At 74.4% G+C, this 56,199-nt stretch carries 50 protein-coding genes and 1 pseudogene (1 of these 51 running past the window's edge); 24 read left to right on the top strand and 27 right to left on the bottom strand.

The window, feature by feature from the left end:
* On the top strand, window positions 1-546 hold the final stretch of the coding sequence (locus AB0E83_RS01045; RefSeq protein WP_362104090.1) for an acyl-CoA dehydrogenase. It extends 1,284 nt beyond the left edge of the window; 546 of the gene's 1,830 nt are visible here — the last part of the coding sequence; the start codon falls outside the window, past its left edge; it ends in the stop codon at window positions 544-546.
* Between the two features lie 172 nt (window positions 547-718).
* Window positions 719-2,026 (top strand): M18 family aminopeptidase, encoded by a 1,308-nt coding sequence (locus tag AB0E83_RS01040; protein WP_362104088.1) that lies wholly within the window; start codon window positions 719-721, stop codon window positions 2,024-2,026.
* 67 nt (window positions 2,027-2,093) lie between these two features.
* Here the strand turns inward: AB0E83_RS01040 and AB0E83_RS01035 are convergent, their stop codons facing one another.
* Entirely contained in the window at window positions 2,094-3,905 is a 1,812-nt protein-coding gene (locus AB0E83_RS01035) for an NHL domain-containing thioredoxin family protein (RefSeq protein ID WP_362104086.1), read from the bottom strand.
* 207 nt (window positions 3,906-4,112) lie between these two features.
* Between AB0E83_RS01035 and AB0E83_RS01030 the strand changes: the two genes are divergently transcribed.
* The 3 genes from AB0E83_RS01030 to AB0E83_RS01020 all read left to right on the top strand — a co-directional run bounded on the left by AB0E83_RS01030 (window position 4,113) and on the right by AB0E83_RS01020 (window position 6,999).
* Window positions 4,113-5,639: a hypothetical protein gene (locus AB0E83_RS01030; protein ID WP_362104084.1), complete on the top strand. Its 1,527-nt coding sequence runs from the start codon at window positions 4,113-4,115 to the stop codon at window positions 5,637-5,639.
* 3 nt (window positions 5,640-5,642) lie between these two features.
* Entirely contained in the window at window positions 5,643-6,392 is a 750-nt protein-coding gene (locus AB0E83_RS01025; protein ID WP_362104082.1) for a hypothetical protein, read from the top strand.
* 121 nt (window positions 6,393-6,513) lie between these two features.
* Window positions 6,514-6,999 carry an LURP-one-related family protein gene (locus tag AB0E83_RS01020; RefSeq protein WP_362104080.1) on the top strand — a complete coding sequence of 162 codons (486 nt, stop codon included), beginning with the start codon at window positions 6,514-6,516 and terminating at the stop codon, window positions 6,997-6,999.
* Here AB0E83_RS01020 and AB0E83_RS01015 read toward each other — a convergent pair.
* Window positions 6,996-8,210 carry an aminotransferase class I/II-fold pyridoxal phosphate-dependent enzyme gene (locus AB0E83_RS01015; protein ID WP_362104078.1) on the bottom strand — a complete coding sequence of 405 codons (1,215 nt, stop codon included), beginning with the start codon at window positions 8,208-8,210 and terminating at the stop codon, window positions 6,996-6,998. The two genes, AB0E83_RS01020 and AB0E83_RS01015, sit on opposite strands and share 4 nt — an antisense overlap.
* Before the next feature lie 362 nt (window positions 8,211-8,572).
* Between AB0E83_RS01015 and AB0E83_RS01010 the strand changes: the two genes are divergently transcribed.
* Window positions 8,573-9,184: a hypothetical protein gene (locus AB0E83_RS01010; RefSeq protein ID WP_362104076.1), complete on the top strand. Its 612-nt coding sequence runs from the start codon at window positions 8,573-8,575 to the stop codon at window positions 9,182-9,184.
* A gap of 82 nt (window positions 9,185-9,266) precedes the next feature.
* Here AB0E83_RS01010 and AB0E83_RS01005 read toward each other — a convergent pair whose 3' ends face one another.
* Window positions 9,267-10,391, bottom strand: a complete 1,125-nt coding sequence (locus AB0E83_RS01005; RefSeq protein ID WP_362104075.1) for an SMI1/KNR4 family protein — start codon at window positions 10,389-10,391, stop codon at window positions 9,267-9,269.
* Window positions 10,388-11,194, bottom strand: coding sequence for a carbon-nitrogen family hydrolase (locus AB0E83_RS01000; protein ID WP_362104073.1), 807 nt, complete (start codon window positions 11,192-11,194; stop codon window positions 10,388-10,390). Before AB0E83_RS01000 ends, AB0E83_RS01005 begins: the two co-directional genes overlap by 4 nt.
* A gap of 163 nt (window positions 11,195-11,357) precedes the next feature.
* On the opposite strand from AB0E83_RS01000, the gene AB0E83_RS00995 reads away from it, so the two are divergent.
* Window positions 11,358-12,185: a maleylpyruvate isomerase family mycothiol-dependent enzyme gene (locus AB0E83_RS00995; RefSeq protein WP_362104071.1), complete on the top strand. Its 828-nt coding sequence runs from the start codon at window positions 11,358-11,360 to the stop codon at window positions 12,183-12,185.
* A gap of 4 nt (window positions 12,186-12,189) precedes the next feature.
* Here AB0E83_RS00995 and AB0E83_RS00990 read toward each other — a convergent pair whose 3' ends face one another.
* The 6 genes from AB0E83_RS00990 to pdhA (AB0E83_RS00965) all read right to left on the bottom strand — a co-directional run bounded on the left by AB0E83_RS00990 (window position 12,190) and on the right by pdhA (AB0E83_RS00965) (window position 18,404).
* Window positions 12,190-13,506 carry an MFS transporter gene (locus tag AB0E83_RS00990; RefSeq protein ID WP_362104069.1) on the bottom strand — a complete coding sequence of 439 codons (1,317 nt, stop codon included), beginning with the start codon at window positions 13,504-13,506 and terminating at the stop codon, window positions 12,190-12,192.
* On the bottom strand, window positions 13,503-14,189 hold the full coding sequence (locus AB0E83_RS00985) for a GntR family transcriptional regulator (RefSeq protein ID WP_362104067.1): 687 nt from the start codon (window positions 14,187-14,189) through the stop codon (window positions 13,503-13,505). Before AB0E83_RS00985 ends, AB0E83_RS00990 begins: the two co-directional genes overlap by 4 nt.
* Window positions 14,190-14,273: 84 nt before the next feature.
* A complete protein-coding gene (locus tag AB0E83_RS00980; RefSeq protein ID WP_362104065.1) occupies window positions 14,274-14,759 on the bottom strand; it encodes a hypothetical protein in 486 nt (161 codons plus the stop codon).
* Window positions 14,760-14,834: 75 nt separating this feature from the next.
* Window positions 14,835-16,205, bottom strand: a complete 1,371-nt coding sequence (locus tag AB0E83_RS00975; RefSeq protein ID WP_362104274.1) for a dihydrolipoamide acetyltransferase family protein — start codon at window positions 16,203-16,205, stop codon at window positions 14,835-14,837.
* Between the two features lie 31 nt (window positions 16,206-16,236).
* Window positions 16,237-17,217: an alpha-ketoacid dehydrogenase subunit beta gene (locus AB0E83_RS00970; protein ID WP_362104063.1), complete on the bottom strand. Its 981-nt coding sequence runs from the start codon at window positions 17,215-17,217 to the stop codon at window positions 16,237-16,239.
* 2 nt (window positions 17,218-17,219) lie between these two features.
* Window positions 17,220-18,404, bottom strand: a complete 1,185-nt coding sequence (pdhA, locus tag AB0E83_RS00965) for a pyruvate dehydrogenase (acetyl-transferring) E1 component subunit alpha (RefSeq protein WP_362104061.1) — start codon at window positions 18,402-18,404, stop codon at window positions 17,220-17,222.
* Window positions 18,405-18,745: 341 nt separating this feature from the next.
* Here pdhA (AB0E83_RS00965) and AB0E83_RS00960 point away from each other — a divergent pair, with 341 nt between their 5' ends.
* The 3 genes and pseudogenes from AB0E83_RS00960 to AB0E83_RS00950 all read left to right on the top strand — a co-directional run bounded on the left by AB0E83_RS00960 (window position 18,746) and on the right by AB0E83_RS00950 (window position 21,077).
* Window positions 18,746-19,405, top strand: a complete 660-nt coding sequence (locus AB0E83_RS00960) for a response regulator transcription factor (RefSeq protein ID WP_362104059.1) — start codon at window positions 18,746-18,748, stop codon at window positions 19,403-19,405.
* Window positions 19,406-19,613: 208 nt separating this feature from the next.
* Window positions 19,614-19,892 (top strand): annotated as a pseudogene (locus AB0E83_RS00955) (pyridoxamine 5'-phosphate oxidase family protein); the annotation flags it as partial.
* Between the two features lie 168 nt (window positions 19,893-20,060).
* Window positions 20,061-21,077 (top strand): phosphotransferase, encoded by a 1,017-nt coding sequence (locus AB0E83_RS00950; RefSeq protein ID WP_362104272.1) that lies wholly within the window; start codon window positions 20,061-20,063, stop codon window positions 21,075-21,077.
* A 21-nt stretch (window positions 21,078-21,098) separates the two neighbouring features.
* Here AB0E83_RS00950 and AB0E83_RS00945 read toward each other — a convergent pair whose 3' ends face one another.
* Window positions 21,099-22,808: a protein kinase gene (locus AB0E83_RS00945; protein ID WP_362104057.1), complete on the bottom strand. Its 1,710-nt coding sequence runs from the start codon at window positions 22,806-22,808 to the stop codon at window positions 21,099-21,101.
* Between the two features lie 291 nt (window positions 22,809-23,099).
* Between AB0E83_RS00945 and AB0E83_RS00940 the strand changes: the two genes are divergently transcribed.
* The 6 genes from AB0E83_RS00940 (at window position 23,100) to AB0E83_RS00915 (ending at window position 30,943) form a co-directional block, all read left to right on the top strand.
* On the top strand, window positions 23,100-24,737 hold the full coding sequence (locus AB0E83_RS00940; RefSeq protein ID WP_362104055.1) for a protein kinase: 1,638 nt from the start codon (window positions 23,100-23,102) through the stop codon (window positions 24,735-24,737).
* Between the two features lie 78 nt (window positions 24,738-24,815).
* Complete coding sequence (locus tag AB0E83_RS00935) at window positions 24,816-25,796, top strand: hypothetical protein (protein WP_362104053.1); 981 nt, start codon at window positions 24,816-24,818, stop codon at window positions 25,794-25,796.
* Between the two features lie 97 nt (window positions 25,797-25,893).
* Window positions 25,894-26,586, top strand: coding sequence for a PadR family transcriptional regulator (locus AB0E83_RS00930; protein ID WP_362104051.1), 693 nt, complete (start codon window positions 25,894-25,896; stop codon window positions 26,584-26,586).
* Window positions 26,587-26,683: 97 nt separating this feature from the next.
* A complete protein-coding gene (locus tag AB0E83_RS00925; RefSeq protein ID WP_362104049.1) occupies window positions 26,684-27,427 on the top strand; it encodes an ABC transporter ATP-binding protein in 744 nt (247 codons plus the stop codon).
* On the top strand, window positions 27,424-30,291 hold the full coding sequence (locus AB0E83_RS00920; RefSeq protein WP_362104047.1) for an ABC transporter permease: 2,868 nt from the start codon (window positions 27,424-27,426) through the stop codon (window positions 30,289-30,291). Before AB0E83_RS00925 ends, AB0E83_RS00920 begins: the two co-directional genes overlap by 4 nt.
* 97 nt (window positions 30,292-30,388) lie before the next feature.
* Window positions 30,389-30,943: a bacterial proteasome activator family protein gene (locus AB0E83_RS00915; protein WP_362104046.1), complete on the top strand. Its 555-nt coding sequence runs from the start codon at window positions 30,389-30,391 to the stop codon at window positions 30,941-30,943.
* A 65-nt stretch (window positions 30,944-31,008) separates the two neighbouring features.
* On the opposite strand, the gene AB0E83_RS00910 is transcribed toward AB0E83_RS00915, so the two are convergent.
* The 7 genes from AB0E83_RS00910 to pdhA (AB0E83_RS00880) all read right to left on the bottom strand — a co-directional run bounded on the left by AB0E83_RS00910 (window position 31,009) and on the right by pdhA (AB0E83_RS00880) (window position 39,303).
* Window positions 31,009-31,989, bottom strand: a complete 981-nt coding sequence (locus AB0E83_RS00910; protein WP_362104044.1) for an NAD(P)H-quinone oxidoreductase — start codon at window positions 31,987-31,989, stop codon at window positions 31,009-31,011.
* 37 nt (window positions 31,990-32,026) lie between these two features.
* The gene (locus tag AB0E83_RS00905) at window positions 32,027-33,118 is read right to left on the bottom strand and encodes a potassium channel family protein (RefSeq protein ID WP_362104042.1); all 1,092 of its coding nucleotides are present in this window, start codon (window positions 33,116-33,118) and stop codon (window positions 32,027-32,029) included.
* The gene (locus AB0E83_RS00900; RefSeq protein WP_362104040.1) at window positions 33,106-34,491 is read right to left on the bottom strand and encodes a molybdopterin molybdotransferase MoeA; all 1,386 of its coding nucleotides are present in this window, start codon (window positions 34,489-34,491) and stop codon (window positions 33,106-33,108) included. The genes AB0E83_RS00905 and AB0E83_RS00900 overlap by 13 nt, the downstream gene beginning before the upstream one ends.
* Window positions 34,488-35,498, bottom strand: a complete 1,011-nt coding sequence (locus AB0E83_RS00895) for a DUF6457 domain-containing protein (RefSeq protein ID WP_362104038.1) — start codon at window positions 35,496-35,498, stop codon at window positions 34,488-34,490. Before AB0E83_RS00895 ends, AB0E83_RS00900 begins: the two co-directional genes overlap by 4 nt.
* Before the next feature lie 240 nt (window positions 35,499-35,738).
* Window positions 35,739-37,109, bottom strand: coding sequence for a dihydrolipoamide acetyltransferase family protein (locus AB0E83_RS00890; RefSeq protein WP_362104036.1), 1,371 nt, complete (start codon window positions 37,107-37,109; stop codon window positions 35,739-35,741).
* Entirely contained in the window at window positions 37,109-38,146 is a 1,038-nt protein-coding gene (locus tag AB0E83_RS00885; RefSeq protein ID WP_362104034.1) for an alpha-ketoacid dehydrogenase subunit beta, read from the bottom strand. Before AB0E83_RS00885 ends, AB0E83_RS00890 begins: the two co-directional genes overlap by 1 nt.
* Complete coding sequence (gene pdhA, locus AB0E83_RS00880) at window positions 38,143-39,303, bottom strand: pyruvate dehydrogenase (acetyl-transferring) E1 component subunit alpha (RefSeq protein ID WP_362104032.1); 1,161 nt, start codon at window positions 39,301-39,303, stop codon at window positions 38,143-38,145. The genes AB0E83_RS00885 and pdhA (AB0E83_RS00880) overlap by 4 nt, the downstream gene beginning before the upstream one ends.
* A gap of 177 nt (window positions 39,304-39,480) precedes the next feature.
* Between pdhA (AB0E83_RS00880) and AB0E83_RS00875 the strand changes: the two genes are divergently transcribed.
* Window positions 39,481-40,047, top strand: coding sequence for an Lrp/AsnC family transcriptional regulator (locus tag AB0E83_RS00875; RefSeq protein ID WP_362104030.1), 567 nt, complete (start codon window positions 39,481-39,483; stop codon window positions 40,045-40,047).
* Between the two features lie 96 nt (window positions 40,048-40,143).
* Here the strand turns inward: AB0E83_RS00875 and AB0E83_RS00870 are convergent, their stop codons facing one another.
* Both AB0E83_RS00870 and AB0E83_RS00865 read right to left on the bottom strand, forming a co-directional pair.
* On the bottom strand, window positions 40,144-40,734 hold the full coding sequence (locus AB0E83_RS00870; protein WP_362104028.1) for a TetR/AcrR family transcriptional regulator: 591 nt from the start codon (window positions 40,732-40,734) through the stop codon (window positions 40,144-40,146).
* A gap of 1 nt (window position 40,735) precedes the next feature.
* A complete protein-coding gene (locus tag AB0E83_RS00865; RefSeq protein WP_362104270.1) occupies window positions 40,736-42,244 on the bottom strand; it encodes a 3-hydroxyacyl-CoA dehydrogenase in 1,509 nt (502 codons plus the stop codon).
* 184 nt (window positions 42,245-42,428) lie between these two features.
* Between AB0E83_RS00865 and paaN the strand changes: the two genes are divergently transcribed.
* Entirely contained in the window at window positions 42,429-44,126 is a 1,698-nt protein-coding gene (gene paaN / locus AB0E83_RS00860; RefSeq protein ID WP_362104026.1) for a phenylacetic acid degradation protein PaaN, read from the top strand.
* A gap of 21 nt (window positions 44,127-44,147) precedes the next feature.
* On the opposite strand, the gene AB0E83_RS00855 is transcribed toward paaN, so the two are convergent.
* From AB0E83_RS00855 to AB0E83_RS00845, 3 genes are read right to left on the bottom strand one after another with little or no spacing between them, the layout of a single operon-like run.
* Window positions 44,148-44,846: a TrmH family RNA methyltransferase gene (locus tag AB0E83_RS00855; protein WP_362104025.1), complete on the bottom strand. Its 699-nt coding sequence runs from the start codon at window positions 44,844-44,846 to the stop codon at window positions 44,148-44,150.
* Window positions 44,843-46,126: an HTTM domain-containing protein gene (locus AB0E83_RS00850; RefSeq protein WP_362104024.1), complete on the bottom strand. Its 1,284-nt coding sequence runs from the start codon at window positions 46,124-46,126 to the stop codon at window positions 44,843-44,845. The genes AB0E83_RS00855 and AB0E83_RS00850 overlap by 4 nt, the downstream gene beginning before the upstream one ends.
* On the bottom strand, window positions 46,123-46,818 hold the full coding sequence (locus AB0E83_RS00845) for a DUF5819 family protein (RefSeq protein ID WP_362104022.1): 696 nt from the start codon (window positions 46,816-46,818) through the stop codon (window positions 46,123-46,125). The genes AB0E83_RS00850 and AB0E83_RS00845 overlap by 4 nt, the downstream gene beginning before the upstream one ends.
* A 163-nt stretch (window positions 46,819-46,981) precedes the next feature.
* Between AB0E83_RS00845 and paaA the strand changes: the two genes are divergently transcribed.
* The 6 genes from paaA to AB0E83_RS00815 all read left to right on the top strand — a co-directional run bounded on the left by paaA (window position 46,982) and on the right by AB0E83_RS00815 (window position 51,863).
* Window positions 46,982-47,995: a 1,2-phenylacetyl-CoA epoxidase subunit PaaA gene (paaA, locus tag AB0E83_RS00840; RefSeq protein WP_362104020.1), complete on the top strand. Its 1,014-nt coding sequence runs from the start codon at window positions 46,982-46,984 to the stop codon at window positions 47,993-47,995.
* A complete protein-coding gene (paaB, locus tag AB0E83_RS00835; RefSeq protein ID WP_362104018.1) occupies window positions 47,992-48,279 on the top strand; it encodes a 1,2-phenylacetyl-CoA epoxidase subunit PaaB in 288 nt (95 codons plus the stop codon). The genes paaA and paaB overlap by 4 nt, the downstream gene beginning before the upstream one ends.
* Entirely contained in the window at window positions 48,276-49,046 is a 771-nt protein-coding gene (gene paaC, locus AB0E83_RS00830) for a 1,2-phenylacetyl-CoA epoxidase subunit PaaC (RefSeq protein WP_362104016.1), read from the top strand. The genes paaB and paaC overlap by 4 nt, the downstream gene beginning before the upstream one ends.
* Window positions 49,040-49,561 carry a 1,2-phenylacetyl-CoA epoxidase subunit PaaD gene (gene paaD / locus AB0E83_RS00825; protein WP_362104015.1) on the top strand — a complete coding sequence of 174 codons (522 nt, stop codon included), beginning with the start codon at window positions 49,040-49,042 and terminating at the stop codon, window positions 49,559-49,561. The genes paaC and paaD overlap by 7 nt, the downstream gene beginning before the upstream one ends.
* A complete protein-coding gene (locus AB0E83_RS00820; RefSeq protein ID WP_362104013.1) occupies window positions 49,562-50,623 on the top strand; it encodes a 2Fe-2S iron-sulfur cluster-binding protein in 1,062 nt (353 codons plus the stop codon).
* Window positions 50,624-50,729: 106 nt separating this feature from the next.
* Window positions 50,730-51,863 carry an acyl-CoA dehydrogenase family protein gene (locus tag AB0E83_RS00815; protein ID WP_362104011.1) on the top strand — a complete coding sequence of 378 codons (1,134 nt, stop codon included), beginning with the start codon at window positions 50,730-50,732 and terminating at the stop codon, window positions 51,861-51,863.
* 20 nt (window positions 51,864-51,883) lie between these two features.
* Here the strand turns inward: AB0E83_RS00815 and AB0E83_RS00810 are convergent, their stop codons facing one another.
* The 4 genes from AB0E83_RS00810 to AB0E83_RS00795 all read right to left on the bottom strand — a co-directional run bounded on the left by AB0E83_RS00810 (window position 51,884) and on the right by AB0E83_RS00795 (window position 56,188).
* Complete coding sequence (locus tag AB0E83_RS00810) at window positions 51,884-52,225, bottom strand: rhodanese-like domain-containing protein (protein WP_362104009.1); 342 nt, start codon at window positions 52,223-52,225, stop codon at window positions 51,884-51,886.
* A 65-nt stretch (window positions 52,226-52,290) separates the two neighbouring features.
* Complete coding sequence (locus AB0E83_RS00805) at window positions 52,291-53,106, bottom strand: hypothetical protein (RefSeq protein WP_362104007.1); 816 nt, start codon at window positions 53,104-53,106, stop codon at window positions 52,291-52,293.
* A gap of 418 nt (window positions 53,107-53,524) precedes the next feature.
* Window positions 53,525-54,970, bottom strand: coding sequence for a DUF2252 domain-containing protein (locus tag AB0E83_RS00800; protein ID WP_362104006.1), 1,446 nt, complete (start codon window positions 54,968-54,970; stop codon window positions 53,525-53,527).
* Between the two features lie 162 nt (window positions 54,971-55,132).
* Complete coding sequence (locus AB0E83_RS00795) at window positions 55,133-56,188, bottom strand: hypothetical protein (protein ID WP_362104005.1); 1,056 nt, start codon at window positions 56,186-56,188, stop codon at window positions 55,133-55,135.
* Window positions 56,189-56,199: the final 11 nt, after the last annotated feature.

The raw sequence follows: 56,199 nt of genomic DNA, 5'->3' as shown, positions 1-56,199 counted from the left end.
TACCCGATCGAGCAGTACATCCGGGACTCCAAGATCGACACCCTCTACGAGGGCACCACCGCCATCCAGGGCCAGGACTTCTTCTTCCGGAAGATCGTCCGCGACCAGGGCGCCTCCCTGAACACCCTCTCCGAGGAGATCAAGAAGTTCCTCGCCACCGGCACCGGCGGCGAGGAGCTGGCCGGCGCCCGCGACGCGCTCGCCAAGGCGGCCGTCGACCTGGAGGCGATCGTCGGCAAGATGATCACCGACCTCACCGCCACCGGCGAGGACGTCAAGAACATCTACAAGGTCGGCCTCAACACCACCCGCCTGCTCATGGCCTCCGGTGACGTCGTCGTCGGCTACCTGCTGCTGCGCGGTGCCGCCGTCGCCGCCGAGAAGCTCGCCGCCGGCGCCTCCGGCAAGGACGTCGCCTTCTACCAGGGCAAGATCGCGGCCGCGAAGTTCTTCGCCGCCAACGTCCTGCCCGGCGTCTCCACCGAGCGCCTCCTCGCCGAGGGCGTGGACGGCGGCCTGATGGACCTGGACGAGGCCGCGTTCTAGCAGCGCGCCTGGTCCATACGGGAACGGCCCGTCCCCGGGGAGGGGGGCGGGCCGTTCCGCTTTCCCGTGGCGGGGCGGCCCCGGGGCGCCCTCCCGGGGACACGGGGCCGCGGGCGCCCGGCGGGCCACCGGCCCCACCGCGCCCGAGGGGCTCCCCCGTAAGGTGGGGCGCATGAGCAGCGCAGCTTCCCGGCCGGCGACCACGCCCTTCGGTCCCGGGCACACCGATGACCTGATGACCTTCCTCTCGGCGTCCCCCTCGCCGTACCACGCGGTGGCGAACGCCGCCGAGCGGCTGGAGAAGGCGGGCTTCCGCCGGGTCGAGGAGACCGCGGCGTGGGACGGGACCAGCGGCGGGAAGTTCGTCACCCGCGGCGGCGCGATCATCGCCTGGTACGTGCCCGCGGGCGCCACCCCGCACACCCCGTACCGGATCGTCGGCGCCCACACCGACTCCCCCAACCTGCGCGTCAAGCCCCGCCCCGACATGGGCGCGCAGGGCTGGCGGCAGGTCGCCGTGGAGATCTACGGCGGCACCCTCCTCAACACCTGGCTCGACCGCGACCTCGGCCTCGCCGGCCGGCTCACCCTCCGCGACGGCGGCCACCGCCTCGTCAACGTCGACCGGCCGCTGCTGCGCGTCCCGCAGCTCGCCATCCACCTCGACCGCTCCGCCAACGACGGGCTCAAGCTCGACCGCCAGCGCCACATGCAGCCCGTGTGGGGCACCGGCGAGGTCCACGAGGGCGACCTGATCGAGTTCGTCGCCGGCGAGGCCGGCGTCGACGCCGAGGACGTGGCCGGCTGGGACCTCATGGTCCACGCCGTCGACGCCCCCGCCTACCTCGGCCGCGACCGCGAGCTCGTCGCCGGGCCGCGCATGGACAACCTGCTCTCCGTCCACGCCGGCGTCGCCGCCCTCGCCTCCCTCGCGGGCCGCGACGACCTCCCGTACATCCCGGTCCTCGCCGCCTTCGACCACGAGGAGAACGGCTCCGAGGCCGACACCGGCGCCCAGGGCCCGCTCCTCGGCACCGTCCTGGAGCGCTCCGTGTACGCGCGCGGCGGCGGCTACGAGGACCGCGCCCGCGCCTTCGCCGGCACCGTCTGCCTCTCCTCCGACACCGGCCACGCCGTCCACCCCAACTACGCGGAGCGGCACGACCCGACCCACCACCCGCGCGTCAACGGCGGCCCGATCCTCAAGGTCAACGTCAACCAGCGGTACGCCACCGACGGCACCGGCCGCGCGGTCTTCGCCGCCGCCTGCGAGAAGGCGGGCGTGCCGTGGCAGACGTTCGTCTCCAACAACGACATGCCCTGCGGGACCACGATCGGCCCCATCACCGCCGCCCGCCACGGCATCACGACCGTCGACATCGGCGTCGCGATCCTCTCCATGCACAGCGCCCGCGAGCTGTGCGGCGCCGAGGACCCCTACCTCCTCGCCAACGCCCTGGTCGCCTTCCTGGAGGGCTGACCCCCCGGCACGGACGAAGGGCCCCGCTCGCCGTGGCGAGCGGGGCCCTCTCCGGTCCGCGGACGCGTCAGCCGTCCATGCCCGCGAGGATCAGCGGGAGGCGGGAGGCGCCGTCGGCGGTGAGCTTCACCGGGACGCCCCAGTCCTGCTGGTGGACGTGGCAGGCCGGGTACTCGTTGGCGGGGTCGTCGTCGCAGGAGGCGGCCATCGCGGAGACGTGCAGGACGCCCTCGGTGACGTCCGGGTTCAGCTCCAGGTCGCGGAAGAGGTCCGTGCCCGTGCCCTCGCCGGAGAGCAGCAGCTCCGGCGGGGTCGAGGAGACCAGGAGACGGGTCGAGGGGCCGTACCGCTCGTCCAGCTTCTGGCCCGTCGGCGCCTGGAAGACGACGTCCAGCCGGAAGGCGCCGGGGGCGACGTCGGTGGCCTCGCGCCGCGTGCGGTGCGCGACCGCCTCCACCCGCACGGCCTCCTCGGGGAGCCGCAGCCGGGTGAGGCGGTGGCGGGCCGACTCGACGACCACGATCTCGTCGCCGTCCAGGACGGCGTCGCTGGGCTCGCGCAGGTCGGTGGCGAGGGTGGTGACCTCGCCGGTGGCCGGGTCGTAGCGGCGCAGGGCGTGGTTGTACGTGTCGGAGACCGCGACCGAGCCGTCGGGCAGGGCCGTCACGCCCAGCGGGTGCTGGAAGAGCGCCTGACCGGCGGCGCCGTCCCGGTGCCCGAAGTCGAAGAGGCCGGTGCCGACGGCGGTGTGCACGTGCCCGTCGGTGTCGATGAACCGCAGGGCGCTGGTCTCCGAGTCGGCGATCCACAGGCGGTCCCCGGCGGCCGCGAGGCCCGACGGCTGCGCGAACCACGCCTCGGCGCCGGGCCCGTCGACGAGCCCCTCGTTCGTCGTCCCGGCCGCGACCTCGACGGTCCCGCTCTCCGGGTCGTACGTCCAGATCTGGTGCACGCCGGCCATGGCGATCCACACCTTGCCCCGCCACCAGGCCACGTCCCACGGCGAGGACAGGTCCACGTCGAGCGCCGGGCCCGAGGTCGGGGACCCCTGCCACCACTGCTTCCCGGTGCCCGCGATCCGCTCCACCGCGCCCGTCGCCGGGTCGAACCGCTGGAGCGCGTGGTGCACGGTGTCCGCGACGACGACCGTCCCGTCCGGCAGCGCCGCCAGCCCCTGCGGCTCCCGGAAGACCCCTTCGCCGCCGATCCGCCGCACCACGGTCTCCCCGTCGGCGGCGAGCTCGACCAGCTGGTGGCGGGTGGTGTCCGAGACGAGGAGGTTGCCGTCGGCGAGCCTGATCGCCTTCCCCGGGAACCGCAGGTCGGTCGCGACCGGCTCCGGCGGCACGTACGGCCCGTCCCCGCGCCGCAGCGTCCCCTTCGCCTCGTGCTCCGCCTCCAGCTCCTCCACGAGGGTCCGGATCGCGTTGGCGTGGCCCTCCCCCGCGTGCTGCGCGACGACGTACCCCTCCGGGTCGATCACCACCAGCGTCGGCCAGGCCCGCACCGCGTACTGCTTCCACGTCGCCAGCTCGGGGTCGTCCAGGACCGGGTGGTGCACCTCGTACCGCTCCACGGCGTCCACGACGGCCTGGTGCTCCGCCTCGTGCACGAACTTCGGCGAGTGCACGCCGACGATCACGAGCGTGTCCCGGTGCTTCTCCTCCAGCTCCCGCAGCTCGTCGAGGACGTGCAGGCAGTTGATGCAGCAGAAGGTCCAGAAATCCAGGAGGACGATCTTTCCTCGCAGGTCGGCGAGGGTGAGGTCGTCTCCGCCCGTGTTGAGCCAGCCGCCCTTGCCGATCAGCTCGGGGGCACGGACGCGGGCACGGGAACGGGGGGCGGGCGCGGGGGTGGGCGCCGGGGCGGCATCGTTCATGGTTCAAGCTTGCCATCCGTCCAGGGGCGGACGGGCGTGCGGGCGTACGGGTGGATCGGTGCGGCCGGGCGGGGGGTGTCCGCGTGTCCCGGGCGGGGGGTGCGGCGGGGCGGGCGGTGGCATGGGCCCATGACGCGTGCGGGCAGATCATCGGATTACTCCCGCTTCCGGGGGAGGCGAGGCGTTCGGATCGGGGCCGGGCTCCTCGTGGGGGTCCTCGTGCTGCCCTGCCTCGTGCTCGCCGGCCCCCGGGAGGCGCGGGCCGGCGGGGCGGGGGACAGGGCGCTGCGGCTGGACGTCACCGTCAACGGGCGGGCGGCCGGCGGGGAGCGGCCGGTCGCCGTACGGGCCGGGGCCCGGGTGGTGAAGCGGTACCGGCTGGTCAACCGGGGCGGGGCCGATCTGCACGGGGTACGGGTGCGCGATCCCGGGCTCCCGTCGGGCGTCGCCGTGCGCTGTCCGCGCCCCACCCTCGTCGGGCTCACCTCCATGGAGTGCGCCGCCCGCTTCCGCGCCCTGCCCGGGGCCCGCACCGCCACCGTCCGCGCCGAGGGCCGGATCCCCTCCCTCGCGCTGACCGCCGTCGCGACCGACCGCACCGGGTACGCCGGGATCCTCGGGTCCCTGGTCCTCCACGAGCGGGTGCGCGTGGCCCCGCCCCGGGCCGCCTCTGGCTCCGGCCCCGGCCCGGCGGGCGAGGCCGCCCTCACGTACACCGTCACCAACCGGGGGAACCGGGCCCTGTACGACGTGCGCGTCACCGATCCCGCGCTCCGGCTCTCCGCCGGGGGCGTGGACTGCGGCGGACGGCCCGGCCTCGTGCCGCTGCTCGCGCCCGGCGCCTCGGCGCGCTGCACCGCGACGGTGCGGCGGCCGGCCGGTGCGCACCGCAGCACCGGCCTGGCCACCGGGACCGACCGGGTCGGCACCTACGCCCCCGACGGACGCCGGGTCCCCGCGCCGGTCCTCACCGCGCGCGCCGGAGCCTCCTTCACCGTGCCGGAGGCCACGCGGCCGGCGAGACCGGCACGGCCCGCACGGCCGACGGGGGCGGCGGGGGCGACGGGGCCGGCGGGGGTGTCGGGACAAGCCGTGGCGGGGGTCGGTGGAGCGCCGGGGGTTGGTGCGGTGCCGGGGGCCGGTGCGGTGCCGGGGGCCGGTGGAGCACCCGGGGTCGGTGTGGTGCCGGGGGCCGGCGGGGTGCCGGGGGCCGGTGGGGTGCTCGGGAGCTTCGGCGCTGCTGCGGGGCCGCCCGCGGCCGTTCCGCCCCTCAGCGGTGTGATGCCCGCCGGGCCACCCGGTCCTGACGCTCCGCCGGCCGCCGGGGACGGCGTCGGCGGGGACGGGGCGGAGGCGGGCGGAGCCGAGGCGGCCGGGGGCGCGGGGGCCGTGCCCGGGGCCGCCGGGGTGTCCGGGGACGGGGCGGGCGCGGGGCGGGTGGCGCCGCCGCCGGGCGCGCCGGAGGCGGCCGCGCGGGAAAGGGGCGCCGCCCCCGCCGTCCCGCCCGCGGACTCGTCCTCCACCGCCGACTCGCCGTCCACCGACTCGCCCTCCGCCGACTCGCCGTCCACGGAGGCCGCGCGGCGGGCCGACGGGGGCGTCACCGAGGGGTTCCTCGGGCGGCTGCGGCGGCGCGGGCGGGAGGCGGACGAGATGGGGGTCGTCGTGATGCTGCTGCTCATCCTCGTGCCGGCGGCCCTCGCCGCCGCGCTCCTCGGCAACCGGAGGTCCTGACCCGTGGCCCTGCTCGAAACGCTCGTCGTCGTCATCGGCGTCGCGCTGCTCGGCGCGCTCGCCGTCGTCCTCAAGACCCGGCTCTTCCCCTCCCCCGCGGACGAGGAGCCGCGCGAGGACGTCGCCGAGTACATCGCCATGATGGTCTCGGTCCTCTACGCGATCGTCCTCGGCCTCTGCCTGGTCTCCGTCTGGGACACCCGGGCCGCCGCCTCCGACCACGCCCAGGCGGAGGCGAGCGCCCTGCACCAGACGTATCTGCTGGCGGACGCCTTCCCCGAGGACCGGCGCGAGCCGCTGCGGGTGGCGGCCCGGACGTACGCCGGGCACGTCGTGGACGTCGAGTGGCCGATGATGGCCGCCCGGCAGCCGCTCGACCCGTCCGGCTGGCTGCTGCTCGAACAGCTCCGGCGGGCCGGCGAGGTCGACGACACCGCCACCGTCTCGCAGCAGATCGCCGCGCAGGAGGTGCTCGCCCAGCTCGGGTACGTGGACGACGCCCGGCGCGGGCGGGAGGCGGCCGCGCAGGAGAGGCTCTCGCCGGTGCTGTGGGCGGGCCTGATCATCGGCGGGGTCCTGACCCTCGCCTTCATGTTCATCTTCGGGATCCACCGCACCCGGACCCATGTGGTGATGGTGATGGGCCTCTCCGGGTTCATCGCCTTCACCGCGCTGTTGGTCCATCAGCTCGACGCGCCCTTCGGGGAGGTGCTCGGCACCGGCCCGGACGCCTTCACCCGCTATTTCGAGTGAGACCGCCCCCTCGCACGGCTCCTCCCCTCGCGCGGCTCCCTCCTCACGCGGGCTCGCTGTTTCACGTGAAACGGCGGGCCCGTTGTTTCACGTGAAACAGCGGAAGGGGAGACATATCCCCATGAAATACCTCGTGCGGGACAAGATCTTCGCGATCGGTGACGACTACTGGATCGAGGACGAGGACGGCCGGCACGCCTTCCTCGTCGACGGCAAGGCGCTGCGGCTGCGGGACACGCTGGAGCTGAAGGACCCCGACGGGCGGGTGCTCGTCACCCTGCGGGAGAAGTTCTTCAGCCTGCGGGACGCGATGACGATCGAGCGGGACGAGCGGCCGCTCGCGACCGTGCGCCGCAAGCGCCTCTCGCTGCTGCGCAACCACTACCGGGTCACGCTCGCCGACGGCACCGAACTGGACGTCAGCGGGCGGATCCTGGACCGGGAGTTCGCCGTCGAGTACGACGGCGAACTCCTCGCCCACATCTCCCGCCGGTGGCTCCGCGTCCGGGACACGTACGCGGTGGACGTGGTCCGCGAGGACGCCGACGCGGCCCTGCTGATCGCGGTGGCGGTGTGCGTGATCCGGATGGCCGAGCGGGAGGACTAGACGGCGGACGCCTTGCCGAGGGCCTGGTCCAGGTCCGCCCACAGGTCCTCGACGTGCTCGATGCCGACCGAGAGGCGGACCGTGCCGGGGCCGATGCCGGCCGCCTCCAGGGCGGTGGCGTCGAGCTGGCGGTGCGAGGTGGACGCCGGGTGCATGACCAGGGTCTTGACGTCGCCGAGGGAGACCGAGAGGGAGGCCAGCCGGACCGCCTCGACGAAGGCCCGGCCGGCGTCCCGGCCGCCCTCGATGTCCAGCGAGATCACGCCGCCGGCGCCGTCCGGCAGCAGCCGCTCGGCGATCTCCCGGTCGGGGTGGCCCGCCAGGCCGGGGTAACGGACGGCGGCGACCGCCGGGTGGCCGGCGAGCCGGGCGGCGAGGTCGGCGGCGGAGGCGCAGTGGCGCTCCATCCGCAGCGACAGGGTCTGCATGCCGCGCAGGGTCAGCCAGGCGGCGAAGGGGTCGGTGGAGGCGCCCAGCTCGACGGCGAAGTGGCGCAGCCGGGAGAGGAGTTCGGGGTCGTCACAGGCGACGACCCCGCCGAGGACATCGGCGTGGCCGCCGAGGTACTTGGTGGCCGAGTGGATGACGAGGTCGGCGCCGAGGGAGAGCGGGCGGCAGAGCAGCGGGGAGGCGAAGGTGTTGTCGACCGCGACCGGGACGCCCGCCTCGCGGGCGACGGCGGCGAGGGCCGGGATGTCGGAGAGGCGGGTGGTGGGGTTGGCGATGGTCTCCAGGTAGAGGAGGCGGGTGGTGGGCCGCAGCGCGGCGGCGACCTCCGCCGGGTCCGTGCCGGAGACGTGGGTGACCTCGACGCCCCAGCGGTCCGCGAGGTCGGTGAGCATCGCGTACGTGCCGCCGTACAGGCAGCGCTGGGCGATGACGTGCCCGCCGCCGGAGAGCAGCCCGAGCAGGACGGCGTTGATGGCGCCCATCCCGGAGGCGAAGGAGAGCGCGCCGGCCGCGCCCTCCAGGCGGGCGACGGCCTCCTCCAGGGTGCGGACGGTGGGGTTGCCCATGCGGCTGTAGAGGAAGGAGTCGCCGGAGCGCATCGACGCGGCGAGGTCGTCGGCGGACTCGAAGGCGAAGACGTGCCCCTGGTGGAGGGGGACGCCGAGCGGCACGCTGCCGGTGATCTCGACCTGGGGCGGGTGGACGGCGAGGGTCTCGCGGCGGACTCCGGGGTCCGGGGAGACGGGGTTCTCGGTGATCATGGCCACAGTCTGGGGAGCCGGGAGCGGTGGTTCCCAGGTCCAATCCGGGAGAAGTGGCGTCCCCGCCCGGCCCCGTGCCGCGTGGGGGCCGTGTGGGGCCGGGACCGTCGCGCCTTGTGCCCGGACCCGCGACAGGGGACCATACGGCGCACCTGCACAGTGTGGTGCGTCGTCCTGCCACGGGGGCTCCGCGCGAGGGGTCCTGACGGGGCGTGGGCCGGCCTCCGGTCCACCGCACCGGTACGGGAACCGACGGCCGTGCGCCTGCACCGGCCGGACGACGGCACCGGCGGCCGTGGCGGCGCCCCGGGCCCGTTCGACCGAGCCGCTGCCGGGATTCGACCGAGAGGTACACAGGGATCATGCACACCGACGTCTCCCCCTTCGAGCTGCACCGGTGGAAGGAGGGGAACCGGCACGACTACCGGGCCGGCTTCAAGGGGGTCTCGCGGGAGTTCGGCGAGATCGTCCTCACCGCGCCGCTGCCCCGGAGCAACGCGGAGGCGGCCGTCGTCTCCGAGCTGCGGGGCGGCATGCTCCCCACGGCCTCCTTCGAGGCGCGCGGGATCCACACCGACGTCGTGAAGCTGCCCACCCTCAACCGGTCCACCCTGCGCGTCGGCGACCGGGTCGTCCCCATGTCGCGCAACCGCGCGGGCATCACCCTCGACCAGCGCGCCCTGCACCTGCGGTTCGCGGGCGACGACTACCGCCTCTCCGCCCTCGACAAGAACGGCTACGCCCTCAGCCGGCTGCCCGACGACGAGGATCCGGGCGTCACCGTCACCGTGCGGGAGACCGGCCGCGGCAGGAAGCACCGCCTCACGGTCCGGGTCGCCGGCCGCGCGGAGGGCGGCGACCTGTCCCTGGCGCTGATCTTCGCGGGCGTGGACCGGTCGGCGCTGACCCGGCTGGGTGCCGTGAAGGCGGGGGTCACCCGGGTGAAGCACCTGATCGCGGAGACCCAGTACTGATCCCCCGCCTCGTCCCGCCCCGGAGAAGGCGGCGCCGGCACCGGGCGCGGGCGAGCGGGCGTCCTGAGCGGAGGCCGTCGGCCTAGCGGGCGCGGGGGTCCGTCCGGGGCTCGTACGTGATCAGGTCGAGCGGGTCCTCGTGCGGGTACGCGAGGCCGGGCAGGCCCGCGACGTCGAGTTCGCCGCGCAGCCAGGCGAGCAGGACCCCGGTGAGGGTGCCGGTGAGCGGCGAGCCCTGGCGGTCGTGGCGGGGGAAGACGATCAGCGGCCAGGCGTCCGGGTCGTCGCCCTCGGTGAGCCAGCACAGCTGGTCGCCGTCGATGGAGCTCGCGAAGGGCAGCAGCCCGCCGGGCTCGGGCCAGGCGGCCAGCGGATGCCGGTCGGGGAAGCCCGCGCGCAGGCGGCGGTAGTTGTCGGTGCACCAGTGGGCCCAGGGCACGAGGTCGTGCTCCCCGGTGCCCAGCGGCAGCTTGACGCGCAGCCAGTCGCACCAGACGCCGCCGCCGTACGTCTCCGTCAGCCGGACGTACTCCGCGGGCAGACGGGTGCCGAGGCGTTCGTGCGCCCAGGCCCAGTCCCGCTCCCCGAGATACGGCTCCGGGGGCGGCGGGACGAGGGCGGTGAGGGTGTCGAGGCCGGTGCCGCCGCCGGTGAACGCGGCCCGCTGCGCGGCGGTCGGCGCGGGGCGGCGCGGTGGCGGCGTCCAGGGGCCGGCGGAGTCGCCGGCGAGGCCGCTGCGGGCGAGGGTCCGGGGCAGGCCCTCGTCCACGAGCAGGGCGAGCGCGGGCAGCAGCGTCACGCCGAGGCGGCGCCAGGGGTCGCGGCCGGCGCGCTCGGCGTGCGGGTCGTGGAGGAGGACGGGCCAGGCGTCGGGGTCGTCGGAGGCGGCGGTGTCCCAGAAGAGGGTGCCGGAGGTGCGGGTGCAGCCGAAGGGCAGGACGCCGGGGGCCGTGCGGCGGGACTCCTCGACGAAGTGGCCGTAGTCGAAGCCCTCGCGGTCGCGGGCGTACGGCGTCTGGAGCCAGAGCCGTTCGCCGAGGTCGAGGGGGCCGTAGACCTCGGCGATCGCCTTGTAGTCGGCGGGCAGCGGTAGGCCCAGCCACTCCTCGACGGCCGCCCAGTCGACGGGGATCGCGGGCCCCTCGGGCGGCGGCCCGAAGAGCCCGGCGAAGGCGGCGACGGCGCCGTCCGGGGACGTCGCGCTCAACGGACCCGCGTCCGGTGCGGCGCGGCGACGCCGAGGACGCGGTCCTTGAGGGCCGGGAAGTCCTCGCGGATCGCGGCGGGCTTCGCCGGGTCCAGGACGACCCGCAGCACCTCCTCGTCGGGGCCCGCCTCGGCGAGGATCTCGCCCCACGGGTCGACGACCAGCGAGTGGCCGGCCTGTTCGACGCCCGCGTGGGTGCCCGCCGTACCGCAGGCCAGGACGTACGCCTGGTTCTCGACGGCGCGGGCCCGGGCGAGGAGCCGCCAGTGGCCGCGGCGGCGGGCGGGCCAGCCGGCGGGGACGACGAAGGCTTCGGCGCCGGCGTCGACGAGGCCGCGGAAGAGTTCGGGGAAGCGCAGGTCGTAGCAGGTGCCGACGCCGACGGTGAGGTGCGGCAGGTCGAAGGTGACCAGGTCCTCGCCGGCGGCCATGAGGAGGGCCTCGCCCTGGTCGAAGCCGAAGCGGTGGATCTTGCGGTAGGAGGCGACGAGCTCGCCGTCGGGCGAGAAGACCAGCGAGGTGTTGTAGAGGGCGCCGCCCGCGGCCTCGACGAAGGAGCCGGCGTGCAGCCAGACCTCGGCGTCCCGCGCGGCAGCGGCCATCGCCTTGTAGGTGGGGCCGTGGAGGGGTTCGGACTCCGGCTCGAAGAGGTCGGCGGCGAAGGCGCCCACGGGCCACAGTTCGGGGAGGACGACGAGGTCAGCGGCCCCGTGTTCCTCCCGTACGAGACGGGCCGCGCGGGCCCGCCGGTCGGCGACCGGTTCGTCCGGGTCTACCGCGATCTGGATCAGCGAGGCGCGCACACTACCACCGTCCTGGCGTTGAAGCCGTCAACACCGGCCTACGATCGTCACACGAAAGCACTGCCGGGGTGCTCCCGGGGAGCGTAACTTAGCGTCCGAGCCTCCCATTCCACCGTCGCCCAGTCGTGTTTTCAGCCCGCACCGAAGAACGTCGAGGGGTCCCGTGACCGTCCATCCCAGCCTCCAGAACCACGCCGACGCCTGGACCCATTCCATCGAAGCGATAGCCGAGCTGGTGCAGCCGCTCGTGGAGGGCGAGTGGAACCGGGCGACCCCGTGCCCCGGCTGGTCGGTGCGCGACATCGTGTCCCATGTGATCGGCATGGAGACGGAGATGCTCGGCGACCCGCGGCCGATCCACTCGCTCCCCCGCGACCTGTACCACGTGCGCACGGACTTCGCCCGCTACATGGAGGTGCAGGTCGACGTCCGGCGGCACCACACGGCGCCGGAGATGACGGCGGAGCTGGAGTACGTCCTGATCCGCCGGGCCCGGCAGCTGCGCAACGAGAACCGCTCGCCCGACCACGTCATCCGGGCGCCGCTGGGCGCGGAGCAGACGCTGGAGCAGGGCTACCGGCTGCGGGCCTTCGACACGTGGGTGCACGAGCAGGACCTGCGGACCGCGCTCGGGGTGCCGGGGAACCTGGACTCGCCGGGCGCGTACGTGGCGCGGGACCTGCTCCTGGAGGCGCTGCCGAAGGTGGTCGCGAAGGACGCGGGCGCGCCGGCGGGGTCGGCGGTCGTGGTGGACGTGACCGGGCCGGTGGAGTTCCTGCGGACGGTGCGGGTGGACGCGGAGGGGCGGGGCACCATCGACGGGGCGCCGTCGCTGGGCCCGGCGGTGACGCTGGCGACGGACTGGGAGACGTACGTGCGGCTGGCCTGCGGCCGGGTCCGGCCGGCCGAGGTGGCCGACCGGATCAAGGTCGAGGGCGACCCGGAGCTGGCCGCCGCGATCCTCGACCGCTTCGCGGTGACGCCGAGCTGAGGCCTCACACCGGCACGTGGACGGCCTCCACGCGGCTGGCGACGAGCCGTTCGCGCTCGCGGCGGTGGGTGCGGGACTTCAGCCGGAGGATCTGGGCGACGCCGAGGGCTTCGAGGACGAAGACCGAGCAGAACGCGATCCGGTAGTCGTCGCCGGTCGCGTCGAGGAGCACGCCGATGGCGAGCAGCGTCGTCATGGAGGCGACGAAACCACCCATGTTGACGATGCCGGAGGCGGTGCCCTGACGCTCCGGCGGGTTGGCCGGGCGGGCGAAGTCGAAGCCGATCATGGAGGCCGGTCCGCAGGCGCCGAGGACCAGGCAGAGGGTGACGAGCAGCCACATCGGGGCGTGGTCACCGGGGTACGCGATCGTGGCCGCCCACAGCAGGGCGGTGGCCGCGACCGTGCCGAGGGCGAGCGGGGCGCGGGCGCCGCCGTGCCGGGCGATGATCTGCCCGTAGGCGAGGCCGACGGCCATGTTGGAGAGCACCACGAGGGTCAGCAGCTCGCCCGCCGTGCCCCGGGACAGCCCCTGCGCCTCGACGAGGAACGGCAGCCCCCACAGGAGCAGGAACACCATCGCGGGGAACTGGGTGGTGAAGTGCACCCACAGGCCGAGCCGGGTGCCGGGCTCGCGCCAGGCCGCGGCGATCTGCCGGCGGACGTAGGCGGCGCCCGCGTGCGGGACGGGGGCGGGCTCGTGCCCCTCCGGGTGGTCCTTGAGGAGGACGAGGAGCAGGACCAGGACCAGGATGCCGGCGAGCGAGCTGCCGACGAAGGTGGTGGTCCAGCCGAGGCCGTGCAGGGCGCGGGAGAGGACGACGGTCGAGACCAGGTTGCCCGCCATGCCGATGAGACCGGCGAGCTGGGCGATCAGCGGGCCCCGGCGGGCGGGGAACCAGCGGCCGCCGAGCCTGAGGACGCTGATGAAGGTCATGGCGTCGCCGCAGCCGAGGAGGGCGCGGGAGGCGAGGGCCATGGGGTACGACGGGGAGAGCGCGAAGCCCAGCTGGCCGAGGGTGAAGAGGACGACGCCGAGGGCGAGGACCTTCTTGGTGCCGAGCCGGTCGACCATGAGGCCGACGGGTATCTGCATGCCCGCGTAGACCAGCAGCTGGAGTATGGAGAAGGTGGAGAGCGCGGAGGCGCCCACGTGGAAGCGGTCGGCGGCGTCGAGTCCGGCGACGCCGAGCGAGGTGCGGAAGATGACGGCGACGAAGTAGACGGCGACGCCGACGCCCCAGACGAGGGCGGCGCGGCGGCCGCCGGGCGGGTCGCCGGGGAGGGTGACGGCGGAGCCGTGGCCGGTGCGGCCGCTCATCGGTCCTCCCCCCGGACCAGGGAGCCGACGCGGCCGAGGTGGCGGCGGACGGCGGCGGCGGCGCCCTCCGCGTCCCCGGCCCTGAGGTGGTCGAGGATCTCGGCGTGCTCGGTGATGTTCTGGGCGACCCGGTCGGGGTGGGCCTGCATCACGGCGACGCCCATGCGGAGCTGCCGGTCGCGGAGCTGGTCGTAGAGGCGGGCCAGGATCTGGTTGCCGGCGTGCTGGACGATCTCGGCGTGGAAGCAGCGGTCGGTGACGGCGACGTCGGCGAGGTCGCCGTCGTCCGCCTCGCGCCGCTGCTGCGCCAGGAGTTCTTCGAGGCGGGCGAGGAGCGCGGGCGGGGCGGGGACGGCCTTGCGGACGGCGAACTCCTCGACGAGGAGCCGGGTCTCGACGACGTCGGCGATCTCCTGGGCGGAGACGGCGAGGACGAGGGCGCCCTTCTTGGGGTAGAGCTTCAGCAGCCCTTCCATCTCCAGCTTGAGCAGCGCCTCGCGGACGGGGGTGCGGGACACCCCCACGGCCTGGGCCAGCTCCCCCTCGGTGAGCAGCGTCCCGCCCTCGTAACGGCGGTCGAGGACCGCGCGCTTGACGTGGCTGTAGACGCGCTCGGCGGCGGGCGGCTGCTTGACGGGACGGTCGGCGGGCTGCTCGGTGGAGGGGGGCGCGGCTGATGGCATGCGCACAGCATAGATACAAGTGGGATGCGTCCGACAGCCGCGTCCAGATCTCGGACTCCTCACCTCCGTCCGGCGGGACCCGGGTCAGCGCAGCCGGAAGTCGTAGTAGTCCGCGCCGCCGACGAGGACGGAGGTGAAGTGGACGGGCAGCCCGTCGGGCCGCCGCGGCACCTCCTGCGAGGTCCGCCGCGTGAACCCGAGCGAGAGCCCGGGCACGAACGGGTCCTCGCCGTCGCCGTCGTGGACGTCGAACCCGGCGAGCAGCTCGTCGGCGGGGGTGGTGAAGACGTCCCGCCCGCCGAGCAGGACGCGGGCGGCGCTCGTCCGCCCCTCCCCCGGCCGCCAGAACTCGACGGCGGTGACCCGGTCGTCCTCCTCCAGGTGCACCTGGACGCCGATGCCGGCGCAGGCGGTGGAGACGCCGCCCCGGCGCGTCCCCGGCCGGACGCGGGTCCGGGGCTCGCCCCAGGGGACGACGGCCGCCACGGCCTCGTCGAAGCTCATGCCGAGGCGTACGGGCCCGGCGCCGTGCGGCGGTTCGAGGTGCAGGTCCAGTGGTGTGCGCTCCATGCCGGACAGCAGAACATCCGGTGGTGGACGGGCGCCACCACCGGATGTTTCACGTGAAACAGACCAACCGGACGACTACGACCAGGTCATGAGCCGCTTCGGCTGCTCCAGGACCGCGGCCACGTCGGCGAGGAACTTGGAGCCCAGCTCGCCGTCGACCAGGCGGTGGTCGAAGGAGAGCGCGAGCGTGGTGACCTGACGCGGCTTCACCTTGCCCTTGTGGACCCAGGGCTGGAGCTTGATCGCGCCGACCGCGAGGATCGCGGACTCGCCCGGGTTGAGGATCGGCGTACCGGTGTCGACGCCGAAGACGCCGACGTTGGTGATGGTGAAGGTGCCGCCCTGCATCGCCGCCGGGGTGGTCTTGCCCTCGCGGGCGGTGGCGACCAGCTCGCTCAGGGAGCGGGACAGCTCCGGCAGGGTCTGGGCGTGCGCGTCCTTGATGTTCGGCACGATCAGACCGCGCGGGGTGGCCGCGGCGATGCCCAGGTTCACGTAGTGCTTGAGGACGATCTCCTGCGCCGCCTCGTCCCAGGCCGCGTTGATCTCCGGGTTGCGCCGGATCGCGACCAGGACGGCCTTGGCGACGAGCAGCAGCGGGTTGATCCGCAGCCCCGCCATGTCCTTGTCGGCCCTGAGCTCCTCGACCAGCTTCATCGTGCGCGTGATGTCGAAGGTCACGAACTCGGTGACGTGCGGGGCGGTGAAGGCCGAGCCGACCATCGCCGCCGCCGTGGCCTTGCGCACGCCCTTGATCGGGACCCGGGTCTCCCGCGCGTCGCCGGCGGCGACGGCGACGGGCGCCTGGACCGGGGCGGCGGGGGCCGGGGCCGGGGCCTGCGGGGCGGCCGGCGCCTGGACCGGCGCCGCGGGGGCGGCCGGGGCGGCGGCGCGGTGCACGTCCTCGCGGGTGATGACGCCGTCCTGGCCGGTCGGGACGACCGCCGCCAGGTCCACGCCGAGGTCCTTGGCGAGCTTGCGCACCGGCGGCTTGGCCAGCGGCCGGGGCGCGGCGGTCACGGTGCCGTGCCCGTTGAGCTGCTCCGGCACGGAGACGGGCGCGGCGCCCGCGCTCCTGCGGGCCCGGCGCTTGGTGGAGGCGGCGGCCACACCGTAGCCGACGAGGACCGGCTGGCGGCCCTGCGGCTCCTCGGCCTCGGCCGCCGGCTCCGCCTCGGGGGCGGGGGCGGGGGCCGCCGGGGCCGGGGCCTCGACGGGGGCGGCGCCGCCCACGTTCACCGAGATGATGACCTGGCCGACGTCGACCGTGGTGCCCTCGGGGAAGACCAGTTCGTGGACGGTGCCGTCGAAGGGGATCGGCAGCTCCACGGCGGCCTTGGCCGTCTCCACCTCGCAGACGACCTGCCCGTCGGTGACGGTGTCACCGGGCTGGACGTACCACTTGAGGATCTCGGCCTCGGTCAGGCCCTCGCCCACGTCGGGCATCTTGAATTCGCGGATCGTCACGGTGCTCTCCTCAGTACGCCAGCGAGCGGTCGACGGCGTCGAGCACGCGGTCCAGGCCCGGCAGGTACTCCTCCTCCAGGCGCGCCGGCGGGTACGGCGCGTGGTAGCCGCCGACCCGCAGGACGGGGGCCTCCAGGTGGTAGAAGCAGCGCTCGGTGATCCGGGCGGCGATCTCCGCGCCGGAGCCGAAGAACACCGGCGCCTCGTGGACGACGACCAGACGGCCGGTCTTCTCGACCGAGGTCTGGATGGTGTCGAAGTCGAGCGGGGAGATCGAGCGCAGGTCGACGACCTCGATCGACTTGCCCTCCTCGGCGGCGGCCGCGGCCGCCTCCAGACAGGTCTTCACCATCGGGCCGTAGGCGACGAGGGTGAGGTCGGTGCCCTCGCGGGCGACCCGGGCCTTGTGGAGCTCGCCGGGGATGGCCTCGGTGTCGAGCTCGCCCTTGTCCCAGTAGCGGCGCTTGGGCTCGAAGAAGATGACCGGGTCGTCGCTCTGGATCGCCTGCTGGAGCATCCAGTAGGCGTCGGAGGAGTTCGCCGGGGTGACCACCTTGAGGCCCGCGACGTGCGCGAAGAGCGACTCGGGGGACTCGGAGTGGTGCTCGACGGCGCCGATGCCGCCGCCGTACGGGATGCGGATGACGACCGGCATCTTCACGGTGCCGAGCGAGCGGGCCCGCATCTTCGCGAGCTGGGTGACGATCTGGTCGTACGCCGGGAAGACGAAGCCGTCGAACTGGATCTCCACGACCGGGCGGTAGCCGCGCAGGGCGAGGCCGATCGCGGTGCCGACGATGCCGGACTCGGCGAGCGGGGTGTCGACGACCCGGTCCTCGCCGAAGTCCTTCTGGAGGCCGTCGGTGATGCGGAAGACACCGCCGAGCTTGCCGACGTCGAGGCCCATGACGACGACCTTCGGGTCGGTCTCCAGGGCCTTGCGCAGCGACTCGTTGAGCGCCTTGGCGAGGGGAAGCTTCTGAACAGCCATGATTACTCGGTCTCTCCGTCCGCGAAGGACGCCTGGTAGGCGGCGAACTGGGCGCGCTCCTCGTCGACGAGCGCGTGCCCGTCCGCGTAGGTGTGGTCGAACATCGCCATGTGGTCCGGGACCGGCATGGCGCGGACGACCTCGCGGACGTGCTTGCCGAGCGTCTCGCTCTCGGCCTCCAGCTCCTCGAAGAAGGCCGCGTCGGCGTGGCCGGCCTTCTCCAGGTACGCGCGCAGGCGCAGGATCGGGTCCTTGGCCTCCCACGCCTCGCGCTCCGCGTCCCGGCGGTAGCGGGTCGGGTCGTCGGAGGTGGTGTGGGCGGCCATGCGGTAGGTGAAGGCCTCGATGAGCGTCGGGCCCTCGCCGCGGCGGGCGCGCTCCAGGGCCGACCGGGTCACGGCCAGGCAGGCGAGGACGTCGTTGCCGTCGACGCGGACGCCGGGGAAGCCGAAGCCGCGGGCGCGCTGGTAGAGCGGGACGCGGGTCTGCTTCTCGATGGGCTCGGAGATCGCCCACTGGTTGTTCTGGCAGAAGAACACGACCGGGGCGTTGTAGACCGCGGAGAAGACGAACGACTCGTTGACGTCGCCCTGGCTGGAGGCGCCGTCGCCGAAGTAGGCGAGCACGGCGGAGTCCGCGCCGTCCTTGGTGATGCCCATGGCGTAGCCGGTGGCGTGCAGGGTCTGCGAGCCGAGGACGATCGTGTACAGGTGGAAGTTGTTGCTGTTGGGGTCCCAGCCGCCGTTGTTCACGCCGCGGAACATGCCGAGCAGGTTGGTCGGGTCGACGCCGCGGCACCAGGCCACGCCGTGCTCGCGGTAGGTGGGGAAGACGTAGTCGTCGTCCCGCAGGGCCCGGCCGGAGCCGATCTGGGCGGCCTCCTGGCCGAGCAGCGAGGCCCACAGGCCCAGCTCGCCCTGGCGCTGGAGGGCGGTCGCCTCGGCGTCGAAGCGGCGGGTGAGGACCATGTCGCGGTAGAGGCCGCGCAGCTCCTCGGCGCTCAGGTCGATGTCGTAGTCGGGGTGCTGGACGCGCTCGCCCTCGGGCGTCAGCAGCTGAACGAGCTCGGGCTCCCCGGCCGGGGCGGCCTGGGCGGCCTTCTTGGCTCCGGCGCTGGCGCCGGTGGTGCGCTTGGCGCCGCTGCTGCGTCGCGTCGTCTTGCGCGCGGCAGTGCTCTCCACGGTCACGTGCGTGCTCCTCCGTCGGTCCGGCCCCCGGGTTCGCCGGTAAGGCCAGTGCGGCTCTCCGCCTTATCCGTACCCTGCGCACGGGGTGGGTGCGACGCGGCCGGGATCGGGCGTGACAGGTGTCCCGGCGAGCGCCGTCATAGGCACGTTACCCATGACGCGGCATTCCCGCGAAACCCCACTTGACCTGCAATTTTGCTTGGATTTCCAAGTAAATTGGGAAAAGCGGAAAGACACCCTGGTCAGGGCGTGGGCAACGGCCCGACACCGTCGTCGGAACATCCGGCACCGTAACCCGCGCACCCCGGGCACCGGAAGAGCCAATATGTGAGACTGACTCCGTGCGCGAAGAAGGAAAAATCCGGGTATTTCTGCTGGACGACCATGAAGTGGTCCGGCGCGGCGTCCACGAGTTGCTTTCCGTGGAGGACGACATCGAGGTGGTCGGCGAGGCCGGGACGGCGGCCGACGCCCTGGTCAGGATCCCCGCGACCCGCCCCGACGTGGCGGTGCTCGACGTCCGGCTGCCCGACGGCAGCGGCGTCGAGGTCTGCCGCGAGGTCCGCTCCCAGGACGAGTCGATCAAGTGCCTGATGCTCACCTCGTACGCGGACGACGAGGCGCTTTTCGACGCGATCATGGCCGGGGCCTCGGGATACGTCCTCAAGGCCATCCGGGGCAACGAGCTGCTGAACGCGGTCCGGGACGTGGCCGCCGGCAAGTCGCTGCTCGACCCGGTGGCGACGGCGCGGGTCCTGGAGCGGCTGCGGGACGGCAACAACCCGAAGGGCGACGACAGGCTCGCCAACCTCACCGAGCAGGAGCGGAAGATCCTCGACCTGATCGGCGAGGGCCTGACCAACCGGGCCATCGGGGAGCGCCTCCACCTCGCGGAGAAGACCATCAAGAACTACGTCTCCAGCCTGCTGTCGAAGCTCGGCATGGAGCGCCGCTCGCAGGCCGCCGCGTACGTGGCGCGGCTGCAGGCCGAACGGCACTGACCCCGGGCTGTCCGGCCGGGGCCGCGTCCGACGGGCTCCAGGGGGCCTTCACGGGCCCCCGCGGGGCCTCGCCGGGCCCGATCCCGCCGGGGGGCTTCACCCGGAGGGAGCAGTCCGGGCCCCTCGGCCGGAATCAAGGACCTACGTCCCCGCCGGCCCGGGGCCGGGGCCCCTTTCCCGGCGGGCGCCGGTGACGGAGAGTGGAACCATGTCCTCCGACGAACTCCGCGCCATCGAACTGCTCGGCCGCGTGTCGTACGGCCGGATCGCCACGAGCATGCGGGCGATGCCCTTCGTCGCGCCCGCCCGGCACGTCGTGTCCGGCGGCGGCGTCCTGATCCGCCTGCACGAGGGGTTCGGCTACCACCAGGCGTGCAGCGGCAGCGTCGTCGCCTACGGGGCGGACAACCTCGGAGCCGAGGACGGCGCGCTGTGGTCCGTGCAGTTCACCGGCACCGCCGAGATCGTCGAGCCGACCCCCGAGGAACTCGCCGCCTTCGGGCCGGAGCCGGTGAGCGTGGACGGCGAGCCCTTCGTCCCCGTCTTCATGCGCATCGAGCCCCAGTTCGCCACCGTGCACCGTCTCGACTACGCTCCCCCCGCCGATTCCGCACCGCGACACCTCCGGCACGCAGCGCGATCTAACATCTGCGGGGTGCCGCGCTCATCTGAACACCCCGCTCCTCCGGTCGGCGCCCTGCTGCGCCGCCACCCGCACGCCGGTGAGCCCCTGTCCTGCGTCCCCGTCACCGAGGGCCTGCTCAATCGCGGCTACCGGCTCTCCACCACCCGCGGCCACTACTTCCTCAAGCAGCACCTCGACGCCCCCACCGCCGACCGGGCCACCATCGCCCGCCAGCACCGCGCCACCCAGCGGCTGCACGCGCTCGGCCTGCCGGTGGCCCCGCCGCTGCCCGACAGCCGCGGCCGCACCGTCGCCGTCATCGGCGGCCGCTGCTACGCCCTGCACCCCTGGGTCGAGGGCCGGCACCGCGACGGCGCCCAGCTGACCACCGGCGGCTCCCGCCGCCTCGGCGCCCTCCTGGGCCGCGTCCACACCTGCCTGGACCGGATCATGGAGCCCCCGCCGCCCGGCGAGCGGCACGACAGCGCCCGCCCCGAGGACACCTTCGCGGACATCGCCGAACTGATCCGCCTCGCCCGCGCCCACCGCCCCCACGGCAGCTTCGACGCCCTCGCCGAGCACCGGCTGCGGGAGCGGCGCCGGCTGATCGCCCAGCACGCCCACCGCCGCCCCCCGGCGCCCGCCACGGCCGGCTGGGTGCACGGCGACTTCCACCCGCTGAACCTGCTCTACCGGGGCGCCGAACCGGCCGCGATCGTCGACTGGGACCGCCTCGGCGTCCGTCCCCGGGCCGAGGAGGCCGTCCGGGCCGCCGCGATCTTCTTCGTACGGCCGGGGGGCGAGCTGGCACTGGAGAAGGTGCGGGCCTACGCGCGCGCGTACCGGCGGGCCGCCGGCGCCGACGGCGCGGAGCTGGCCGCGGCCGTGCACCGGGTGTGGTGGGAGCGGCTGAACGACTTCTGGACGCTGCGCTGGCGCTACCAGCTGAACGACCGCAGGGCCGACCCGCAGTTCCCCGCGGTGTCGGCCCTGGCCGTGTGGTGGACCCGGGAGTACGACGCCGTCCGCGACGCCTTCTGCGCCTGACGGGCCCCTCCGGGCGCCGGACTAACCGGCCGTGGTGCCGGTGTCCCCGGTGTCGCCGCCGGGCGGCGGCACGTTCGGGTCGCCGTTGCCGCCGCCGGCCGGGTCGGTCTGGCCGCCGCTGTCGCCGCCGTCCGTGGGCTGGTCCGTCGGCTGCTCGGTGGCCGGCGGCTCGGTGGTCGGCTCGCCGGTCGCCGTCGGGTCCGTGGTGGGCTCCTCGGTCGGCGTCGGCTCGGTGGTCGGCGCCGCCGTCGTCGGCGGGGCCGTCGTCGGGTCGGTCGACGGGTACCAGGGCTGCTGCGTGTTGCCGCCGCTGCCGCCGCCGTCGTTGCCACCGCCGCCGGTCGTGCCGCTCGGCTCCTCGGTGTGCTGCTCCTCCGAGGGCTCCTCGGACGGGGTGGGCTTCTCCGAGGACGTCGACGGCGAGTTCGACACCGTCGTCGGCGTGGTGACCGGGCCCTTGCCCTTCTCGCCGCCCCCGGCCATCTGCACCGCGAAGACCACGCCCGCGACGATCGCGACCACCGCCAGCGCCGCGAACAGCACCATCCTGGAGCGCTTGCCCTGGCCGCCGTCCTGACCGCCGTAGCCGCCGCCCTGGCCGTAGCCGCCGGTGCCGCCCGTGCCGTCGTCGTAGCCGCCGTAGCCGCCCCCGTAGGGGGTGTAGGCGCCGTCCTCCGGGTTGGGCGACGGCAGGATCTGGCCCTGGGCCGTGTCGCCGTGCGGCGGGTGGCCCATGGCCGTCGTCGCGGTCATGCCGTGGACGGGGGTGTGCCCGCCGTCGTGCGCGGCCACCGGCCCGGTGCCCCAGGTGCCGGTGTGGCCGCCCTGCTGCTGGAGCATCTCCAGGCTGTACTGGATCAGCCCGCGCATCTCCTCGGCGCTCTGGAACCGGTCGTCCGGCTCCTTCGCGAGCGAGCGCATCACCAGGCCGTCGAGCTCCGGCGGCGTCGAACCGCGGACCTCGGACGGCGGCACGGGCGTGTCCTGCACGTGCTGGTAGACCACCGACAGCGGCGTCTCACCGGTGAACGGGGGACGCAGCGCGAGGAGTTCGTAGAGCAGACAGCCCGTCGCGTACAGGTCGGAGCGGTGGTCGACGGCCTTGCCGAGCGCCTGCTCCGGGGAGAGGTACTGCGGCGTGCCCATGACCATGCCGGTCTGCGTCATCGTCGCCTGCGCGCCGTGCAGCGCGCGGGCGATGCCGAAGTCCATGACCTTCACGGCGCCGGAGTCGGTGATGATCACGTTGGCCGGCTTGATGTCGCGGTGCACGATGCCGTGCTGGTGCGAGTACGCCAGCGCCTCCAGGACGCCGGAGACGATCACGAGTGCCTGCTCGGGCCCGGGCGCCTCCGCGCTGACCAGCAGGTCACGGATGGTGCGGCCCTCGACGAGCTCCATCACGATGTACGGCACCGGGCGGCCGTCCACGACGTCCTCGCCCGAGTCGTACACCGCCACGATCGCGTGGTGGTTGAGCCCGGCGACCGACTGCGCCTCGCGCGTGAACCGGGCCTTGGAGACCGGGTCCTCGGCGAGATCGGAACGCAGCAGCTTCACCGCGACCGTACGGCCGAGGCGCACGTCCTCCGCCGCGAAGACCTCGGCCATGCCGCCGCGCCCCAGACGGTGCGTCAGCCGGTAGCGGCCGTCGCCGACGACGCGGCCGACTCCCCACGATTCCCCGGCAGCGCCCGGCACACCGCCACCTGCCTCGGATCCGGGTTCCATGAGTCCTCGCCGTCGTCTGTCCGTGCCGTGTGTCCAGTCGTCACGCTACAGGCTTCGTACGACATCACGGTCCGCGATGACCGGCCATCCAACCCTTCTCGTGTACGCCTGTGCAAATTCCGTGAGTTTCGCCCGGCCCCCGCGCGACGACGGCCGTACGGAGGGTCACGGAACGGGCACGCGGCTTGACGTGTCAGGGGCCTCGGGCAGACTTGGCGCAGAATCGGCCGGATATCGAGGTCCGGCCGGAGACGACAGACCGACGCCGCGGGGCGCAGGGGGACAGCACACATGAGCCACGACGGCGCCCAGGGCGGACGCTACGCGGGCGGTTCGGTCGCGAACGGCCGCTACCAGCTGCGCGACCTCCTCGGCGAGGGCGGCATGGCCTCCGTCTACCTCGCGTACGACAGCGCGCTGGACCGGCAGGTCGCCATCAAGACGCTCCACACCGAGCTGGGCCGCGAGCAGTCCTTCCGCGAGCGGTTCCGCCGCGAGGCGCAGGCCGTGGCGAAACTCTCGCACACCAACATCGTCTCGGTCTTCGACACCGGCGAGGACACCCTCGACGGCGGCCTCATGCCGTACATCGTCATGGAGTACGTGGAGGGGCAGCCGCTCGGCTCGGTGCTCGCCTCCGACGTCCGCCAGTACGGGGCGATGCCCGCCGACAAGGCCCTGAAGGTGACGGCGGACGTGCTCGCCGCCCTGGAGGTCAGCCACGAGATGGGCCTGGTCCACCGCGACATCAAGCCCGGCAACGTGATGATGACCAAGCGCGGCGTCGTGAAGGTCATGGACTTCGGCATCGCCCGCGCCATGCAGTCCGGGGTCACCTCGATGACCCAGACCGGCATGGTCGTCGGCACCCCCCAGTACCTCTCCCCCGAGCAGGCCCTGGGCCGGCCCGTGGACGCCCGCTCCGACCTTTATTCGGTCGGCATCATGCTCTTCCAGCTGCTGACGGGCCGCCTCCCCTTCGACGCGGACTCCCCGCTCGCCATCGCCTACGCGCACGTGCAGGAGGAGCCGGTCGCCCCGTCGTCCGTCAACCGCTCGGTGACGCCCGCGATGGACGCGCTGGTCGCCCGCGCGCTGCGGAAGAACCCGAACGAGCGGTTCCCCAGCGCCGCCGCCATGCGCGACGAGTGCCTGCGGGTGCTCGCCGCCGGCCAGACCGCCGCCCCGGTCATCGTCGCGGGCGGCCCGGTCAACAGCGGCTCCGGCGTCGGCTCGGCCGTCTTCCCGCCGGTCGGCCAGACCCCGCCCCCGCACACCCCGCACGGGGTGCAGCAGCCCTACCAGCCGCCGGCCCCGCAGCCCGGCCCGTACGGGCCGCCGACCCCGGCCCCCGCGCCGGCCCCCGGCCCCGCGTACGGCTACCCGCAGCAGGCCCCGACGCCCGCCCCCGGCTACCAGACCCCGCCGCCGGTCTCCTACGCGCCCGCGCCGGCCGCCGCCCCGCGCCGCTCCATGCCGGTCCTCGTCGGCGCGGTCGTCGTCGCGCTGGTCGCCATCGGCGGGGTGCTCATCGCCGTCGCCCCCTGGGAGAAGGACCAGGACCCCGTCGCGGGCGGCACCGGCGGGACCGGGCAGACCGGCCAGACCGGGGAGACCCAGACCGACCGGCCCGGCCACAAGGGCCCGGACCTGTCGAAGACCATCGAGACGAAGGAGTGCACCGAGCCGCGGGAGTCGAGCGACGACCCCGAGAAGTTCGAGGTGCCCGACTTCACCTACAAGAACCTCACCTCGGTGAAGGACTGCCTCAACGCCGCCGGCTGGAAGACCAAGAAGCAGACCCCGGTGGACGAGAACACCTACGGCGAGGACACGGTCCTGGAGCAGTACCCGCCGGCCGGCACGGAGATCCTCCCCAAGGACGCCGAGTTCACCTTCGAGATCTCCACCGGCAACCCCCAGAAGTAGCCGCCCGGATGCCGGGAACGTCCCGACATGTGACGCTGAGTCGGACACCTCGGCGGCACGGCAGGGGAGGGTTTCCCGGTGACTCCCACACGCGGCGGGACCGGCAGCGGCGGACGCGGCGACGGCGGCGGACGCCGTCGCCCCCGGACACGGGCACGGGCACGCGCGCGTGCCCGCCGAGCCGGCCCCGCCCTCCGGCGGACCGCACTCGCCCCCGCCCTGGCCTGCGCCTTCACCCTGTACGGAATCTCCGGCACGCCCCTCGCCCGGGCCGCCGAGACCCCGTCCGGGAGCCCCGTACGGGCCTCCGGGACCCCGGGGGCCCCGGCCGGGCGCGCGGCCGTTCCCGCTCACGTCCCCACCCGCGGCCCCGCGCACGGCCCCGCCGCCGGGCCCACCGCGCCCTCCTCCTTCTCCTCCACCGCCCCCGTCCGGCCGTCCGCCTCCCCGCCCGCGCCCACCGCCACCGGCACCGCCACCGGCGGCCCGGACGCCGCTCCCCGGCCGGGCGGTACGACCCCGGCACCGGGCGCCACCACCACGGCCGGGCGGCCCTCCGCGCCCGCCGGAACCACCGCGCCCGCCTCCTCCGCCACCCCCTCCGCGCGCGGCACGACCGCCACCGCGGGGCCCCGGCCGGGGAAGCCCGCCGCCCGGCCCGGGAAGCCCGCCGCCCGCACCAGTGACGCCCCCTCGCCCACCGGCTCGCCCTCGCTCGCCGGCCGGCCCGCGGGCGAGGGCCGCGCCCGGCCCGGGCGCCCCGAGACGACCGAGCCCACGGAGACCGACGCCACCGCCACCCCCTCCCGTGACAGAACCGCTACAGAATCCGAGGCCCCCGAGGGCCTCCCGGAGGAGGAGGCCGTGGCACGGGAGGAGGAGGCCACCGGCCGCCCCGAGGCGGCCCGCGCCACCCGCCCCGCGGCCGCCCCCCGGCTCGCCGTCGAGGACGCCGTCGCCCCCTCCTACCAGCGCGTTCCCCTGCTCACCCTCGGCGTGGGGCTGATCCTGATGGGGCTCGGCCTCGGCTTCCTGGGGCTGCGGCTGCGCCGCCGCTGACCCCTCCGGGAACTCCCGGGTCCCCCCTGAGTCGGACCCTCCGCATCCGTCCCACGACGGTTGGCCGCCCCCGGCATACCCGGTATACATACCCGGTATGTCGATCCGCCACGGGCTCCTCGCCCTCCTCGAACACGGCCCCCGCTACGGCTCCCAGCTGCGCACCGAGTTCGAGTCCCGCACCGGCGCCACCTGGCCCCTCAACGTCGGCCAGGTCTACACGACCCTGGGCCGGCTCGAACGGGACGGCCTCGTCGCCCAGAACGGCGAGGACGGCGCCGGCCACGCGCTCTACGCGATCACCGACGCCGGCCGCGCCGCGCTGCGCACCTGGTTCGAGGAGCCCGTGGACCGCACCAGCCCCGCCCGTGACGAGCTCGCCATCAAGCTCGCCATGGCCGTCGGCGCGCCCGGCGTCGACATCCGCGAGGTCATCCAGGCCCAGCGCCGCCACACCGTGAAGGCGATGCAGGACTACACCCGGCTCAAGGCCCAGGCCCTCGCCGCCCTGGAGGGCGGCGGTTCGCGCGAGCGCGACGACGTGGCCTGGCTCCTCGTCCTGGAACAGCTGATCTTCCAGACCGAGGCCGAGGCCCGCTGGCTCGACCACTGCGAGTCCCGCCTGATCCGCCTCTCCGCCACCGCCCCCGCCACGACCGCCGTCACCGCTCCGGAGCCGGGTGCCGGGGGTGGGGCCCGGCGCGGGCCCGGGGCGGGGGCGGGGGCCGGGGTTCCGGTGGCCGGGCCGGGCGGGGCGGGGGCGGGCGGGGCCGCGCGCCGGGGCCGCTGACCGAGGGCCCGGTGCCCCGTACCGAATCCGTCCTCTCGCTTCTCTCTACTTCTTCGTTCACCGTGCGCGGTTCCGCGCGCCCTAGGGGGATCAACCGATGTCCACACCGCTCTCCGCGCAGCCCGTGCTGCGCCTGCAGAACCTGACCCGGGTCCACGGGTCGGGCGCCACCGAGGTGCACGCCCTGCGCGGGATCGACCTCGACGTGCACCCGGGCGAACTCGTCGCCGTCATGGGGCCGTCCGGCTCCGGCAAGTCCACGCTGCTCACCATCGCCGGCGGCCTCGACACCCCGACCTCCGGCCAGGTGATCGTCGAGGGCACCGACATCACCACCGCCGGGCTCAAGGAACTCGCCGCCCTGCGCCGCCGCAGCATCGGCTACGTCTTCCAGGACTACAACCTCATCCCCGCGCTGACCGCCGCCGAGAACGTCGCCCTGCCCCGGGAGCTCGACGGGACCTCCGCCCGCAAGGCGCGCGGCGAGGCGCTCGCCGCCCTGGAGGAGATGGGGCTCGGCCACCTCGCCGACCGCTTCCCCGACGAGATGTCCGGCGGCCAGCAGCAGCGCGTCGCCATCGCCCGCGCCCTCGTCGGCGACCGCCGGCTCGTCCTCGCCGACGAGCCCACCGGCGCCCTCGACTCCGAGACCGGCGAGTCCGTCCTCGCCCTGCTCCGCTCCCGCTGCGACGCGGGCGCCGCCGGCGTCCTCGTCACCCACGAGCCGCGCTTCGCCGCCTGGGCCGACCGGGTCGTCTTCCTCCGCGACGGCGCCATCGTCGACCAGACCGTGCGCAGCGAGGCCGACTCCCTCCTCACGGGCCGGGTGGCCGAGGCGTGAAGAACTGGTTCCACTCCTGGCGGGCGGCCGTCCGCATCGCCCGCCGCGACGCCTGGCGCGCCAAGGGCCGCAGCTCGCTCGTCCTCGCGATGATCGCCCTGCCCATCCTCGGGGTCAGCGCCGCCGACCTCACCATCCGCAGCTCCGAGCTCTCCGTCACCGAAAGCCTGGAGCGGTCGATCGGCGCCGCCGACGCCGCCTTCCGCGACCCCGGCTTCGGCGGTGTCCCGGTCCACCAGTCGCCCGACGGCAAGAACGTCTATCCGGCGAAGGAACCGGCGGACAACGAGCCCTGGCCCAGCGGCTCCACCGACCCCGGCAAGGTCATACCGGCCGGCGCCCGCTGGATCACCGACACCCAGGGCGCGGCCAAGCTGACCACCGTCCACGGCCTGCTCCAGACCGACGTCCGGGAGCTGAAGACCGACGACCCGATGGCCCGGGGCATCACGACGCTCCTCGACGGGCGGCACCCGCGGAAGGCCGACGAGGTCATCGCCACCTCGGCGTTCCTGGAGAAGAGCGGGCTCTCGGTCGGCTCGACCGTTTCCGCTCGCAATTTCGACCGTCCGTACCGGATCGTGGGCTCCTACGAGCTCCCGGACGACCTGGACGCCGCCCAGATCACCGCGCTTCCCGGAGCCTTCCTCGCCCCGTACGGGAAGGCCGCCGAGAAGGCGGGAGCGCTCGCGCCCGGCTCCACCACCTCGTACCTGGTGCAGCGCTCCGGTGGTTTCACGTGGAACGACGTGCGGGCGATCAACGCCAAGGGCGTCTCGGTCGCCTCCCGGGCCGTCCAGCTCGACCCGCCCGCCGACTCCGAGGTCCCGCTCTACCAGCAGGAGGGCTGGGGCGGCTTCGGGTCCAGCGACGGCGCCGACGCCATGCTCCTCGCCTCCCTCGCCACCGTCGTCGGCCTGGCGATGCTGGAGATCTGCCTGCTCGCCGGCCCCGCCTTCGCGGTCGGCGCCCGCCGCTCCCGCCGCCAGCTCGGCCTGGTCGGCGCCAACGGCGGCTCCCGCAGCCACATCCGCGCCATCGTCCTCAGCGGCGGCCTCGTCATCGGCGTCTCCGCCGCCGTCATCGGCACCGTCCTCGCCCTGGTCCTCACCCTGGCCCTCCAGCCGTGGCTGGAGGACTACATGGGGAAACGGTTCGGCGCCTTCGACGTCCGCCCGCTGGAGCTCCTCGGCATCGCACTGCTCGCCGTCCTCACCGGCCTGCTCGCCGCCGTCGTCCCGGCCGTCACCGCCTCCCGGCAGACCGTGCTCGCCTCGCTCACCGGCCGCCGCGGCGTCCGCTCCACCAGCAAGGTGCTGCCCGTCGTCGGCCTGATCGCGCTGCTCCTCGGCGCGGCGATCGCCCTCTACGGCTCCGTCGTCACCGACCAGTTCGTCATCGTCGCCGGCGGCTCGGCCATCGCCGAGCTGGGCGTGGTCGCCATGACCCCCGCCCTCGTCGGGCTCTTCGGCCGGGTCGGCCGCTGGCTGCCGCTCTCCCCGCGGCTCGCGCTGCGCGACGCCGTCCGCAACCGGGGCCGTACGGCTCCGGCGGTCGCCGCCGTCCTCGCCGCCGTCGCCGGCACCGTCGCCGTCGCCACGTACACGTCGAGCAGCGACGCCCAGTACCGCGCCCAGTACACCGCCAGCCTGCCGCACGGCGCCGTCTCCTTCCTCCAGACGGAGGAGGGCGGCCGGGACGTCCCCGCCGTCGCCGACGCCGTCCAGCGCTACTTCTCCGTCGAGACCCGCGCCGACGTCTCCCGCGTCGCCGTCGGCAAGCCCGGCTGCCCCGCCTGGGGCGGCGGCGACGGCTGCGGCCAGTACGAGCTGCTGATGCCGCCCGCCAACGAGTGCCCGATGTGGGCGACCACCACCGACGGCAGCGACCCGTCCGAGAAGTTCACCCCCCAGCAGCGGCGCACGATGCTCCACGAGGACTGGCGCTGCGAGCAGACCTCGGGCGGTGGCGGCGTCTACATCGACGGCGGGCTGCTCGTCGGCGACGCCCGGCTCCTGAAGGTCCTCGGCATCGACGACCCCGGCGCCGTCCGGGCCCTCGCCGACGGCAAGGCCGTCGTCCTCTCCCGGCCCCTGGTGGAGAAGGACGGCACGATCGGCATCAAGCAGGTCACCGACCTGAAGGCCGCCGAGCGGGCCTCGATGGCGGGCAAGCCCACCCCGGGCAAGGTCTCCCGGATCCCCGCCCACCTGGTCACCGGCGACCCGGACTCCTACGGCCTCCAGGTCCTCATGACCCCCGCGGCCGCCAAGGCCGCCGGTCTCGCCACCGTGCCCGTCGGCGCCTACTTCAGCACCGACGCCCTGCCGAGCAGCGAGCAGCGCCAGAAGCTCGACGCGGAACTGGCCGCCCTCGGAGCCGGGGTCGACCTCACCGTGGAGGAGGGCTACGTCTCCGACGACAGCATCTTCCTGCTCGCGCTGACCCTCTTCGCCGGCCTGGTCACCATCGGCGCCGCCGGCATCGCCACCGGCCTCGCCCAGGCCGACGCCGAGGCCGACCTGAAGACGCTGGCCGCCGTCGGCGCCCCGCCGCGCGTCCGCCGCACCCTCAGCGGCTTCCAGTGCGGGGTGGTCGCCGCCATGGGCGTCGTCCTCGGCTCCGTCGCCGGACTGCTCCCCGCGGTCGGACTGCGGCTCACCGAGGAGCGCGAGCAGCTCCGCTTCCACGAGCGGACCCTCGCGGAAGGCTGGGGCGGCGACCTCACCCCGCCGTACGTGCCGATCGTGATCCCCTGGGAGACGCTCGCGGCCCTGCTCGTCGCCGTCCCGCTCGGCGCGGCGCTGCTCGCCGCCCTGGTGACCCGCTCGAAGGGCGCGGTGGCCCGCCGCGAGGCGACCTGACGTCTTTCCGTGACCGGCCGTGCCCGGGGAGAAGGGTGGATCATCCTTCTCCCCGGGCACACCTGGTGGGGAAGCACGTGTGCGAGAGAATGGCGGCATGGAGATGCCGAGGAATGACAGGTCGCCGGAGAGCCCCCAGGTCCTCATCGTGGGACAGGACGGGATGGCACTCGGCGGCGCCCAGGGCGACGACGAATCCCGCGAGGTCCCGGTGACGGAAATGGTCGAGCAGCCTGCGAAGGTCATGCGGATCGGCAGCATGATCAAGCAGCTTCTGGAGGAAGTTCGGGCGGCACCTCTCGACGAGGCCAGCCGGGTACGGCTCAAGGAGATCCACGCCAGCTCCGTGAAGGAGCTGGAGGACGGGCTCGCGCCGGAACTGGTCGAGGAACTGGAGCGCCTGTCGCTGCCGTTCACCGACGAGGCGATCCCCTCCGAGGCGGAACTGCGCATCGCGCAGGCCCAGTTGGTGGGGTGGCTGGAGGGTCTCTTCCACGGCATCCAGACGGCGCTGTTCGCCCAGCAGATGGCGGCCCGCGCCCAACTGGAGCAGATGCGGCGGGCCTTGCCCCCCGGCGCCTCGCACGACGACGACGGTGACGAGGGCGGCCGCGGGCACGGCCGCGCGGTCGGCTCGGGGCCGTACCTGTAGGGCTGCCGCCGTGACGGGAACGGGCCCGGCGCACACCGCGTGCGCCGGGCCCGTCCCCGTACACCTCACGGCGCGAGCAGCAGCACCTTGCCGACGTGGGCGCCGGACTCCAGGACGCGGTGGGCCTCGGCGGCCTCCCGCATCGGCAGCGTCCGGTCGACGACCGGACGGACCGTGCCCGCCTCCACCAGCGGCCAGACGTGCTCGCGGACGGCCGCGACGATCGCCGCCTTCTCCTGGAGCGGGCGGGCGCGCAGGGTCGTCGCCATCACGGCGGCCCGCTTGGCGAGCAGCGCGCCGAGGTTCAACTCGCCCTTGACGCCGCCCTGGAGGCCGATGACGACGAGCCGGCCGTTGAAGGCGAGGGCCCGGACGTTCCGCTCCAGGTACTTGGCGCCCATGATGTCCAGGATCACGTCCGCGCCCGCCCCGCCGGTGGCCTCGCGCACCTCCTCGACGAAGTCCTGGGTCCGGTAGTCGACGAGGACGTCCGCGCCGAGTTCGGCGCAGCGGGCCAGCTTCTCCGGGCTGCCCGCGGTGACCGCGACCTTCGCCCCGACCGCCTTGGCCAGCTGGATCGCCATGGTGCCGATGCCGCTGGCGCCGCCGTGCACGAGCAGCGTCTCGCCCGGACGCAGGTGGGCGATCATGAAGACGTTGGACCAGACCGTGCAGGCGACCTCGGGGAGCGCGGCGGCCGTGGCCAGGTCGACGCCCTTCGGGACCGGCAGCAGCTGGCCCGCCGGGACGGCGACCCGCTGGGCGTAGCCGCCGCCGACGAGCAGCGCGCAGACCTCGTCGCCGACGGACCAGCCCGAGACGCCGGGGCCGAGGGCGACGATCCGGCCGGAGCACTCCAGGCCGGGATGGGGCGAGGTGCCGGGCGGCGGGTCGTAGAAGCCCTGCCGCTGGAGGACGTCGGCGCGGTTGACGGCGCTCGCCACCACCTCGACGAGGACCTCGCCCTCGCCGGGCACGGGATCGGGCACCTCGGCCCAGACCAGGGACTCGGGGCCGCCGGGTTCCGGAATCGTGATCGCATGCATGGCGGCGAGGCTACTCCCGGTCCCGTCCTCCGTCCGCTCAGTCCTCCGGCGGCGTGGTGAGCGGGGTGACGGGGGCCGCCCGGACGATGGTGATGACCCGGTCCGTGAGCTTGAGGGGGCTCGCCGCCGGGTCGTCGTAGCTGAGCAGCCGGTGGCCGCGCAGCACGCTCACCACCAGGTCGTCGGTCTCCCGGACGCTCCGGCCCGCCTCGGCCTTGGTCACCGGGCGCTCGACCAGGTCGAGTCCGGAACCCTGCTGGATCAGGTCCTCCATGACCGTGCCCGCGCTGGGGCTGAGCACGGAGAGGCCGAGCAGCCGGCCGGCGGCGGAGGCGCTGGTGATGACCGCGTCGGCACCGGACTGGCGGAGCAGCGGGGCGTTCTCCTCCTCCCGGACCGCGGCGACGATCTTCGCGCCCCGGTTGAGCTGGCGTGCCGTCAGGGTGACCAGGACGGCGGTGTCGTCGCGCTGGGTGGCGATGACGATCTGGCGGGCCCGCTGCACCTCCGCCCGGAGCAGGACGTCGCTGCGGGTGCCGTCGCCGACGACGCCGACGAAGCCGTCGAGGTTGGCCGCCTCGATGACCTTGCCGGAAGGGTCGACGATGACGATCTGGTCCTTGCGGAGACCGGTGGCACAGAGGGTCTGGATCGCGGACCGCCCCTTGGTCCCGAAGCCGACGATCACGGTGTGGTCGCGCAAGTTGGACCTCCACTTCTTGAGGCGGAACTCCTCCCGGGTCCGTTCGGTGAGGACCTCGAGGGTGGTGCCGACCAGGATGATCAGGAACAGCACGCGCAACGGCGTGATCACCAGGATGTTGACGAGCCGCGCGGAGTCGCTGTACGGGACGATGTCGCCGTATCCGGTGGTGGAGAGGGTGACGGTCGCGTAGTAGGCGCAGTCGAGGAAGTCGACGGTGTCGTTGGCGTTGTCGTGGTAGCCGTCGCGGTCGACGTAGACGATGAGGACCGTCAGGAACAGGACCCCGAGGGCCATGAGGATGCGCCGGCTGACCTGGCGGAGCGGCTCCACGGTCCGGCGGGGCAGGTGGATCCGCGAGCCGGAGACCTTCTCGTCGGCATGGCGGGCCATGACGTCACGGCTGGGAAGTTTCACGTGAAACATGCTCCTTGGGCGGGCGCGGGCGGCGTCTCGCCGGCCACTGCGTTCTGCGTCGGCCAGGGGAGGGCGAGGAGTGCCGGGCGCCGGCCGGCCTCGGCTCCCCCGGGCGGGACGACGGCCATGCCGTCGGCGGCGGCGATGCCCCTCAGCATGGCGGGCCCGTTGTAGTGCAGGGGCACGAGGCCCCCGTCCCGGTGGACGACGGGGACGAGCCGGGTGTCGTACGGGTGGCCCTGGACGCCGTCCCGGAGCGGGACCGAGGCGGGAGCCCCGGAGTCCCCGGGCCCTCCGGAGGCCCCCGGCCCCCCGGCTCCCGCGAGGGCGGCCAGCAGGGGCGCGGCGAGGGTGAGGAGGCCGGAGACGGCGGCGAGCGGATTGCCGGGGAGGCCCACCAGGTGGCGCCCGGCGTCCAGCCGGGCGAGCAGCATGGGGTGGCCGGGGCGGACCTTCACCCCGTCGACCAGGAGGGTCGCCCCCGCCTTGTCGAGGACCCGGTGGACGTGGTCGACCGGCCCCGCGGCGGTGCCGCCGGTGGTGACGACGAGTTCGGCGGCGGAACCGGTGACGGCCGCGTGGAGCGCCTCGGCGTCGTCGCCGATCCGGCGGGTCGCGAGGACCTCGGCGCCGAGCGCGGTCAGCCAGGGCCCGAGCATCGGGCCGAGCGCGTCCCGGATCAGGCCGTCGTGGGGGAGACCGGCCGCCAGCAGCTCGTCGCCGAGGACGAGGACCTCCACACGGGGACGGGGCGCCACGGCGACCTCGTCGTAGCCGGCGGCGGCGGCGAGACCGAGGACGGCGGGGGTGACGGGGCACCCGGCGGGCAGCAGCTCGTCGCCGGTGCGGCACTCCTGGCCGCGGGGGCGGATGTCCTGCCCGGTCACGACCTCGCGGAGGGGGTGCAGCAGAACCGTTCCGGCCGCGCCGGGTCCGGTCCCCACGGGGGAGGGCTCGGTGCGCGCGTGCTCGGAGCGGAGGACGGCGGTGGCGCCGGCGGGGACGCGGGCGCCGGTGGCGATGCGTACCGCCTCCCCGGGGGCGAGGGCGCCGGCCCCGGGGTGCCCGGCGAGGACGGACTCCTCGCGCACCCGCCAGGGGCCCGGTCCGGCGACCGCCCAGCCGTCCATGGCGGAGCTGTCGAAGGAGGGCAGGTCGGTGAGGGCCCGCAGCGGTTCGGCGAGGGCGCGGCCGAGCGCCTGCCCGAGCGGTACGCGGACGGGCGCGCGGTCCGTCGCCGCGCGGGCCTCGGCCCCGGCACGGGCGGCGAGGGCGCGCGCCTCGGGCCAGGGGGTGGCCCGGTGGTGCCCGTGCCCGTGCCCCCGCTCGGGCGCGGGGGAGGGCGGGGGCACGGGGGAGGGCGGGGGTTGTCCGGGGGTCATCCGGCCTCGTCCCGGCCGGCCTGACCGGCCTGACCGGCCTGTTCGGGCTGGCCGGCCTGTTCGGGCTGCTCGGCCTGCTCTGCCTGTTCGGCCGCCCACCGCTGGGCGAGGGCGGCGGCCTTGCGGGAGGCCTCGGCGACCGCCTCGGCCGGGGCCGTGCCGCTCTCGGCGGCCTTCGCCGCGGCGTAGCCGACGAGGAAGGTCGTCAGGGGCGCGGCGGGGCGGGCGACGCCGTGGGCGGCGTCCCGGGCCAGGTCGAGCAGGACGCCGGTGTCGACGTCCAGGTCGATGCCCAGTTCGGTCTTGACTGCGGTGATCCATTCGTCCAGCACGGCTCCATGGTCCCTGATGCGGGCGCGGGCCGTGGCGATGTCCTCCCAGGTGTCGCAGTCGAAGGAGGCCAGGGGCGCGTCCGGGTCGGCCGGGACCCGGGCGACCCGGAGCCCGCCGGTGAGGAGCCTGAGGGGAAGGTGGTCGAGGCCCCGGTGGGCGTGCCGCAGCGCGTCGAGCTCACGGCGCAGGGGGCCGGCCCGGTAGGCGGCGACGAGCGGCTGGTCGCGTCCGTCCGCGTCGGTCAGCAGCGCGGCCTCGGCCTCCGGCTCGGCGTCGAGCGCGGCGAGGAGCCGGAGCACGGTCGGCTCCCCGAGGAAGGGCAGGTCGGCGGAGAGCGCGAGCAGGACCTCGGGGGCGGATCCGGCCCCGGTGTCGGTGCCGGTTCCGGTGCCGGTGTCCGTGTCGGTGTCGGTGTCGGGGGAGCGGAGCGCGGCGGCGCCCGCGTCCAGGGCGGCCACGGGGCCCGTGCCGATCCGTTCCTCGCGGGTCCAGCGGACCGGCCGTGAGGTCGGGCGCGGGTCGCCGACGACCACGGTCCGGCGGGCTCCGGCGCAGGCGGCGAGCACCCGGTCGAGGAGGGGCCGGCCGCCGACCCGTACCCCCGGCTTGTCCACGCCCCCGAGGCGCCGCGCGGCTCCCCCGGCGAGCACGACGGCGTCATGTGCGGTGGTCACCCCAGCAGTATGGTCCGCCGCCGTCCTTCGGCGCCCGGCCGGTCTCCTGATGAGACGGACCGACCGGTTCCGGCCGGTTCCGACCGGTCCGTCGTACGGCTCCGAGCACGCGGGCCCGGGGCCGTACGTACGGTCCCGGATCCGTACGGGCGCGAACCGCGCGGTCCCGGGGCCGTACGGGCCGGAGCCGCGCGGGCCGGGGCCGTACGGCCGGAGCCGCGCGGTCCCGGCCTTCGCCGGTCAGAGCGTGCGGAGCAGGACCGCGGGCTGCTCGACGCAGTCCGCGACGTACCGCAGGAAGCCGCCGGCCGTGCCGCCGTCGCAGACCCGGTGGTCGAAGGTGAGCGAGAGCTGCACCACCTGACGGACGGCCAGTTCACCCTGGTGGACCCAGGGCTTGGGGATGATCCGGCCGACACCGAGCATCGCCGCCTCGGGGTGGTTGATGATCGGCGTGGAGCCGTCCACCCCGAAGACCCCGTAGTTGTTGAGCGTGAAGGTGCCGCCGGTGAGGTCGGCCGGGGTGAGCGCCCCCTGCCGGGCCGACTCGGTGAGCCGGGCGAACTCCTCGGTCAGCGACTCGGCGGTCCGGGTCCCGGCGTCCCGGACCACGGGGACGACGAGCCCGCGCGGGGTCTGGGCGGCGAAACCGAGGTGCACCCCGGGCAGCCGGACGATCTCGCGGGCGGCCGTGTCCACGGTGGAGTTCAGCTCGGGGAAGCGGGCCAGGGCGTGGACGCAGATCCGGGCGAGGAGCGCGAGGAGCGAGATCTTCGGCCCGCCCGCCGCGTTCATCGCCGCCCGCGCGGCCATGAGTTCGGTGGCGTCGGCGTCCACCCAGCAGGTCGCGTCGGGGATCTCGGTACGGCTGCGGGAGAGCTTGTCGGCGACGGCTCCGCGCAGTCCGCGCAGCGGGACCCGCTCCCCGGCGGCCGTCACGGACGCGGCGGGGGCCGGGGCCGGCGCGGCGACGGGCGTCTCGCGGGCGGTGAGGGCCCGCTCGACGTCGGCCCGCAGGATCAGGCCCTCGGGTCCCGAGCCGCGCACCTCCCGCAGGTCGAGGCCCCGGTCGCGGGCCAGCTTCCGCACCAGCGGGGAGATGACCGGCACCGGTCCGGCCGGCGCGGCGACGGCCGCCGGGGCGGGGGCCGCCTGGGCCGTCGGGGTGGGACCGGCCGTCGTTGTCGGCGTGGGATGGACGACGGCCGGGGACTGGGGGCGGATCCGGCGCCGCCGGGCCGCGGGGCCCGCCGTGCCGTAGCCGACGAGGACGTTGCCCGAGTACTCGGAGGAGACGGCCGCGTCGGCGTCCTGCGCCGGAGCGGGCGCGGCGCCCGCCGCCGGGGGCGTACCGGGGTCGGCGCCGCCGCCGACGGCGACCGTCAGGAGCGGGGCGCCGACGGGGAGTTCGGTGCCCTCCTCGCCGAACCGGGCGGTGACCACGCCCCCGTAAGGGCAGGGCACCTCGACCATCGCCTTGGCGGTCTCGACCTCGACGACCGGCTGGTCGATCGCGACGACGTCGCCGACGTCCACCAGCCAGCGGACGATCTCGGCCTCGGTGAGTCCTTCGCCGAGGTCGGGGAGCTTGAACTCAAGGACCTGGGCCATCAGTTGCCCGCCTCCCACTGGAGCCGCGCGACCGCGTCCAGGACCCGGTCGACGCCCGGCAGGTGGTGCCGCTCCAGCATCGGCGGCGGGTAGGGGATGTCGAAGCCCGCGACCCGCAGCACCGGAGCCTCCAGGTGGTGGAAGCAGCGCTCGGTGATCCGGGCGGCGATCTCCGCGCCGGGGCCGGCGAAGCCGCCGGACTCGTGGACCACGACCGCGCGGCCGGTGCGCCGCACCGACGCGGCGACGGTCTCCTCGTCGAAGGGCACGAGCGAACGGAGGTCCACGACCTCCAGGTCCCAGCCCTCGGCGGTGGCCGCCTCGGCCGCCTCCAGGCAGACCGGCAGCGAGGGGCCGTAGGTGATCAGGGTGGCGCTGGTGCCGCGGCGCCGGACCACGGCCTTGCCGATGGGCTCCACGCGCGCGGGTGCCTCGGGCGACCAGTCGGACTTCGCCCAGTAGAGCCGCTTGGGCTCCAGGAAGACGACCGGGTCGTCGGAGGCGATGGCCGCCCGCAGCAGCCCGTAGGCGTCCTCGACGGTCGCCGGGGTGACCACGTGCAGGCCGGGGGTGGCCATGTAGTAGATCTCGGAGGAGTCGCTGTGGTGCTCGACGCCGCCGATCCCGCCGCCGTACGGCACCCGGATCACCATCGGCATCGGCATCGCGCCGCGCGTCCGGTTCCGCATCCGCGCCACGTGCGAGACGAGCTGCTCGAACGCCGGGTAGGCGAACGCGTCGAACTGCATCTCCACCACCGGCCGCAGGCCGTACATGGCCATGCCGACGGCGGTGCCGAGGATGCCCGCCTCGGCCAGCGGCGTGTCCGTGCAGCGGTCCTCGCCGAACTCCTTCGCGAGCCCGTCGGTGACCCGGAAGACCCCGCCGAGGGTGCCGACGTCCTCGCCCATCACGTGGACGGTCGGGTCCTCGGCCATCGCGTCGCGCATGGCGCGCTGGAGCGCCTGCGCCATGGTGGCCGGCTTGGGCCGGCCCGCCGCCTTCGCGGCAGCCGCGCCGGTCGTCGCCGTCGTCATCGGCTCTCGTCCTCCGCTTCGAGTTCGGCCCGCAGCTGCGCCGCCTGCCCGCGCAGCTGCGCGGTCTGCTCGGCGTACACGTGCGTGAAGAGGTCCATCGGGTCGAGCACCGGGTCGGCGTTCATCCGCTCGCGCAGCTCCGCGGCCATCGTCTCGGCGGCCTCGGCCGCCGCGCGGCGGCCCTCCTCGTCGAGCAGGCCGCGCGCGGTGAGCTCCCTTTCGAGGAGGAGCACCGGGTCGTGGGCCCGCCAGGTCTCGACCTCGCCGTCCTCGCGGTAGCGGGTGGCGTCGTCGGCGTTGGTGTGGGCGTCGATCCGGTAGGTGATCGCCTCCACGAGGGTCGGGCCGCCGCCGCGCCGGGCGCGGGCCACGGCCTCGGTGAGGACCTGGTGCACCGCGACCGCGTCGTTGCCGTCCACCAGCCGGCCCGGCATGCCGTAGCCGACGGCCTTGTGGGCGAGCGAGGGGGCGGCGGTCTGCTTGGCGAGCGGCACGGAGATCGCGAAGCCGTTGTTCTGCACGAGGAAGACCACCGGCGCCTGCCAGACGGCGGCGAAGTTCAGCGCCTCGTGGAAGTCGCCCTCGCTGGTGCCGCCGTCGCCGACCATGGCGAGGGCGACGACGTCGTCGCCCTTCAGACGGGCCGCGTGGGCAAGGCCCACGGCGTGCGGCAGCTGGGTGGCGAGCGGGGTGCACAGCGGCGCGATGCGGTGCTCGCGCGGGTCGTAGCCGGTGTGCCAGTCGCCGCGCAGCAGGGTCAGCGCCTGCACGGGGTCGAGGCCGCGGGCGACGGCCGCGAGGGTGTCCCGGTACGAGGGGAAGAGCCAGTCCCGCTCCTCCAGGGCGAGGGCGGCGGCGATCTCGCACGCCTCCTGGCCGGTGGTGGACGGGTAGACCGCGAGCCGGCCCTGCTTGGTGAGGGCGGTCGCCTGGGCGTTGTACCGGCGGCCGCGGACCAGCTCCGCGTAGAGCCGGCGCAGCAGCGCGGGGTCGGCGTCGGCCACGGCGTCCGTGCCGAGCACGCGCAGCGGCTCGGCGTCGGGCAGCAGCGGGGCGGGGTCGGTCCGCGGCCGCCAGGCGGGCGGCGGCGTGGGCCGGTGGGCCGCGTCGGCGAGCGGCTCCTGGACTGTCGAACTGCGCTGTTGCAACGAGTCCACCTCCTCGTGGGAGCGGGCATAAGACCCGAAGGCGGGTGGCGCGGGTGTGGCGCGCCTCACCTACCGATTGTTCGGTCGTGGAGGCATTTTGGCTACAGGCGCCGTCATCCTGTGGACAAACGGTTCTCCACAGCCTGGGATGGAGACAGGTCGTCCACCGGAGAGAGGCGGGGGGACATGGCGGATGAACAAATGGCCGCGGCCCGGGGCGGTGCCCCGGACGACGCGGCGGGGGAGATCACGGACGAGGTGCTGAGCGCGCCCCCGGACACGCCGGCGCACGCCGTCCCGGCGCGGCCGCTGGACGCGATAGACCGGGACATCCTGCGACTGCTCCAGACGGACGGACGCGCCTCCGTGCGGTCCGTCGCCGAGCGGGTGCACGTCTCCCGGGCCAACGCGTACGCCCGGATCAACCGGCTCATCGACGACGGCGTGATCCGCGGCTTCAGCGCCCGGGTCAACCACGAGCGGGCGGGCCATGGCGCCTCCGCCTACATCACCCTCAAGATCGTCCAGAACTCCTGGCGCACGGTCCGCGAACAGCTCAAGGCGCTCCCCGGAGCCGCGCACATCGCGCTGGTCAGCGGTGACTTCGACGTCCTGCTGCTGGTCCACACCCCGGACAACCGCACCCTGCGCGAGCTGGTCCTCACCCGCCTCCAGGCGATCCCGGAGGTGCTCTCCACCCGCACCCTGCTGGTCTTCGACGAGATGGACCTGGACGCCGACCCGAGGCCCTGACGGCCCGCGGGGAACAGGAAGGGGCCCGGGGGAGCGTTCCCGTCCCCCGGGCCCCTTCCGCGGCCTCCAGCGGGCCTTCCGGCCCCTTCCGCGGTCTCAGCGGGCCTTCCGCAGCCCGTCGAAGGCCAGGTGGACGACGGTCTCGGCGAGCTGGTCGCGCTCCGTCTGGTCCGGATGCGGCCGGTACCACTCCACCAGCGAGTTGATCATGCCGAAGAGGAGCCGGGTCGCGAGCCGGATGTCCACGTCGGACCGCAGGTCGCCGTCGGCCGCCGCCGCCCCGAGCAGTTCCGCCACCCGGTGGTCGAACTCCCGGCGGCGCTCCATCGCCCACCGCTCGGTCGCCGTGTTGCCCCGCACCCGCAGCAGCAGCGTCACGTACGGCAGCTCCGCTATCAGCACCTCGACGGTCCGCCGGGTCACGTACTCGACCCGCTCCACCGCCCGGCCGCGCTGCGCGTCCGGCTCGTCGAGGACCGCGAAGAGCCCGTCGAGCGCCCGGCTGACCGCCCGCCGCAGCAGCTCCTCCTTGCCCGCCACGTGGTGGTAGATCGACGACTTGGAGATCCCGGCCGCCTTGGACAGGTGCTCCATGGACGTGCCGTCGTACCCGCGCTCGTTGAAGACCTTCACCGCGACCGAGAGCAGCGTCTCGGGGGTGTAGGTGTCGCGTCTGGCCGTGGTCATCTCATGCACCGTCCATCTCGGCGTAGGTCCGGCGGTAGAGCGCCAGGGAGGGCGCGTACCGTCCGGTGGGCACCCGCGCGTGCAGCTCGTCGAGGAGTTCGTGGGCCCACGCGGGGCCGAGCCGGCCGCTCCACTCGACCGGGCCCACCGGGTAGTTGACGCCCAGCCTCATCGCGGTGTCGATGTCCTCGGCGGAGGCGACGCCCTTGGCGACGGCGTCGGCGGCGAGGTCGATCAGCATCGCCACCGTGCGGGCGACGATCATGCCGGGGACGTCCCCGATGACGCTGACCTTCTTGCCGAGCGCCTGGAACAGGCCGATCGCTTCGCGCACGGTCTCCCGGGACGTGGTCCCGGAGGCCGAGAGCACGGCCCTGGTCGCCGTCCGGTAGTCGAGGGCGAGGTCGAAGTAGACGACGTCGCGGAACTCGACCGAGGTCTGGCCGTCGGCGAGCACCAGCTGTCCCCCGCCCGGGAGCAGGATGCGGGTGCCCCGGTCCTCCTCCGTCTCGTCCACCGCGATCCCGGCCTCGCGGGCCAGGGCGATCAGTTCCCGGGCCGGGCCGAGGTCGCCCTCGACGGTGATCCGCCCGGGCGCCGGCGCCGGCTCCGCGGTGTGCGGCTCGGGCCGCCGCGCGCCCTCCGCGTACGGGTACCAGCCGTGCCCCGACTTGCGGCCCAGCCGCCCCGACTCCACCAGCCGCCGCTGCGCCAGCGACGGCGTGAACTTCGGGTCCTGGAAGAAGGACTCCCACACGGAGCGGGTCACGGCCTCGTTGACGTCCTGCCCGATCAGGTCGGTCAGCTCGAAGGGGCCCATCCGGAAGCCGCCGCACTCGCGCAGCGCGGCGTCGATGGTGGCCGGGTCGGCGCCGCCCTCCTCGTACACGCGGAAGGCCTCCGCGTAGAAGGGGCGGGCGATGCGGTTGACGATGAAGCCGGGGGTGTCGGCGCACCGCACCGGCGTCTTGCCCCACGCCTCGACGGTCGCGTACGCGCGCGTGACGGCGGTCTCCTCGGTGGCGAAGCCGCGGACGACCTCGACGAGGGGGAGCAGCGGCGCCGGGTTGAAGAAGTGCAGGCCGACGAAGCGGCCGGGCAGCCGCAGCCCCCCGGCGATGGCGGTGACGGAGAGCGAGGAGGTGTTGGTGGCGAGGAGGGCGTCGTCGCGGACGACCTTCTCCAGGTCGGCGAAGAGCCGCTGCTTGACCGCCAGGTCCTCCACGATCGCCTCGACGACAAGCGCCGCGTCGGCGAGCTCGGACGGGTCCTCCGCGGCGTGCAGCCGCCCGGCGGCGGCCTCGCGCGCGGCGGCGTCCAGCCGTCCCTTCTCGACGAGCCGGTCCAGGCGGGCCCCGATCGCGGCGACGGCCTCGGCGGCCCGGCCCGGGGCGCTGTCGTAGAGCCGCACCGGATGCCCGGCGACCAGCGCCACCTGCGCGATCCCCTGGCCCATGGTGCCGGTGCCGACGACGGCCACGGTCCGGTCCCGCCCGATCGCTTCGTCCATGGTGGCGCTCCCCCTGCCGGTCCCGTTGGTGTGCGCGGTGGCGCCCGTGTCAGCGCTCATAGGAGTGATCCTCCCCGATGGGTTTTCCACAGGACCGACGGACCCCCTTGTCCCGACCGATCGTTCGGTTACTCTAACTCCGTACGTGTCTCCCTGCCCAGCTCGACGAGGAGTTGGTCCACTCATGGCCACCGCCCAGCCGACCACCGACGTTCTGGCCGAGAAGCACCGGTCCACGCTCGATCAGGCCCTCGCCACCATCCGCAGCCGCGCCTACTGGTCGCCGTACCCGGAGCACCCGAAGGCCTACGGGTCGGACGGCTCGCTGGACGCGGCCGCCGGCCTCGCCGCCCACCAGGCGGTGCTGAACGGCCGCTTCGACCTCGACCAGCCGGGCACCGACGGCTGGGCCGGCGACGAGGTCTCGCCGTACGGCCCCGCGCTGGGCGTCGAGTACCCGCACGTGGACATCGACGTGCTGCTGCCCGCGATGCGCGCCGGCCTGCCCGCCTGGCGCGACGCCGGACCCGAGACGCGCGCCCTGGTCTGCCTGGAGATCCTGGACCGGATCTCGGCCCGCACCCACGAGTTCGCCCACGCCGTCATGCACACCAGCGGCCAGGCGTTCATGATGGCGTTCCAGGCCGGCGGCCCGCACGCCCAGGACCGCGGCCTGGAAGCGGTGGCGTACGCGTACGAGGAGCAGACCCGCACCCCCGTCGGCCGGGCCGCCTGGTCCAAGCCGCAGGGCAAGCGGGACCCGCTGGAGATGAGCAAGGAGTTCACCCCCGTCGGCCGCGGCGTCGCCCTGCTCATCGGCTGCAACACCTTCCCGACGTGGAACGGCTACCCGGGCCTGTTCGCCTCCCTCGCCACGGGCAACGCGGTCCTGGTGAAGCCCCACCCGCGCGCGGTCCTCCCGCTCGCGCTGACCGTGCGGGTCGCCCGCGAGGTCCTCGCCGAGTCCGGCTTCGACCCGAACCTGGTGGCGCTGGCCGCCGAGCGGCCGGGCGAGGGCATCGCCAAGGACCTGGCCGTCCGCCCGGAGATCCGGATCATCGACTACACCGGCTCGACCGAATTCGGCGACTGGCTGGAGGCCAACGCCCGCCAGGCCCAGGTCTACACGGAGAAGGCCGGCGTCAACACGGTGCTGATCGACTCCACCGACGACTACAAGGGGATGCTGTCCAACCTGGCGTTCTCGCTGTCCCTGTACAGCGGCCAGATGTGCACCACCCCGCAGAACCTGCTGATCCCCCGCGACGGCATCAGCACCGACCAGGGCCCCAAGTCCTACGACGAGGTGGTGGCCGACCTGGCCGCCGCGGTCGGCGGCCTCCTCGGCGACGACGCCCGGGCCAACGCCCTGCTCGGCGCCCTGGTCAACCCGGACGTGAAGGCCCGCCTGGAGGCGGCCGCCGGGCTGGGCGAGGTGGCCCTGGCCTCCCGCGAGGTGACCAACCCGGACTTCCCGGAGGCGGTCGTCCGCACCCCGGTCGTGGTGAAGCTGGACGGCACCAAGCCGGACGCGGAGGCCGCGTACCTCTCCGAGTGCTTCGGCCCGGTCTCCTTCGCCGTCTCGGTCGACTCCACGGCCGACGGCCTGGAGCTGCTGCGGCGCACGATCCGCGACAAGGGCGCGATGACGGTCGGCGCGTACACGACCTCCGCCGACGTCGAGCGGGCCGTGGAGGAGATCTGTCTGGAGGAGTCGGCGCAGCTCTCGCTCAACCTGACGGGCGGGGTGTACGTGAACCAGACGGCCGCGTTCTCCGACTTCCACGGCTCGGGCGGCAACCCGGCGGCGAACGCGGCGCTGTGCGACGGCGCCTTCGTCTCCAACCGCTTCCGCGTGATCGAGGTGCGCCGCCAGGCGTGAGCCGGGCTCCCCGCGGAGGTCCTACCGGGCCTCCGCGGTCCCCTCGGCGCCCGGGATCTCCGCGTAGCGCTGCACCCACGCGTGCATGGCGATCGCGGCGGCCGCCCCGGCGTTGATCGACCGGGTGGAGCCGAACTGGGCGATCGAGCAGACCGTCCGCACGTGGCGGCGGGCCTCCTCGGTCAGTCCCGGCCCCTCCTGGCCGAAGAGCAGCACACAGCGGCGGGGCAGCACGGTCCGCTCCAGCGGCACCGAGCCCGGCAGGTTGTCGATGCCGATGATCGGCAGGTCCTCGGCCGCCGCCCAGGCGGTGAGCGCCTCGGTGTCGGGGTGGTGCCGCACGTGCTGGTACCGGTCGGTGACCATGGCGCCGCGCCGGTTCCAGCGCCGCCGCCCCACGATGTGCACCTCCTTGGCGAGGAAGGCGTTGGCGGTCCGCACCACCGACCCGATGTTGAAGTCGTGGCCCCAGTTCTCCACGGCCACGTGGAAGTCGTGCCGGCGGGTGTCGAGGTCGGCGACGATCGCCTCCCGCGTCCAGTACCGGTACGCGTCCACGACGTTGCGCCGGTCGCCCTCGGCCAGCAGCTCGCGGTCGTAGCGCGGGTCCTCGGGCCACGGCCCGGGGTGCGGGCCGACGCCGATCTCGGGGCCGTAGCCCTCGTCGTACTGGATCGGCTCGGCCCCGGCCGGCGCGGGGTGTTCTTCGGTGGTGCTCACCCGACGAGGGTACGGGCAGCGTCCTCGCCGCCGGACTTCCCGCCGGCCCCCTCCCCGCCGTCCTCACCGCCGGCCCCGGCCCGCGGGGGCGGCTCCGCGGCGGGCGTCCGCCGCAGCAGCCGGTCCCGGCCCCGGGCCACGCGCGCGCCCAGCCACACCAGGAAGACGGTGGGCAGGAAGACGGCGTCGGCGGCGATCATCGCGAGCGAGAAGGCGGGCAGGCCCAGCAGGAGCGCGATCCCCGCGTGCTCCAGCATCATCGCGACGAGCAGGACGTTCTTCACCTTGCGGTGGAAGAGCGTGAACGGGAAGGCGACCTGCACGATCACCGTGCCGTAGCTGAGCAGCATGACCGCGATGCCGCTGGAGGCGAGGAGCTCGGAGAGCGCCGGCCAGGGCGTGAAGTAGTCCAGGTGCAGCGGGTAGAAGAGCGCGGTGCCGTCCTGCCAGCGCGACCCCTGGATCTTGTACCAGCCGGCGGTGGCGTAGATCAGGCAGACCTCGGCCATGAGGACCGTGAGCGCCGCGTTGTGGGTGAGGTTCGCGAGCACGTCGAGCAGGGTGCGGGGCTCGCCGGGCGCGTACTGCTCCACCAGCCACCACAGGCCCTGGCCGAGCCACAGCACCCACAGCAGCACGTACATCCACCACTCGCCGGTGACCGGGCTGAACCAGGTCGCGGCGACCAGGAAGCCGCCGAGGACGACCCAGAGGACCGGTCCGGCGAGCTCCACCCGCCCGGCGGCCGCCTCGCCCCGGGCGGCCCTGCGGGCGGCCCGCCGGGCGTCCAGGGACCACACCTGGCCGCAGCGGAGCAGGGTGAGGTAGATCGAGACGAGGTGCACCACGTTGTCCCCGCCGTCCCCGAGGAAGACGGACCGGTTCTGCAACGACAGCGCGCCGACCATGAACACCACCGAGACGGCCCGGGTGTGCCAGCCGACGAGCAGCAGCGCGGCGGCGACCACCGCGAGCCCGTAGACCACCTCGAACCAGAGCCGCCCGTCGGACCACATCAGGACCGTGAACGCCCGGTTGTCGCCGATCAGCCGGCGGGCCAGCTCGAACGACCAGGGTCCGTCGGGCCCGTACATCTCGTGCCGGTGCGGGAACTCCCGCACCAGGAAGAACAGCCAGGTCAGCGCGAAGCCGATGCGGACGATCGCGGTCTGGTACGGGCCCAGCGCGCGCGAGGTGACGGTCTGCGCCGCCCGGGCCAGCCTGCGGTCGAGGGGGACGCGGACCGGGGCCGCGGCCGGTCCGGGGAGGGGGGCGGTCATCGGCTCGTCTCCGTACGGCTGCGGTCGGCGTCGGTGATCTCCCACCAGGGCATGAGCCGGGTGTGGGGAGTGGTGGAGCGCTTCTCGGTGCTCCAGTGCGGGGCGGCCACGGGCCGGGCGATCCGGCGGATCTGGATCCGCTCCACCCTCCCTCCGACGTCCGCGCGCGCCCCGGGCCCCTCGATGCGGAGCAGCACGATGCGGCGCATGTACGCCTCCGAGAGCCGGCCGCGCATGCCCTTGGGGCGGCCCTCGTCGTCGTGCGCGTTGCCGTACCAGTCGATCGCCCGGCGCAGCAGGTTCTGCTGGGTGTGGCTGGGGAAGACGTTGCCCCGCACGTCCGCCGTGTCCTGGGCGGTGAGGTCGATCCAGCCGGTGGTGCGGCCGGCGCCGTCGGCGCCGACGACCTCGGCGCGGACCTCGACCGACACGTTCTGCTGGAGCGGGTTGGGCGCGAAGAGCTTCCAGTTCTGCTCGAACTCGGGGTAGATCCAGTCGTCGACGGCCTGGCCGTGCCGCTGGGTGACCGTGTTCGACGGCGCCACGTGCAGGAACACCATCGCCAGGTGCAGACAGGCGAGGACGGCCAGGGCGGCGAGCGCCACCGCGGCCACCACCTGGTACGGCAGGGACAGCGCCAGGATCCCCCCGGTCGGCCGCCGTTCCGCGCTGCCGTCGATGTGCGCGCTCATCCCACCCCGATCCCGGGCTTCCCCACCCGATCCCGTTCCCACCGGTGACCCGCTCCTGTGCGCCCCGAACGGCGCAGGCGGTTATCCACAGGGTTGACACCATACGGGCCGCCGACCCACCATTGAAGTCATTCAACCGAACGATCGGTCGGTAGGGAGTGCGATGACGACAGGGACGGCAGGGGCGGCAGGGACCGTGGAGGCGCCCGGCGGAGACGTCGCCGACGCGGCGGCGCAGGCCGCCCACGAGGCGGTGTTCGACGCCGCCGTCGCCGCCGACGAGCGCATCGAACCGCGCGACTGGATGCCGGAGGCGTACCGCGCCACCCTCATCCGCCAGATCGCGCAGCACGCCCACTCCGAGATCATCGGCATGCAGCCCGAGGCCAACTGGATCACCCGCGCGCCCTCCCTGCGCCGCAAGGCCATCCTCATGGCCAAGGTCCAGGACGAGGCCGGCCACGGCCTGTACCTCTACAGCGCCGCCGAGACCCTCGGCGTCAGCCGCGACGAGCTCCTCGACAAGCTCCACTCCGGCCGCCAGAAGTACTCCTCGATCTTCAACTACCCCACGCTCACCTGGGCCGACGTCGGCGCCATCGGCTGGCTCGTGGACGGCGCCGCCATCACCAACCAGGTCCCCCTCTGCCGCTGCTCCTACGGCCCGTACGCCCGGGCGATGGTCCGCGTCTGCAAGGAGGAGTCCTTCCACCAGCGCCAGGGGTACGAAGCCCTGCTCGCCCTCTCCCGCGGCACCGAGGCCCAGCACGCCATGGCCCAGGACGCGGTGGACCGCTGGTGGTGGCCGTCCCTGATGATGTTCGGCCCGCCCGACGACGAGTCGGCGCACTCCGCCCAGTCGATGGCCTGGAAGATCAAGCGCCACTCCAACGACGAACTGCGCCAGCGCTTCGTCGACATCGCCGTCCCGCAGGCCGAGGCCCTCGGCCTCACCCTCCCCGACCCCGACCTGAAGTGGAACGAGGAGCGCGGGCACTACGACTTCGGCCCCATCGACTGGGCCGAGTTCTGGGACGTCCTCAAGGGCAACGGCCCCTGCAACGACCAGCGGATCACCAAGCGCCGCCAGGCACACGAGGACGGCGCCTGGGTCAGAGAGGCCGCCGCGGCCTACGCGCGCAAGCACACCGGACAGCACGGGGAGGCACAGGCATGAGCAGCGACACATGGCCCCTGTGGGAGGTGTTCGTGCGCTCCCGCCGAGGGCTCTCCCACACCCACGCCGGCAGCCTCCACGCCCCCGACGCGGAAATGGCCCTGCGCAACGCCCGGGACCTCTACACCCGCCGGATGGAGGGCGTCTCGATCTGGGTCGTCCCCTCCACCGCCGTCACCGCCTCCTCCCCGGACGAGAAGGACCCCTTCTTCGAGCCGGCCGCCGACAAGCCCTACCGGCACCCGACCTTCTACGAGATCCCGGAGGGGGTGAAGCACCTGTGACCGCCACGGACACCACCGGCACCACCGCGGGCGTCGCCACGGCCCCGGCCGCCGACCCCGCCGTCACCGCCGCGGCCCTCGCCCTCGGCGACGACGCCCTCGTCCTCGCCCAGCGCCTGGGGGAGTGGGCGGGCAGCGCCCCCGTCCTGGAGGAGGAGGTCGCCCTCGCCAACATCGCGCTCGACCTCCTCGGCCAGGCCCGCGTCCTCCTCTCCCTCGCCGGCGACGAGGACGAACTCGCCTTCCTCCGCGAGGAGCGCGCCTTCCGCAACCTCCAGCTGGTCGAGCAGCCCAACGGCGACTTCGCCCACACCATCGCCCGCCAGCTGTACTTCTCCACCTACCAGCGGCTGCTCTACGCGGCCCTGGCCGCGACCGACGGCCCCCTCGCCGGACTCGCCGCCAAGGCCGTCAAGGAAGTCGCCTACCACCAGGACCACGCCGAGCACTGGACCCTCCGCCTCGGCGACGGCACCGACGAGAGCCGGCGCCGCATGCAGACCGCCTGCGACGCCCTCTGGCGGTACACCGGCGAGCCCTTCCAGCCCCTCGACGGCCTCGGCGTGGACACCGCCGCCCTCGAAGCGCCCTGGCTCGACTCCGTCACCGCCGTCCTCACCCGCGCCGGCCTCACCGTCCCCACCGGGCCCCGCACCGGCGCCTGGAGCGCCGGAGCCGGCCGCCAGGGCCTCCACACCGAGTCCTTCGGCCGGATGCTCGCCGAGATGCAGCACCTGCACCGCAGCCACCCGGGGGCGACATGGTGACCACCGCCCCCGCCGCCACGGGAACCCCCACCCCGCTCGAAGAGGAACTGGCCAGGATCGCCGGCGCCGTCCCCGACCCCGAGCTGCCCGTCCTCACCCTCGCCGAACTCGGCGTGCTCCGCGGCGTCCACGTCACCGGCCCCGGCCGCGTCGAGGTCGCCCTCACCCCCACCTACACCGGCTGCCCCGCCGTCGAGACGATGTCCACCGACATCGAGCACGCCCTCCACGAGCACGGCATCCCCGAGGTCACCGTCGTCACCGTCCTCGCCCCCGCCTGGTCCACCGACGACATCAGCGAGGAAGGCCGCCGCAAACTCACCGAGTTCGGCATCGCCCCGCCCCGCCCGCAGGGCCCGGCCGGCGGCCCCGTCCCCCTCACCCTCGCCATCCGCTGCCCCCACTGCGGCTCCACCGAGACCGAGCTCCTCAGCCGCTTCTCCTCCACCGCCTGCAAGGCCCTGCGCCGCTGCACCGCCTGCCGCGAGCCCTTCGACCACTTCAAGGAGCTGTAGATGTTCCACCCGCTCCCGGTGAGCCGGGTCGAACGGCTCACCGACGACTCCGTGGCCGTCACCTTCGCGGTCCCCGAAGAGCTCCACGAGACCTTCCGCCACCGTCCCGGCCAGCACCTCGCGCTGCGCCGCACCGACGAGACCGGCCAGGAGATCCGCCGCACCTACTCGATCTGCTCCCCCGCCGCCCCGGCCGGCGAGCGGCCCGAACTCCGCGTCGGCATCCGCCTCGTCGACGGCGGCGCCTTCTCCACCTGGGCCCTCAAGGAACTCGCCCCCGGACACACCGTCGACGTCATGGCCCCCACCGGCCGGTTCGTCCTCGACCCGCGCCCCGGGCACTTCGCCGCCGTCGCCGGCGGCAGCGGCATCACCCCGGTGCTCTCCATGGCCGCCACCCTCCTCGACCGCGAACCCGGGGCCCGGTTCTGCCTGATCCGCAGCGACCGCACCGCCGCCTCCACGATGTTCCTCGACGAGGTCGCCGAGCTGAAGGACCGTCATCCGGACCGCTTCCAGCTCGTCACCGTTCTCTCCCGCGAGGAACAGCAGGCCGGCCTCCCCTCCGGCCGCCTCGACCAGGACCGGCTCGCCGGCCTCCTGCCCGCCCTCCTCCCGGTCGGCACCATCGACGGCTGGTTCCTCTGCGGCCCCTACGGCCTCGTCCAGGGCGCCGAGCGGGCCCTGCGCGACCTCGGCGTCGACCGCGCCCGGATCCACCAGGAGATCTTCCACGTCGACGACGGCTCGGGCCCCGCGCCCGTCCCCACCGCCGACACCCCCGCCCACGCCATCCTCACGGCCACCCTCCACGGCCGCTCCGGCACCTGGCCCGTCGAGCGCGGCGAAACCCTCCTCGACACCGTCCTGCGCGCCCGCGCCGACGCCCCGTACGCCTGCAAGGGCGGCGTCTGCGGCACCTGCCGCGCCTTCCTCGTCGGCGGCGAGGTCCGCATGGACCGCAACTTCGCCCTCGAACCGGAGGAGACCGACGCCGGCTACGTCCTGGCCTGCCAGTCCCATCCCGCCACCCCCGACGTGGAGCTGGACTTCGACCGCTGAGCCCATTCCCTTCCGCTAGAACCTGTTCTATCTTGACGGCCCGTCAGAAGACGGTCTCCTGACGGGCCGCCGGAAGAGCACGGGACAGCGACGGAAGGACAGGGCCATGGACTTCACGTTCACCGAGGAGCAGCAGGCGGCCGCGGAGACGGCCCGTACCGTCTTCGCCGACGTCGCGCCCGACGCCGTGCCCAGCCCCGCCCTCACCCCGACCGCCGTCGCCGACGATCTCGACCGCCCCCTGTGGCGACGCCTCGCCGCCACCGACCTCCTCGGGCTCCTCGTCGCCCCGGAGCACGGCGGCACCGGCCTCGACCCCGTCGCCCTCTGCCTGGTCCTGCGCGAGTCGGCCCGCGTCCTGGCCCGCGTCCCCCTCCTGGAGACCGCCGCCGTCGCCCACGTCCTCCAGCACCACGCCCCGGCCGGCACCGCCGCCGCCCTCCTGCCCGAGGTCACCGCCGGCCGGCTCGTCCTCACCGCCGCCGCCCACGGCACCACCGGCCACGAACCCGCCGAGCGGGCCGTCACCGCCCGCCACGACGGCACCCGCTGGATCCTCGACGGCACCACCGACCACGTCCCGTGGGCCCACCACGCCGACCTGACCGCCGTCCCCGCCCGCACCGCCGACGGCCGCGCGGTCCTCGCCCTGCTCCCCCGCGACCACCCGGGGCTCGCCCTCGACGCCCAGTACGGCACCCACGGCGAGCGCCTCGCCCGGCTCCGCCTCGACGCCGTACGCCTCGACGCCGACCGCGTCCTCGACTCCGCCGACGCCTGGCCGGCGCTCCGCGCCCTGCTCACCACCGGGACCTGCGCGCTCGCCCTGGGCCTCGGCGAGCAGGTCCTCACCATGACCAGCCAGTACACCGGCAAGCGCGAACAGTTCGGCCACCCCGTGGCCACCTTCCAGGCCGTCGCCGTCCAGACCGCCGACCGCTACATCGACCTCCGCGCCATGGAGGCCACCCTCTGGCAGGCCGCCTGGCGCGTCACCACCGCCGTCGACGCGCCGCTGCCCGCCGAGGCGGACCTCGCCGTCGCCAAGATCTGGGCCGCGGAGGGCGTACGCCGGGTCGTCCAGACCGCCCAGCACCTGCACGGCGGCTTCGGCGCCGACACCGACTACCCCCTGCACCGCTACCACGCCTGGGCCAAGTACCTCGAACTCTCCCTCGGCCCGGCAGCCGCCCACGAGGAGGCCCTCGGCGACCTCATCGCCGCCCACCCCCTGGACTGACCCCTACGGCACGCCTCGGCTCAGGCGACGAACCCGGGCCCGTTGTCCGCCACCACCGGACGCCCGGCGCCCTCCCAGGCCACCATCCCGCCGTCCACGTTCACCGCGTCGTACCCCTGCTGCACCAGGTACTGCGTGACCTGCGCCGACCGGCCGCCCACCCGGCACATCACATAGGCGCGGCCGCGCTCGGCCAGCACCTCGCCGACCTCGGCGAACCGGGCCACGAAGTCGCTCATCGGCACGTGCAGCGCGCCCTCGACCCGCCCGGCCGCCCACTCGTCGTCCTCCCGCACGTCCAGCACCAGGGCATCGGCGGGCACGGACGCGGCGGGCACCGACGGAAGCGGGGCGAAACTCATGACACTGACCTTCTCTCGTGTACGGCGGGCACGGGGGTACGACGGGACCGCCCCGCCCGGAAAACCTACTGCACCAGCGCGGCCAGCTCGGCCTCACGCTCGGAGACCTGGCCGCGCAGCTGCTCGGCGATCTCCTCGAGGAGGCGGTCCGGGTCCTCCGGCGCCAGCCGCAGCATCGAACCGATCGCGCTCTCCTCCAGCTCCCGCGCCAGCACCGACAGCAGGTCCTTGCGCTGGGCCAGCCACTCCAGCCGCGCGTACAGCTCCTCGCTCTCGCTCAGCCGCTCCTCGGCCGGCGCCGGACCCGCCTCCCACTCGTCGGCGAGCTCCCGCAGCAGCCCCTCGTCGCCCCGCGCGTAGGCGGCGTTCACGCGGGTGATGAACTCCTCCCGCCGCTTCCGCTCGTCCTCCTCCCGCGCCAGGTCGGGATGGGCCTTGCGGGCCAGCTCGCGGTAGAGCCGACGAACCTCCTCGCTGGGCCGCACCCGCCGCGGCGGCCGCACGGACCGCTCGGTCAGCATCGCGGACGCCTCGGGGGAGAGGCCGTCGGAGTCGATCCAGTCGTCGAAGAGGACCTCCACCCCCGGCAGCGGCATCACCGCGGCCCGCGCCTCCCGCGCCCGCCGTACGTCCTCCGGGTCCCCGGTCCGCGCGGCCCGCGCCTCCGCGATCGACGCGTCCAGCTCGTCGAGCCGCGCGTACATCGGCCCCAGCTTCTCGTGGTGCAGCCGCGAGAAGTTCTCCACCTCGACCCGGAAGGTCTCCACGGCGATCTCGAACTCGATCAGCGCCTGCTCGGCCACCCGAACAGCCCGCTCCAACCGAGCCTCCGGCCGCTCGCCCTCAGCCCCGGACTCCTCAGCCGAAGCCTGCCCGTCCAAGTGGGCTTCCTGCCCGTCCAGACCGGTTTCCCGCCCGTCCGAGCCGGCCTCCCGACCGCCCGCCCCAGACGCCTGCCCGTCCGAACCGGCCTCCCGACCGCCCGCACCGGGCTCCCGGCCCTGGCCATCGCCTTCGCCCCGGGCCTGACCCTGGTCCTGGGCCTGGCCCTGGCCCTGGGCCTGGTCCTGATCCCGGCCCTGGCTCTGGCTCTGGTCCTCGCTCACGTTCACGCCCGCTCACGTCCTCGTTCCGGCCCGACCCATCAAGCCTAGGTCCTCACCGGGGGCCCCTCCCCCCCCCTCCCTCCCCTCCCCTTCCCCCCGATTTCCGGTGCGCCGCCGAGCACCCGACCGCCAGAGGCCCGGTCCCGACACCAGACGCCCGGTCCCGACGCCAGGCAGGCGCCCGGCTCCGCCGTCAGACGCCCAGCTCCGCCGCCATGCGGCCGGTGCGGATCGCCGTGAGCAGGTCGGCGTGGTCCGCGGTGGTGCGGTCGGCGTAGGCGACCGCGAAGGCGGCGACGGCCTCGTCGAACTCCTCGCTCTTGCCGCAGTAGCCGGCTATGAGGCGCGGGTCGGCGCTGTGGGCGTGGGCGCGGGCGAGGAGGGCGCCGGTCATGCGGCCGTAGTCGTCGACCTGGTCGGCGGTGAGCGCGGCGGGGTCGACGCTGCCCTTGCGGTTGCGGAACTGGCGCACCTGGAAGGGGCGCCCGTCGACGGTGGTCCAGCCGAGCAGGATGTCGCTGACGACCTGCATGCGCTTCTGGCCGAGGACGACCCGGCGGCCCTCGTGGCCGGGGTCGGGGACGGCGAACCCGGCAGCGGGCAGGTGCGGCAGGAGTACGGACGGCCGGGCTTCCTTCACCTGGAGGACGAGCGGTTCGCCGCGGTGGTCGAGGAGCAGGACGACATAGGAGCGGGTGCCGACGCTGCCGGTGCCGACGACCCGGAAGGCGACGTCGTGGACGGCGTACCGGGCGAGGAGCGGGCGGCGGTCCTCGGAGACGGTCTCCAGGTAGTCGCCGAGGGCGGCGGTGACGGCGGCGGCCTCGGCGTCCGGGACCCGGCGCAGGACCGGGGGCGCGTCGACGAAGCGGCGTCCGCCGCCTTCGGCGTCGGCGACGGCCTCGGTGGAGCGGGCGGCGAACCGGGCGCTGGTGTTGTTGCGGGCCTTGGCGGAGACGCGCTCCAGGGTGCCGAGGAGGTCGCGGGCGTCGGTGTGGGAGACGAGCTCCTCGTCGGGTATCGCGTTCCACGCGTCGAGGGCGGGGAGGCGGGCGAGGAGGCGCATGGTGCGCCGGTAGGCGCCGACGGTGTCGAAGGCGGCGGCCCGGCAGGTGTCCTCGTCGGCGCCGACGACGCGGCCGGCGAGGACGAGGGAGGTGGCGAGCCGCTTGAGGTCCCATTCCCAGGGTCCGACGGCGGTCTCGTCGAAGTCGTTGAGGTCCATCACGAGCCGGCCGCGGGCATCGCCGTAGAGGCCGAAGTTGGCGGCGTGGGCGTCGCCGCAGAGCTGGGCGGCGATGCCGGTGACGGGGGTGCCGACGAGGTCGTGGGCCATGAGGCCGGCGGAGCCGCGCAGGAAGGCGAAGGGGTTGGCGGCCATGCGGCCGACGCGGATGGGGGTGAGCTCGGGGACGCGCCCGCGGCTGGACTCCTCGACGGCGCGGACGGCGTCGGGCCGCCCGGCGGGGAGGGCGAGGTCCGCGTGGGAGGAGCGGGGGACGGCGGCCCGCAGCTGCTTGCCGCGGGCCCTGGGGGAGTGCTCCGCCGTGCCGCGCCGGGCGAATCCGGCCACGTGCGGGATGCGCTCCCCGTCCGTTCCTCCACGCTGTCCCGGCACAACGGCCTGGATCTCGTCCATGGGACGACCTCCCCCGATGACTGGCTCGGCGCCTGATGCGCCGACTGATCCGATGACTGGTTCGCCGCCTTTCGACGACTTCCGGGCCTGACGGTACAGCCGGTCCTGATCAGCCGTCTCCCCCTGTGGACAACGACCTGTGGACAACCCTCGGCCCCCTGGTCAGACGGCCACGGCCTCCTCCATCTCCTCCTCCGCCTCCTCCGCGGCGGCCTTCTCCAGGGCGGCCTTCTCCGAGGCGGCGGTGTTCCGCCGGGCCTCGGTGCGGCCGGCGAGGGCGACGAGGACGACTCCGGCGAGGAACCAGAGGGCGAGGACGAGGACGTTGCCGCCGAGGGCGTGTCCGTCGAAGTAGACGTGGCCGCGGATGCCCTCGACGAGGCCGGCGCCGTTCCAGAAGGCGTGCAGGGAGCCGAAGAAGCCGGGCTGGAGCTCGGGCCGGTAGATGCCGCCGGAGCTCGTGAAGTTGAGCATGACGAAGAGGACCATCACGCCGAGCGTGGTCCAGCGGCGGAGGTAGGTGTGGAGGCCGATGCCGATGAGGAGGATGCCGGCGGCGTAGAGCCAGGAGAGCGCCCAGACGCCGGCGAGACCGTGGTCGACCAGGTGGAAGACGGGCCCGGCGAAGAGGGTGCCGATGAGGCTGACGGCGAGGGAGGTGCCGGCGGCGACGAGGGCGCGGATCCGCATGGGGAGGGCGGCTCCCGCGGCGCCGATGACGGCGACCGAGGCGTAGGCGCCGATGCTGACGGCGACGAGGAGGAAGAAGACGCCCTGGCCGGTGGGGTCGCCGGAGGCGGTGGGGGCGAGGTCGGTGACCTTGAGGGGGGCGTCCTGACCGGCCGCGACCTTGGTGAAGACCTTCTCGACGGCCATGGCGCTGGTGTCGGAGGAGGCGGAGGCGACGAGGAGTTCGGGGTGGTCGCCGGGGATGTAGGCGCCGTAGCTGTCCTGCTGGCGGAGGGCGGTGGCGGCGGTGGCGCGGTCGGGGACGGTACGGACGTCGAGGGCGCCGTCGGCCTGGTCCTGGAGGGTCTGGGCGAGGACCTGGGTGGTGGGCCCGGAGCCGACGACGTCGACGCGGAGGTCGTGGGGCTGGGGGGCGTGGAAGGCGCCGAGGTAGGCGAGGCCCATGCCGAGGCACATGAGGAGGGGGGTGAGGAGGTGCCCGAGGACGTGTCGCAGGGCGCCGGCGGTGGGGTTCGGTCCTGTGGACACCGTGACCTCCG

Source organism: Streptomyces sp. NPDC035033, from assembly GCF_040636735.1.
In the GTDB taxonomy this organism is placed as follows: domain Bacteria; phylum Actinomycetota; class Actinomycetes; order Streptomycetales; family Streptomycetaceae; genus Streptomyces.
Note: the sequence above shows the minus strand (reverse complement) of the source record. Positions and strands in the feature narration are given on the sequence as shown.

Bases quoted from the DNA above. Each gene is read 5' to 3' on its own strand.
- AB0E83_RS00845 (WP_362104022.1), bottom strand. From the start codon at position 46,818: ATGAGCGCGCACATCGACGGCAGCGCGGAACGGCGGCCGACCGGGGGG.
- paaN (WP_362104026.1), top strand. From the start codon at position 42,429: ATGGCCACCGCCCAGCCGACCACCGACGTTCTGGCCGAGAAGCACCGG.
- AB0E83_RS00815 (WP_362104011.1), top strand. From the start codon at position 50,730: ATGGACTTCACGTTCACCGAGGAGCAGCAGGCGGCCGCGGAGACGGCC.
- AB0E83_RS00870 (WP_362104028.1), bottom strand. From the start codon at position 40,734: ATGACCACGGCCAGACGCGACACCTACACCCCCGAGACGCTGCTCTCG.
- AB0E83_RS00940 (WP_362104055.1), top strand. From the start codon at position 23,100: ATGAGCCACGACGGCGCCCAGGGCGGACGCTACGCGGGCGGTTCGGTC.
- AB0E83_RS01020 (WP_362104080.1), top strand. From the start codon at position 6,514: ATGAAATACCTCGTGCGGGACAAGATCTTCGCGATCGGTGACGACTAC.
- AB0E83_RS01015 (WP_362104078.1), bottom strand. From the start codon at position 8,210: ATGATCACCGAGAACCCCGTCTCCCCGGACCCCGGAGTCCGCCGCGAG.
- AB0E83_RS00875 (WP_362104030.1), top strand. From the start codon at position 39,481: ATGGCGGATGAACAAATGGCCGCGGCCCGGGGCGGTGCCCCGGACGAC.
- AB0E83_RS00980 (WP_362104065.1), bottom strand. From the start codon at position 14,759: ATGGAGCGCACACCACTGGACCTGCACCTCGAACCGCCGCACGGCGCC.
- AB0E83_RS00850 (WP_362104024.1), bottom strand. From the start codon at position 46,126: ATGACCGCCCCCCTCCCCGGACCGGCCGCGGCCCCGGTCCGCGTCCCC.
- AB0E83_RS00820 (WP_362104013.1), top strand. From the start codon at position 49,562: ATGTTCCACCCGCTCCCGGTGAGCCGGGTCGAACGGCTCACCGACGAC.
- AB0E83_RS00810 (WP_362104009.1), bottom strand. From the start codon at position 52,225: ATGAGTTTCGCCCCGCTTCCGTCGGTGCCCGCCGCGTCCGTGCCCGCC.
- AB0E83_RS00905 (WP_362104042.1), bottom strand. From the start codon at position 33,118: ATGTTTCACGTGAAACTTCCCAGCCGTGACGTCATGGCCCGCCATGCC.
- AB0E83_RS00915 (WP_362104046.1), top strand. From the start codon at position 30,389: ATGGAGATGCCGAGGAATGACAGGTCGCCGGAGAGCCCCCAGGTCCTC.
- AB0E83_RS00945 (WP_362104057.1), bottom strand. From the start codon at position 22,808: ATGGAACCCGGATCCGAGGCAGGTGGCGGTGTGCCGGGCGCTGCCGGG.
- AB0E83_RS00865 (WP_362104270.1), bottom strand. From the start codon at position 42,244: ATGGACGAAGCGATCGGGCGGGACCGGACCGTGGCCGTCGTCGGCACC.
- AB0E83_RS01040 (WP_362104088.1), top strand. From the start codon at position 719: ATGAGCAGCGCAGCTTCCCGGCCGGCGACCACGCCCTTCGGTCCCGGG.
- AB0E83_RS00925 (WP_362104049.1), top strand. From the start codon at position 26,684: ATGTCCACACCGCTCTCCGCGCAGCCCGTGCTGCGCCTGCAGAACCTG.
- AB0E83_RS00890 (WP_362104036.1), bottom strand. From the start codon at position 37,109: ATGGCCCAGGTCCTTGAGTTCAAGCTCCCCGACCTCGGCGAAGGACTC.
- AB0E83_RS00910 (WP_362104044.1), bottom strand. From the start codon at position 31,989: ATGCATGCGATCACGATTCCGGAACCCGGCGGCCCCGAGTCCCTGGTC.
- paaB (WP_362104018.1), top strand. From the start codon at position 47,992: ATGAGCAGCGACACATGGCCCCTGTGGGAGGTGTTCGTGCGCTCCCGC.
- AB0E83_RS00990 (WP_362104069.1), bottom strand. From the start codon at position 13,506: ATGAGCGGCCGCACCGGCCACGGCTCCGCCGTCACCCTCCCCGGCGAC.
- paaD (WP_362104015.1), top strand. From the start codon at position 49,040: ATGGTGACCACCGCCCCCGCCGCCACGGGAACCCCCACCCCGCTCGAA.
- AB0E83_RS00930 (WP_362104051.1), top strand. From the start codon at position 25,894: ATGTCGATCCGCCACGGGCTCCTCGCCCTCCTCGAACACGGCCCCCGC.
- AB0E83_RS00900 (WP_362104040.1), bottom strand. From the start codon at position 34,491: ATGACCCCCGGACAACCCCCGCCCTCCCCCGTGCCCCCGCCCTCCCCC.
- AB0E83_RS00985 (WP_362104067.1), bottom strand. From the start codon at position 14,189: ATGCCATCAGCCGCGCCCCCCTCCACCGAGCAGCCCGCCGACCGTCCC.
- AB0E83_RS00975 (WP_362104274.1), bottom strand. From the start codon at position 16,205: ATGCCCGACGTGGGCGAGGGCCTGACCGAGGCCGAGATCCTCAAGTGG.
- AB0E83_RS00885 (WP_362104034.1), bottom strand. From the start codon at position 38,146: ATGACGACGGCGACGACCGGCGCGGCTGCCGCGAAGGCGGCGGGCCGG.
- paaA (WP_362104020.1), top strand. From the start codon at position 46,982: ATGACGACAGGGACGGCAGGGGCGGCAGGGACCGTGGAGGCGCCCGGC.
- AB0E83_RS00970 (WP_362104063.1), bottom strand. From the start codon at position 17,217: ATGGCTGTTCAGAAGCTTCCCCTCGCCAAGGCGCTCAACGAGTCGCTG.
- AB0E83_RS01010 (WP_362104076.1), top strand. From the start codon at position 8,573: ATGCACACCGACGTCTCCCCCTTCGAGCTGCACCGGTGGAAGGAGGGG.
- AB0E83_RS00800 (WP_362104006.1), bottom strand. From the start codon at position 54,970: ATGGACGAGATCCAGGCCGTTGTGCCGGGACAGCGTGGAGGAACGGAC.
- AB0E83_RS01035 (WP_362104086.1), bottom strand. From the start codon at position 3,905: ATGAACGATGCCGCCCCGGCGCCCACCCCCGCGCCCGCCCCCCGTTCC.